The organism is Undibacterium sp. TJN19 (genome assembly GCF_049339485.1).
In the GTDB taxonomy this organism is placed as follows: domain Bacteria; phylum Pseudomonadota; class Gammaproteobacteria; order Burkholderiales; family Burkholderiaceae_D; genus Undibacterium.
The window spans coordinates 57,672-115,342 of the sequence record NZ_JBMPPL010000006.1 but is presented as its reverse complement, the minus strand read 5'-3'; the positions used below and the strand labels follow the sequence as shown (position 1 = coordinate 115,342).

Annotated in this window: 48 protein-coding genes and 1 pseudogene (2 of these 49 cut by a window edge); 23 read left to right on the top strand and 26 right to left on the bottom strand. The window is 50.7% G+C overall.

What is annotated here, in order from left to right; translation table 11 throughout:
* On the top strand, positions 1-212 hold the end of the coding sequence (locus ACO0LH_RS17245; protein WP_422942361.1) for a DUF4214 domain-containing protein. Its footprint begins 1,909 nt before the window's first position; 212 of the gene's 2,121 nt are visible here — the last part of the coding sequence; the start codon falls outside the window, past its left edge; the stop codon is at positions 210-212.
* Between the two features lie 121 nt (positions 213-333).
* Here ACO0LH_RS17245 and ACO0LH_RS17240 read toward each other — a convergent pair whose 3' ends face one another.
* Positions 334-1,299, bottom strand: coding sequence for a helix-turn-helix transcriptional regulator (locus ACO0LH_RS17240; protein ID WP_422942360.1), 966 nt, complete (start codon positions 1,297-1,299; stop codon positions 334-336).
* A 114-nt stretch (positions 1,300-1,413) separates the two neighbouring features.
* On the opposite strand from ACO0LH_RS17240, the gene ACO0LH_RS17235 reads away from it, so the two are divergent.
* From ACO0LH_RS17235 to ACO0LH_RS17205, 7 genes are all read left to right on the top strand, one after another.
* Complete coding sequence (locus tag ACO0LH_RS17235) at positions 1,414-2,085, top strand: glutathione S-transferase family protein (protein WP_422942359.1); 672 nt, start codon at positions 1,414-1,416, stop codon at positions 2,083-2,085.
* Between the two features lie 356 nt (positions 2,086-2,441).
* Complete coding sequence (locus ACO0LH_RS17230) at positions 2,442-4,037, top strand: DUF2138 family protein (protein WP_422942358.1); 1,596 nt, start codon at positions 2,442-2,444, stop codon at positions 4,035-4,037.
* Positions 4,034-4,723, top strand: a complete 690-nt coding sequence (locus ACO0LH_RS17225; protein ID WP_422942357.1) for a DUF1175 family protein — start codon at positions 4,034-4,036, stop codon at positions 4,721-4,723. Before ACO0LH_RS17230 ends, ACO0LH_RS17225 begins: the two co-directional genes overlap by 4 nt.
* A 9-nt stretch (positions 4,724-4,732) precedes the next feature.
* A complete protein-coding gene (locus tag ACO0LH_RS17220; protein WP_422942356.1) occupies positions 4,733-9,403 on the top strand; it encodes an alpha-2-macroglobulin family protein in 4,671 nt (1,556 codons plus the stop codon).
* Positions 9,404-9,422: 19 nt separating this feature from the next.
* A complete protein-coding gene (locus ACO0LH_RS17215; protein ID WP_422942355.1) occupies positions 9,423-11,150 on the top strand; it encodes a DUF2300 domain-containing protein in 1,728 nt (575 codons plus the stop codon).
* The gene (locus ACO0LH_RS17210) at positions 11,147-11,920 is read left to right on the top strand and encodes a YfaP family protein (RefSeq protein ID WP_422942354.1); all 774 of its coding nucleotides are present in this window, start codon (positions 11,147-11,149) and stop codon (positions 11,918-11,920) included. The genes ACO0LH_RS17215 and ACO0LH_RS17210 overlap by 4 nt, the downstream gene beginning before the upstream one ends.
* Positions 11,921-11,933: 13 nt before the next feature.
* Positions 11,934-12,746: a YfaP family protein gene (locus tag ACO0LH_RS17205; RefSeq protein ID WP_422942353.1), complete on the top strand. Its 813-nt coding sequence runs from the start codon at positions 11,934-11,936 to the stop codon at positions 12,744-12,746.
* Between the two features lie 88 nt (positions 12,747-12,834).
* Here the strand turns inward: ACO0LH_RS17205 and ACO0LH_RS17200 are convergent, their stop codons facing one another.
* From ACO0LH_RS17200 to ACO0LH_RS17190, 3 genes are all read right to left on the bottom strand, one after another.
* On the bottom strand, positions 12,835-13,569 hold the full coding sequence (locus ACO0LH_RS17200) for a DNA-formamidopyrimidine glycosylase family protein (protein ID WP_422942352.1): 735 nt from the start codon (positions 13,567-13,569) through the stop codon (positions 12,835-12,837).
* A gap of 184 nt (positions 13,570-13,753) precedes the next feature.
* Positions 13,754-15,307, bottom strand: a complete 1,554-nt coding sequence (gene murJ / locus ACO0LH_RS17195) for a murein biosynthesis integral membrane protein MurJ (protein ID WP_422942351.1) — start codon at positions 15,305-15,307, stop codon at positions 13,754-13,756.
* Positions 15,308-15,372: 65 nt separating this feature from the next.
* Positions 15,373-16,761: a tetratricopeptide repeat protein gene (locus tag ACO0LH_RS17190; RefSeq protein WP_422942350.1), complete on the bottom strand. Its 1,389-nt coding sequence runs from the start codon at positions 16,759-16,761 to the stop codon at positions 15,373-15,375.
* 163 nt (positions 16,762-16,924) lie between these two features.
* Between ACO0LH_RS17190 and ACO0LH_RS17185 the strand changes: the two genes are divergently transcribed.
* Positions 16,925-18,007 carry a serine hydrolase domain-containing protein gene (locus tag ACO0LH_RS17185; RefSeq protein ID WP_422942349.1) on the top strand — a complete coding sequence of 361 codons (1,083 nt, stop codon included), beginning with the start codon at positions 16,925-16,927 and terminating at the stop codon, positions 18,005-18,007.
* 7 nt (positions 18,008-18,014) lie between these two features.
* Here ACO0LH_RS17185 and ACO0LH_RS17180 read toward each other — a convergent pair whose 3' ends face one another.
* The 3 genes from ACO0LH_RS17180 to ACO0LH_RS17170 form a co-directional block, all read right to left on the bottom strand.
* Entirely contained in the window at positions 18,015-18,524 is a 510-nt protein-coding gene (locus tag ACO0LH_RS17180; protein WP_422942348.1) for a glycine zipper 2TM domain-containing protein, read from the bottom strand.
* Positions 18,525-18,664: 140 nt separating this feature from the next.
* Positions 18,665-19,330, bottom strand: coding sequence for a hypothetical protein (locus ACO0LH_RS17175; RefSeq protein WP_422942347.1), 666 nt, complete (start codon positions 19,328-19,330; stop codon positions 18,665-18,667).
* Positions 19,331-19,415: 85 nt separating this feature from the next.
* Positions 19,416-19,994, bottom strand: coding sequence for a hypothetical protein (locus ACO0LH_RS17170; protein WP_422942346.1), 579 nt, complete (start codon positions 19,992-19,994; stop codon positions 19,416-19,418).
* A 233-nt stretch (positions 19,995-20,227) separates the two neighbouring features.
* Here ACO0LH_RS17170 and ACO0LH_RS17165 point away from each other — a divergent pair, with 233 nt between their 5' ends.
* Positions 20,228-21,226 carry a type II secretion system F family protein gene (locus ACO0LH_RS17165; RefSeq protein ID WP_422942345.1) on the top strand — a complete coding sequence of 333 codons (999 nt, stop codon included), beginning with the start codon at positions 20,228-20,230 and terminating at the stop codon, positions 21,224-21,226.
* A gap of 68 nt (positions 21,227-21,294) precedes the next feature.
* Here the strand turns inward: ACO0LH_RS17165 and ACO0LH_RS17160 are convergent, their stop codons facing one another.
* From ACO0LH_RS17160 to ACO0LH_RS17140, 5 genes are all read right to left on the bottom strand, one after another.
* Complete coding sequence (locus tag ACO0LH_RS17160) at positions 21,295-22,248, bottom strand: MBL fold metallo-hydrolase (protein ID WP_422942344.1); 954 nt, start codon at positions 22,246-22,248, stop codon at positions 21,295-21,297.
* A 117-nt stretch (positions 22,249-22,365) separates the two neighbouring features.
* Positions 22,366-22,893, bottom strand: coding sequence for a hypothetical protein (locus ACO0LH_RS17155; RefSeq protein ID WP_422942343.1), 528 nt, complete (start codon positions 22,891-22,893; stop codon positions 22,366-22,368).
* A 45-nt stretch (positions 22,894-22,938) separates the two neighbouring features.
* Complete coding sequence (locus tag ACO0LH_RS17150) at positions 22,939-23,115, bottom strand: hypothetical protein (RefSeq protein ID WP_422942342.1); 177 nt, start codon at positions 23,113-23,115, stop codon at positions 22,939-22,941.
* A 91-nt stretch (positions 23,116-23,206) separates the two neighbouring features.
* On the bottom strand, positions 23,207-23,680 hold the full coding sequence (locus ACO0LH_RS17145; protein WP_422942341.1) for an NUDIX hydrolase: 474 nt from the start codon (positions 23,678-23,680) through the stop codon (positions 23,207-23,209).
* 86 nt (positions 23,681-23,766) lie between these two features.
* The gene (locus tag ACO0LH_RS17140) at positions 23,767-24,246 is read right to left on the bottom strand and encodes an Lrp/AsnC family transcriptional regulator (protein WP_422942340.1); all 480 of its coding nucleotides are present in this window, start codon (positions 24,244-24,246) and stop codon (positions 23,767-23,769) included.
* Positions 24,247-24,423: 177 nt separating this feature from the next.
* Between ACO0LH_RS17140 and kynB the strand changes: the two genes are divergently transcribed.
* From kynB to ACO0LH_RS17120, 4 genes are all read left to right on the top strand, one after another.
* A complete protein-coding gene (gene kynB / locus ACO0LH_RS17135) occupies positions 24,424-25,062 on the top strand; it encodes an arylformamidase (protein WP_422942339.1) in 639 nt (212 codons plus the stop codon).
* A complete protein-coding gene (gene kynU, locus ACO0LH_RS17130; protein ID WP_422942338.1) occupies positions 25,062-26,318 on the top strand; it encodes a kynureninase in 1,257 nt (418 codons plus the stop codon). Before kynB ends, kynU begins: the two co-directional genes overlap by 1 nt.
* A 127-nt stretch (positions 26,319-26,445) precedes the next feature.
* On the top strand, positions 26,446-27,297 hold the full coding sequence (kynA, locus tag ACO0LH_RS17125) for a tryptophan 2,3-dioxygenase (RefSeq protein WP_422942337.1): 852 nt from the start codon (positions 26,446-26,448) through the stop codon (positions 27,295-27,297).
* Between the two features lie 268 nt (positions 27,298-27,565).
* Positions 27,566-27,772, top strand: a complete 207-nt coding sequence (locus tag ACO0LH_RS17120) for a hypothetical protein (protein WP_422942336.1) — start codon at positions 27,566-27,568, stop codon at positions 27,770-27,772.
* 108 nt (positions 27,773-27,880) lie between these two features.
* Here the strand turns inward: ACO0LH_RS17120 and ACO0LH_RS17115 are convergent, their stop codons facing one another.
* From ACO0LH_RS17115 to ACO0LH_RS17100, 4 genes are all read right to left on the bottom strand, one after another.
* A complete protein-coding gene (locus ACO0LH_RS17115; RefSeq protein ID WP_422942335.1) occupies positions 27,881-28,399 on the bottom strand; it encodes an alpha-ketoglutarate-dependent dioxygenase AlkB in 519 nt (172 codons plus the stop codon).
* A 110-nt stretch (positions 28,400-28,509) separates the two neighbouring features.
* Positions 28,510-29,229, bottom strand: a complete 720-nt coding sequence (locus ACO0LH_RS17110; protein WP_422942334.1) for a hypothetical protein — start codon at positions 29,227-29,229, stop codon at positions 28,510-28,512.
* Positions 29,222-29,842, bottom strand: a complete 621-nt coding sequence (locus ACO0LH_RS17105) for a hypothetical protein (RefSeq protein ID WP_422942333.1) — start codon at positions 29,840-29,842, stop codon at positions 29,222-29,224. Before ACO0LH_RS17105 ends, ACO0LH_RS17110 begins: the two co-directional genes overlap by 8 nt.
* 139 nt (positions 29,843-29,981) lie before the next feature.
* On the bottom strand, positions 29,982-34,199 hold the full coding sequence (locus ACO0LH_RS17100; RefSeq protein WP_422942332.1) for a hypothetical protein: 4,218 nt from the start codon (positions 34,197-34,199) through the stop codon (positions 29,982-29,984).
* Positions 34,200-34,782: 583 nt separating this feature from the next.
* Here ACO0LH_RS17100 and ACO0LH_RS17095 point away from each other — a divergent pair.
* Together ACO0LH_RS17095 and ACO0LH_RS17090 are read left to right on the top strand one after the other, a co-directional pair.
* Positions 34,783-35,952, top strand: a complete 1,170-nt coding sequence (locus ACO0LH_RS17095) for a serine hydrolase domain-containing protein (RefSeq protein WP_422942331.1) — start codon at positions 34,783-34,785, stop codon at positions 35,950-35,952.
* A 157-nt stretch (positions 35,953-36,109) separates the two neighbouring features.
* On the top strand, positions 36,110-37,915 hold the full coding sequence (locus ACO0LH_RS17090; protein WP_422942330.1) for a redoxin domain-containing protein: 1,806 nt from the start codon (positions 36,110-36,112) through the stop codon (positions 37,913-37,915).
* Positions 37,916-37,939: 24 nt separating this feature from the next.
* Here the strand turns inward: ACO0LH_RS17090 and ACO0LH_RS17085 are convergent, their stop codons facing one another.
* Positions 37,940-38,680, bottom strand: a complete 741-nt coding sequence (locus tag ACO0LH_RS17085) for a M50 family metallopeptidase (protein WP_422942329.1) — start codon at positions 38,678-38,680, stop codon at positions 37,940-37,942.
* A 792-nt stretch (positions 38,681-39,472) separates the two neighbouring features.
* On the opposite strand from ACO0LH_RS17085, the gene ACO0LH_RS17080 reads away from it, so the two are divergent.
* Together ACO0LH_RS17080 and ACO0LH_RS17075 are read left to right on the top strand one after the other, a co-directional pair.
* On the top strand, positions 39,473-41,500 hold the full coding sequence (locus ACO0LH_RS17080) for a TonB-dependent receptor family protein (RefSeq protein ID WP_422942328.1): 2,028 nt from the start codon (positions 39,473-39,475) through the stop codon (positions 41,498-41,500).
* Between the two features lie 340 nt (positions 41,501-41,840).
* On the top strand, positions 41,841-43,451 hold the full coding sequence (locus ACO0LH_RS17075) for a methyl-accepting chemotaxis protein (protein WP_422942327.1): 1,611 nt from the start codon (positions 41,841-41,843) through the stop codon (positions 43,449-43,451).
* A gap of 116 nt (positions 43,452-43,567) precedes the next feature.
* On the opposite strand, the gene ACO0LH_RS17070 is transcribed toward ACO0LH_RS17075, so the two are convergent.
* A complete protein-coding gene (locus ACO0LH_RS17070) occupies positions 43,568-44,851 on the bottom strand; it encodes an MFS transporter (protein WP_422942326.1) in 1,284 nt (427 codons plus the stop codon).
* A gap of 505 nt (positions 44,852-45,356) precedes the next feature.
* Between ACO0LH_RS17070 and ACO0LH_RS17065 the strand changes: the two are divergent.
* The 3 genes and pseudogenes from ACO0LH_RS17065 (at position 45,357) to ACO0LH_RS17055 (ending at position 48,653) form a co-directional block, all read left to right on the top strand.
* Positions 45,357-46,949: pseudogene (locus tag ACO0LH_RS17065) on the top strand (methyl-accepting chemotaxis protein).
* A gap of 76 nt (positions 46,950-47,025) precedes the next feature.
* The gene (locus tag ACO0LH_RS17060) at positions 47,026-47,796 is read left to right on the top strand and encodes a substrate-binding periplasmic protein (RefSeq protein WP_422942325.1); all 771 of its coding nucleotides are present in this window, start codon (positions 47,026-47,028) and stop codon (positions 47,794-47,796) included.
* Between the two features lie 206 nt (positions 47,797-48,002).
* Positions 48,003-48,653, top strand: coding sequence for a Bax inhibitor-1 family protein (locus tag ACO0LH_RS17055; protein ID WP_422942324.1), 651 nt, complete (start codon positions 48,003-48,005; stop codon positions 48,651-48,653).
* Positions 48,654-48,743: 90 nt separating this feature from the next.
* Here the strand turns inward: ACO0LH_RS17055 and ACO0LH_RS17050 are convergent, their stop codons facing one another.
* The 5 genes from ACO0LH_RS17050 to ACO0LH_RS17030 all read right to left on the bottom strand — a co-directional run bounded on the left by ACO0LH_RS17050 (position 48,744) and on the right by ACO0LH_RS17030 (position 53,162).
* Complete coding sequence (locus ACO0LH_RS17050) at positions 48,744-49,514, bottom strand: DNA-binding domain-containing protein (protein WP_422942323.1); 771 nt, start codon at positions 49,512-49,514, stop codon at positions 48,744-48,746.
* Positions 49,511-50,380, bottom strand: coding sequence for a DUF692 domain-containing protein (locus tag ACO0LH_RS17045; RefSeq protein ID WP_422942322.1), 870 nt, complete (start codon positions 50,378-50,380; stop codon positions 49,511-49,513). Before ACO0LH_RS17045 ends, ACO0LH_RS17050 begins: the two co-directional genes overlap by 4 nt.
* Positions 50,381-50,465: 85 nt before the next feature.
* Positions 50,466-50,735 (bottom strand): hypothetical protein, encoded by a 270-nt coding sequence (locus ACO0LH_RS17040; protein WP_422942321.1) that lies wholly within the window; start codon positions 50,733-50,735, stop codon positions 50,466-50,468.
* Between the two features lie 226 nt (positions 50,736-50,961).
* A complete protein-coding gene (locus ACO0LH_RS17035) occupies positions 50,962-52,023 on the bottom strand; it encodes a GGDEF domain-containing protein (RefSeq protein WP_422942320.1) in 1,062 nt (353 codons plus the stop codon).
* Between the two features lie 221 nt (positions 52,024-52,244).
* A complete protein-coding gene (locus tag ACO0LH_RS17030; protein WP_422942319.1) occupies positions 52,245-53,162 on the bottom strand; it encodes a LysR family transcriptional regulator in 918 nt (305 codons plus the stop codon).
* Positions 53,163-53,265: 103 nt separating this feature from the next.
* Between ACO0LH_RS17030 and ACO0LH_RS17025 the strand changes: the two genes are divergently transcribed.
* Positions 53,266-54,480, top strand: coding sequence for an MFS transporter (locus ACO0LH_RS17025; RefSeq protein ID WP_422942318.1), 1,215 nt, complete (start codon positions 53,266-53,268; stop codon positions 54,478-54,480).
* Between the two features lie 155 nt (positions 54,481-54,635).
* Here ACO0LH_RS17025 and ACO0LH_RS17020 read toward each other — a convergent pair whose 3' ends face one another.
* Both ACO0LH_RS17020 and ACO0LH_RS17015 read right to left on the bottom strand, forming a co-directional pair.
* Positions 54,636-55,028 carry an MAPEG family protein gene (locus ACO0LH_RS17020; RefSeq protein WP_422942317.1) on the bottom strand — a complete coding sequence of 131 codons (393 nt, stop codon included), beginning with the start codon at positions 55,026-55,028 and terminating at the stop codon, positions 54,636-54,638.
* A gap of 110 nt (positions 55,029-55,138) precedes the next feature.
* On the bottom strand, positions 55,139-56,098 hold the full coding sequence (locus tag ACO0LH_RS17015; protein ID WP_422942316.1) for a ribonuclease Z: 960 nt from the start codon (positions 56,096-56,098) through the stop codon (positions 55,139-55,141).
* Between the two features lie 260 nt (positions 56,099-56,358).
* On the opposite strand from ACO0LH_RS17015, the gene ACO0LH_RS17010 reads away from it, so the two are divergent.
* A complete protein-coding gene (locus tag ACO0LH_RS17010) occupies positions 56,359-57,639 on the top strand; it encodes a GNAT family N-acetyltransferase (RefSeq protein WP_422942315.1) in 1,281 nt (426 codons plus the stop codon).
* Positions 57,640-57,646: 7 nt separating this feature from the next.
* Here ACO0LH_RS17010 and ACO0LH_RS17005 read toward each other — a convergent pair whose 3' ends face one another.
* Positions 57,647-57,671, bottom strand: partial view of a hypothetical protein gene (locus tag ACO0LH_RS17005; protein ID WP_422942314.1) — the final stretch only. It continues 1,307 nt past the right edge of the window; only the last 25 of its 1,332 coding nucleotides appear in the window; its start codon lies beyond the right edge, outside the window — the gene reads right to left on this strand; its stop codon occupies positions 57,647-57,649.

The following is a 57,671-nucleotide window of genomic DNA, read 5'->3' as shown; positions in this document are numbered from 1 at the left end:
CGAACACCAACACCTTGATCACAAATTTTTATCAAAACGTATTGCACCGCACGCCAGACAAGGCTGGCTTTGATTATTGGGTGAGTTCCATCGATACCGGGAAAATTTCAGCGGCTGGTGCCCTTGCCAGTTTCTGTGAAAGTGCTGAAAATCAGGCGATGGTCATTGCTGCCATACAAAATGGTATTGAATATATAGGGTGGGCGGGATAGGCCGAAAACCAGTAATGATCAAGCCCACTATTTACTGACCCGTGAACACCCCCTTGTCCGCTGGCGGGGGTGACGCCTTTGGCAAGTTACAGTCATTCTGATCTACCCGGATTGATTGACATCAGGCGTTATAGATCCTGCTCATTTTCGTGATCATTTCCCTCATTTTCTCACGCAACTCGGGAGGCTCCAGCACCTCGACATCCTCACCAAAACGCAGTAAATCTATGCAGGCATGCCAGCTTTTTCCCACTGGGATGGTCGCAAGATACCAGCCATCTTCATCGGGTTCGGGCGACAGTTTCATTTCAGAAAATATATATGCAGAGAGAAATATCTCACGCATTCTTATACCGGTGGGTGAGAGTCGTATCGTCGCGATATTCTCATGTAAATCATGTTGCAGGCGTAGCGTCGAAGCGTCCCAATAGGCAGCCAGATCAAAATCGGCTGGCCGCGTGAAATGTTGGTCGAGCGAGCTCAATGCATGAATGCGCGAAATCTTGTACGTACGGGGCGTGTTTTCGCCCTGCGCCACCATATACCAGGCACCGCTTTTCATGACAACCCCCAGCGGCTCAACGATCCTTTCCTTCAAACCGTTCCAGCTTTCATAGCGTATATAAATTGCCTGCTGTGTCCAGACTGCATCAGCCACTTGTGGCAAGTACACCGGCTGGTCAGCCTGTGCAAACCAGGCAGGCGCATCAAGGTGAAAGCGCCGTCGCATCTGCACGGCCCCTTTGCGCAGTTCAGCTGGCATGGCAGACAGCAGCTTGTTTTGCGCCCCTACCATCACTGCCCCCAGTCCAAGATCCGTTGCAGCACCGGTTAAACCGGTCATGAAGAGCGCTTCGGCTTCTCTGGCAGACAAACCATTTAACTGGATACGGTAACCATCCAGCAAACGGTAACCACCAGCAGAGCCACGTTCGCTATACACCGGTATGCCCGCCTCGCTCATGGCATCAATATCACGATAGACAGTACGCAAGGTCACGCCACACTCGGCAGCCAGCTCAGGCGCAGTGGCACGGCCACGCGCCTGCAAAATATTCAGTATGGAAATCAATCTACTTGCTCGCATAGCAAAATAATAATCCATCCTGACAAAAGATGACAGGTATGAAGGATTAATCTACGCGCATAGACAAACCGGCAATTGCTACCCTGGCCGCAATCCTTCTTCAGAAAGTGATCCATGAACAAAAATAACATTGTCACCCTGTTCCACGCTCCACAATCGCACTCTTCGGCTACCCTGGTCTTGCTTGAAGAACTCGAAGTGCCGTATAAGCTAAGGATGGTCAACATGAAAGCGGGTGAGCAAAGGCAAGCAACTTATCTGGCGATCAACCCCATGGGCAAGGTACCCGCGCTTCAACATTTTGATGAGGTGGTGACAGAGCAGTCTGCCATTTTTTTATATCTGGCCGATCTTTATCCCGAGGCAAGCCTGACTCCTCCCATAGAAAGTTATTTGCGCGGTCCCTATCTGCGCTGGATGGTGTATTACGCTACCTGCTACGAACCCTTACTGGTTGACAAAGCCTTGCAATGCAAAGCAGCTGTGTTTTCGAAACCGCCTTGCGGCGATTTCGATACCATGCTTGATATCATCATCAAACAACTGGGCGCTGACCCCTATCTGCTGGGTGACAGGTTAAGTGTCGCAGACATTCTTTGGGCAAGTGCCTTGCAATGGGGAACCCAATGCAGGATCGTGCCGGAAATGGCAGTCATCACGGAATATGTCAAACGCATCACCAGCCGCCCAAGCTTTGTGAAAGTGGCGGCGATGGATGCAGCCTGGGCGGCGGAGCATGAGCGCCTATGCAATGAAAGTTTGTTTGAAGAACTGGCATATCAATAAACCACATGACAGGCTCATCTTCTTCACCAACTTAAAAGTAGTTTGACTGACAAAACCTGTACCACCAGACTTTCATGATCACCTGGCGACCAGCATCAACCTGAAAGCCGCTTAAACTCCTTAGCCCAAGCTGAGCTTAGGTATCAAGCGCTAACAAGCCGGCCATTTCCACCGGTGTCAATCTGTCATTCTTTCTGGCAAACAAGCCTGTTTCTCCACCCAAAATACCCGTCTTTTGATAGCAAGACCACACCTGTAAGAAAACTTACAAAATAATTTTGGAATTGATTGTCATATGACACTGCATTAGATAGTATTCGGGCAACTAAAGGCGTTTTGCACGAAAGGGAAAGCACATGCGTCGTATCTGGATTGTCACTATTGTCACCGCAACGGTCGCGGCGGGCGCGGTCGCCTATCAGTTGAGCAAGCAATGGAAGGATTATCAATATGTTGGCACACGCCTGAAGGTGGATATGGCGCATCCTGATGCGATGATCCGCACCAGCAGCCTGTCGAAACTGCCACGTGATCTGCTGCAAGTACCGATTGCCAAAGATGTACTGACTGAAGACCTGGCCTTTTACTATGAACAAAATGAAGACCGCCTGGGTCTGAATGGTGCCATCAAACGCATTGCCTATGAACATGAACTGGACTGGACAGATAAACTGTACGCCAGTATTTTCAACGAACCGGCTGAAGTCGCCTTCTGGCGCGATGGCAAGGGTGCCTTAAGGCACTATGCCGTAGTCATGCGCCGTGGCATGTTCAGCAAAGTCTTGCAGGAAGCCGCCAAGGCTGCATTAAAGGACGGTCAGCTCAAAAAAGCTGGTGACATCAGTACGCGCAATGGTGACGCCACAGTCCTGGCGCTGGAAATCAATCCGCGCCGTACCCTGCTGCTGATCAGCCAGGGAGAACGCATGGTGGTGTTGTCTGATCCGGGCCTGTTATTCAATGATGGCAATAATATGGTGTCAGAAGCACGGGCAGCAGTTGTCAGCTGGCTGGAAAATGAAGGCAGTCTGTCACAGCAATTTGACTTGAATTCCATCGCAGGCACGTCGGCAGCACCTGCTGGCACGGCCACCCATACCATGGCGATAGGCGCACCTACCCTGGCGATAGGTTATGGTGGTTTTATGTCAGGCTTCAAAGGCTTACGCTTTGATTTTGGTGGCAACTGGTCGACCGCTATCTGGCTTGATGAAAAGAAAGTCAAGCCAGCACAACTGCCAGACCCCACATTGTGGACGGCAGCACCGGCCAATCCCAGTGCCTGTGTAGTAGTACCAGTGGACTGGGCAACCGTAGAAAAAGTCATCAACGATGCAGATGCCAAGCCGGCATTGCCAGCAAAAACATCATTGGCAGCGCTGACTGGTTCTGGCCTCGCTTGCTGGTATCGCGAATCGAATTTGTATTCCCCCGTATTCATTGCGAAATTACCACTCAACACACCGAACCGTGACGCTACGTTACAGGCGCTGGCGACCTGGGCAATTGCCAAAGGCAAGCAAGACATACCAGGCAAGGGCAAAACCAAGGCGAAACCAGATCAGCAGTTCTGGCATAACGCAGATAGCAAGGCAACACTGGCTGCCAGTGGCGACTTCGTGGTGTTTTCGCCTGATGGCAGCCTGGTAGAAAAGGTCGTCGATACGATAGCCCGCAGTAACCCCAGCGTTGCAGACCAAATTAGTGGCACACAGGCCACGCTGGGTCTGATTACCCCTCGCCCTCTGTCAGAAATGGCACAGCGCGAAGTATTGAATGCCCTGGGTGGCCCGGAAGATGCCAACTTCCTGGCTGCCGCCCAAACCCATTTGCCTGCACGCATGAAGGCGCTGGCGACCTACCCGCCCATCCGTCTGGAATTGAGCGGGAAACAAAGTAGCGGCAAAGCCTGGCAAGGTGTGGATTGGGTCGTGCGGGAGAAGGCAAATTGAAACGCCGTGATGTATTAAGCCGTATGCTTACCAGTGCCGCGCTATTGCCGGCTGGTTCAGGCTGGGCGGCATTGACAAGCACCATTGCAAAAAAGACCGACAGCGATGTCACGGCGTCGAAAACCTTGACCCCCTTGCAGTCACGTACCTTTCGCGCCTGGATGACCAGCATCATCGCAGCGCAGTTCAGAACAGGCCCCACCCCACGCTGGCAACAAAGGGATTGCGTTGGCCTGGTGCGTTTTGCCGTGGCAGAATCACTGCGCGATCATGATGAGAAATGGAAGCGCGCAAACGGTATGTCCGGTACAGCTGTGCCACCAGAAATCGTGCTGGAAAATGCCGCGCAGTCCCTGCGTCATCAATGGAAGCTGGCTGACGGTACCACTTCGGCCTATGTCAGCGCCATAGAAATGGTGCAGGAAAATGCCCGTTTTCAAAACAAGGACTGCAATCTGGCCGCCCCAGGTGACCTGCTGTTTTTTGACCAGGGTGATGCCCAGCACTTGATGGTCTGGATGAATTCTTACATCGCCTACCACACCGGCACAGTAACGCCGACCGACAATGGCCTGCGGGCTGTCAAGCTACGCGACCTGCAAGCCTGGCGCGATACACGTTGGCATCCTAGCCAGGATAATCCCAATTTTGCCGGCGTTTATCGCCTCAATTTCTTGTCCGCCTGAAAGCGCCCAATGAGAGCCCATATCAATAAATCCCGTCAATCTTCTTATTATGCCTTCTTTACTGCGTTGTGCGCATTGCTGATTTTCTTGCCCGCCATGGCGCAGGATGCCACACGGGGCACTTCTTTTTTCCTGCTTAGCGACGCAGCGTATGGCAGCAATGACACTGCCATGGTCAGGCTGGAAGCACAGGATCTTGGCCCCATCGCCGAATATGGTGGTGTTGACGTCTACGTATATCGCGTCAAAGATCCGCTGGAATTTTTAAAGGCGCAGAAAAACCTGCACCGCATCGATACCCAGGGCAATTACAAAGGCGCGGGTGTGTCGGATGCATTGGCGCGCACCTGGGATAACTGGTGGGTCGCTTCACGCAAAATGTGGCGCGGCCTGTTTTCTAAAGAAGCCAGACAGGCAGTCACTTCGAAAATGCCCGAAGTACGTCTGCATCCCTTGCAAAAAGCAGCAACACCTGTGACTTTAAACCCACTGTACCAGCCATTAAAAGCGCACAACCTGGTCGACAGTTTCCGTTACCCTGTACATATCGCCCAAGAAATACAGCCGCCCAAAGGTGTCAAACTGGCGGGTAGCAGCAGCGAATTCATCATCTCCCCAAAGGGAAATGTGCTGATACCTTTAGGCAAAAAAGAACCCGGCCTGTACCTGGTCGAAGCCATGGTTGGCAGCTATCGCGCTGTCACACTGGTCTTTGTGTCTGACTCTATCGCCGTCACCAAAGTATCAAGCAAACAGATGCTGACATGGGTGGCAGATCGCCGTACCAGCTTGCCGGTAGAAGGCGCCAAAGCGGTATGGACTGATGGCGCTGGTGTGTTAAGCACAGGCAAGACAGACAGCACAGGCGTAGTCAGTTTCGAACGCGATGCGCCGGAAAAAACCTATCTGTATGGCGAAGACAATAAAGGCGGCGTGTTTGTTGCAGAAAATTTCTATTACGACAGCGAAATCTATAACACCAAGCTTTATGCAGTTACCGACAGGCCGCTGTACCGCCCTGGTGAAACTGTCTACGTGAAATTTTTAGGCCGCACATTCAGTTCTGCCCGGGAATCTGCCCCCATCACCGCAGGTGAATTGAAGTTGCAGGTATTTGATGCAAACGGTTTCCCCGTTGCCGCGCAAACCCTGCAAATGACGCCGCAATCTGGTGGCGATACCGTTTTCCAGTTACCTGACAATGCGGTCGCCGGTGGTTATGAATTGCGCTTTGCCTACAAGGGCAATACCTATGGTGCGGCTTTCCGAGTGGCCGAATATCAGAAACCCCATTTTGAAATCAATGTGCTGGCAGACAAGCCCGACTATAAAACCAATGAAGAAATCAAAGGCAAACTGCAACTGGTTTACCCTGACGGCAAACCTGTTGTCAATGCCAAGGCAGACCTGACAGTCAGGGCACAGCGCCTGACTATCGTTGAGGGTGATCTTGCCTATGCGGGCCAATTTCCGGTGCAGCTGACTACCGCGACCTACACTACCGACAGCAAAGGTTATGTCGATTTCAAACTGCCTGCTGCAACTGAACCCAGCCGTTATGTTTTATCTGTCCTGGCAACCGATGGCGCGGCATACCGTGTACGTGCCACCAAAGAAATTTTGGTAGAGCGCGGTGCCGGCACCTATAGCTTCAAAGCCGAACGTGCCTTTTCTGCTGCGGGTGAAAACGTCAACTTCAACCTGCAGGCCCTGCCTGTACCCGGCAATGTTGCCAGCACCCTTACTGCACCAGCAAGCTGGGATTGGGTCAAACTGGAAGACCGCAAGAAAAGCAGCGGCAAATTAAGCAGCCAGGGCAAACTGGCAATCGCCTTTGCTGAACCGGGTACTTATACCGTATCCCTGCGCGATGGCGCGGGCAATATCCTCGGGGCAACGTCGCATTATGTCAGCGGTGCTGGTGTCAGCGCGCCGCAGGGTTCCATAGAAATGGTATTCGACAAGAGCAGCTACAAGCCTGGCGAAACCGCCAGCGCTCTGGTCACCTTCCCGCAACAAGTCGATCAGGCATTGTTTACCCTGGAACGTGACAAAGTCGAGAAGACCTCGCTGATGGCTGGCGCCAATGGCTGGGTCACAGCCAAGCGCCTGTCCCCTTTGCAGTGGCGCGTTGACATCCCTGTGCAGGAAGACTTTGGCCCGAATATCACCTTCTCTGTCGTCTATGTCAAAGGTGCAGATTATGTATTCCAGAACCTCGGCCTGAAAGTACAGCAGCCACGCATCAACGTAGCAGTAAAGGCCGACAAGGCTGTGTATGCGCCGGGTGAGAAAGTCACACTCGATCTGGCTGCGATGGTCGATGGCAAACCCCTGGCAGGCAGCCAGTTGACTGTCGGCGTGGTCGATGAAATGATCTATGTCCTGCAACCAGAAATTGCGCCTGACATTTCCGAGTTTTTCTATCATCCGCGCCGCAATAATGTCAGGACTTCTGCCAGCTTAAGCTTCATTGCCTATGATCTGGCAGTGCCGCCATCAAAACTGGCCTTGCCTGCCAACGGGCAAACCCAGGAAAGGGCCATCAAGGTATTGGAACGACCACGCCGCGAAGACAAGGACACCGCCTTGTGGCAACCCAATGTAGTGACAGATGCCACTGGTCACGCAAAACTGAGCTTCGTCATGCCCGATTCGCTGACACGCTGGCGCATCACCGTGCGCGCCACGGAAGCCTCAGGTAATGTCGGTCAAAATATCGCCTATGTGCGCTCAGACAAATCCTTCTATGTGAAATGGACAAGTCCAAACTGGATGCGTGTGCAAGATACACCCAACGCCAGCGTCGCCATCTTCAACCAGGGCAATCAGGAAGCAACTGCCAACCTGAGCGTGACTGGTGCCGGTGCCAACAAACAGGAAAGCATCAAACTGAAACCCGGTGCCAACTTTGTCTCGGTACCTCTGAAGCCGAACGGTCTCGACAACAAGGTTGATTTGACACTGTCAGTGGCAGGCAAGCCTGTCGATGCACTGAATGTGCCTGTCAATATCATTCCCGTGCACTGGTTAAGTCAGCGTTCTGTCAGCCTGCCCTTGGCAGGCAAAGAAACGCTGTTGAAGTTGCCGGCTGATGCCAGCAATGTGCAATTGCAGTTTGCCGATAGTGCCAATGCCCAGTTCCGCCGTTTGATGGATGACCTGATTGATTACCCATATGGCTGTGTCGAACAGACATCCAGCCGCCTCATCCCCTATAGCCTGGCTCTGCAATCGACACTGCCAAGTGAAGAAAGGCTGACAGCACAATTGACGCAGCGTCTGTACAGCTACCGCTTCCGTCTGGCACAAATGGCAGGCCCGAATGCCACCTTTGGCTGGTGGAGCGTGCCTGAGAAAAATGGTGATGCCCTGCTGACCACCTATGCGTATTATGCAGACTGGCATGCCAGCCGTGCCTTGAAACTGAGCCTGCCTGACGGCCACTTTGACAAGCTGACTGAAATTTATCGCAAAGACGGTGTCAATCAACCGCTGTGGCATCGTGCCCTCATGCTGTACTGGATGCAGGATATGGGTTTGCCAGTACGCTCGCTGGCCGAAGCCTTGAGCGAAGAATTGGGCAACAAGGCCGGCGCAGCTGCCAAACCGGCAAATGCAGGCAACCGCTCTGTCATGTCCAGCCTGGTATTTGGTAACCAGGGTGATGACGTGCAAAGCGCCATGAGTACTTTGCTGGCTGCTTATGTGGTACAGCAAAGCAAGGGCAATCTGACAGCCGCGACCACTGCGGCTTTGCCAGATGCGGCGCAACGTGTCCATCAGGCTGACCTGCCTTTGGGTGAATCTTTGCTGATACTGACGGGCAAACGCCCTGCCAGCGATGCGGCAGCCGTATTGGAACGTGTTCGCGCAGAGTCCCCTACCATAGACCGTGCCTTGAGCCTGCTGTGGACTTACCGTGCCATGGGCGGTGGCAGTGCTGGCAAGTCTGGCGCCAGTGACCCAATTCTGCGTAATAACATGGCCAAAGTGGAACTCGAAGCCGGCTGGCAGGCGAGAGAAACTGCTACCGGTCAAAACGTCTACCGGTGGACCGGTACAGCCACAACACCCGTGCCGACCGCAATCAGGCTGGCATCTTCACCAACGACAGGCATGGTGGCAATTGCCCAGTTCGATAGCCGCGAACCGGAAAAAACCAGCCTGCCAGTCAGACTGGAACGCCGTCTCTATAAACTGGTCGCTGAAGCAGCCAGCAACACCAGCACGAAAGATGCCACAGGCAAGGTCACTACCGTGCCAGGCAAGGCAGGCTTCCGTATGGAATTGCTGGGCGATGGCGCGGTATTAAAAACCGATGAAGTCTATCTGGATGAAATCACACTCACACGCACTTCTGGCCCAGCCCTGAACTTTGGTATCGTCGAAGTAGCACTGCCACCGGGTACGACGGCTGACCGCTCTACCTGGGGCATCAATATACGCGCACCTGGCGGGCAAACCATGGAAGCGCTGGAACGTGCACGTTACGAGCAAACCTTGCGTGGTTATTCCGTGCCTGTAGATACACTGGATGGCCCGGTAGTCATACGCCATCTCGTCAGGGCGGCGCAAACCGGTAAATTTGCCTTGCCAGCGGCGCGCTATTACCGCATGTACCAACCAGATCAAAAAGCCTTTGAGGACAAACCACGTGCCTTGCTGGAAATTCGCTAAACGTTTTCGACGACATGCCGTGACTGCCTGCGCAGTCAGCATGGCAGCGATTGCTCCCTTGTCTGCCTATTCAGCAGACGAGGGTAGCGTGGCATGGCTGCGCGACGGCAAAGTGGAAACCCGTCCGCTGCCAGCGAAAGACTTCCCGGAGACAAAAGAGGCGAAAGATATCAGGGACAGCAATGTGTCAGATAAAAAAGTCCCACTGGGCAGCCTGTGGAAATTGTTTACCTACGCCTATCTGACAGACAGTCATGCACAGGAAACTGCTTTTACCTGTAGTGCAAAAAATACCCAGACCAAGGCAGAACAGAGCGAAGAGCGTTATTGTTGCGAACCCGGCGAAAAAGTCGAACGTGACGCCGCACTGGCACGCTCTTGTGCTCCCTACTTTTCACCCGCGAGACTGGGCTTGACAGAAAAACCCTGGGTTGCTTATTGGCAAAGTCGCAGCAAGATAAAATGGTTGCAGCACTATCAAAACCTGCAGCCTGATACCCAGGTCAGTGTCAGGGAATTGCTGGAAGCCCTGGCCAGTTTTTCACCAAATGCGCGCGCCGCCGCCAGAACCGCCTTGCTGGAAACCAGTCTGGAAGGCTATGGCCGTGAAGCCTGGGCCCAATTGGGTACTGGCATACGCTACAAGACCTATTCCTGGCATCTGGCCGATAAAACTGCATTTGGTGGCGCTGCTGGCTGGCTGGCAGACGGTACGCCGTTCTGGTTTGGTACCCGCGGCTCAAGCCGGTCAGCTCTCAGCAACTGGGCGCCAATATTGGCAAGCACTTTGCCATTACCGCGCTGGGCCAACATAGGCAGCATCGAAAATACGGGCGACGATGTCAGTTGCGTCGATGTGGATTTTTTTGCGCGCTATCCTTTGCGCGAAGTTTCCATCTTATCGGCCAACGCCATTGCGCCAGCCAAAGCCGGTACACTGAGCGGCAAATACCGTCTGCAATTTGGCAATGGCAATGCCCTTGATATCGTCAGCAATGGCAACCTCAATTTAAGCCGGCCTGCTGGTGCCGTGCCACAAATCAGTGGTCGCTTCAGCATCAATGATTATGTCGCCCGCGTAGTTGACCGCGAAGGTGATGCCACCATCGTCGAAGCGGCCCGCAGCCTGGCCATCGTCGTACGCAGTTATCTGGTCCAGAACGCAAATTTTGAACGCGGCTGCTGGCATATTGCCGACGCAACCAGCCGCCAGCGTGTCAGCCCCAACCCACCAACCGAAGCGGCACTGGGTGTGGCCTGGTTTAGCAATGACTTGATACTTCAGGGCGTCAATGTGCGCTATCACAATGACATTGCTGCCACGAACCGCATGTCACTGAAAGACGCCATCAGCAAAGCCAGCCAGGGCTGGAATTTCGAACGCATACTCGCCAGCAGTTTCCCGCAAGCGACAATCAGCAGCATGAATGGCAAATCAGATTGCGCTCCATTAGGAAGCGCCCAGGCATGGCTCAGCAATGCGGCAGGCAAATGGCAAGCCATTTTAGGTCGTGAACCTGGATTTGAAAACCCGGAAACTATGCCCGCAGTATGTGAGCTCAATCACGGCAACCCCTATTCCGATCAAAAACGCATGCGCATTTACGTTCGTGGCTGGCGCAGCCTTGATGAACGTATCACTCTGGCACATGAATATTTGCATCTGGCTTTGCGATTTCATCCGAATGGCGCTAACGAAGTCTATGTTGAAAAACTGGCACGCCGACTGATAGAGGGCACGACATGAAGTATTACAAACACTTGATTTACCTTTGCCTGGTCTCAGGCAATATCGCCTGGGTGCCTGCGGTACTGGCAGATAACACGGTAGAAACACCGCGTGGTGGCTGGCGCCATACCAGCAGCGAGGAAGCAGGATTTAGCCAGGTAGTCAACTATCCTGCATCTTCAGTCAACACCCTGGGCCAGCCTGAGAGCGCACTGATCAAGGGGCGTATCACTGGCGCACCTAAAAAAGGACCAGGCAAACTGATCGTCAATGGTGTGAATATGCCTTTGTCGATCTCGGAAACGGGTGATTATTCCCGTCCTTATTCATTTGGCGCAGGTTCCAACAGTGTAGAAGTTCGCGCACCGGGTGGTGGCGACACCAGACGTGTACAGTTTTATGATGCCAATGCAGGCAAACCCCAGGCACGCCTGCGCGTGGTGCTGTCATGGGACAGCGATGGCACCGACCTTGACCTGCATGTCATTTCACCCGATGGCCAGCATGTGTTTTACGGTAACCGTGTCGTGCCAAATGGCGGCGCACTGGATGTTGATGTGACGACTGGTTACGGCCCTGAAATTTATGCCAATACATCCCCGCAAAAAGGGGTATATCACGTCTATGTCAATTACTACGGCAATGGTGGCGATGACAAAGCCGTGACTATCGCCAAGGTCGCCATCATCAGCGAAGAAGGCAAGCTATCTGAAAAGCAGCAAAGCTTTCAGGTACCGATGCGTAAGGCTGGTGAACTTACCCTGATCAAATCATTCAGTTACCCTTGATGTAAGACATATCATGAAACCGTTTTTAATTATTTCCCTGTTCCCGCTGGCTATGGCTCTCAGCACTGGCAACAGTTTTGCTGCAGATCAGCCACAAGAAGGCGTGACCCTGAATGGCCCACGAGGTGGCTGGAATTATGCCGGTCTGATAGACCGCTCAGGTGAAGCACGCTCGTCTTACCCCGCGCCTCCCATAGACCGGGGTATGCAACGCAACCGTACGCTTATTGAAGGTCATATACGAACCGCTGGTAAACAGCGTGCTCATACACTGGTGGTGAACGGTAACCCCATGGTCTTGAACTATGGCGAAGATGGCCGCTTTGAACGTCACTATGCTTTCGGCAGCGGATCAAACAATATAGAAATCAAGACCCCGGATGGCAAAAGCGCCCAGCGCGTGCAATATTACGAAGCCAATTCCCAGCAGTTGTCACCGCAATTGCGTATCATTTGCTCATGGGATGCACCGGAGGCTGAAGTGGATCTCCACATCATCACACCCGACGGGCAGCATGCATTTTACGCTGCCCCCATATTAAAAGGCGGTGGTGGACTTGATGTAGACAGCGTTGATGGCCCTGGCCCGGAAATGTTCACAACCATAGATCCTGCGCATGGCGCCTATCATGTGTTTGTCAATTACTGGGGTAATTACAGCGAAGCTGGCTATAACTTCGATGAAAAACAAAGAAAAAAACCGATCATCACTACCCGTGTGACGCTGGTGTTTTATGAAAACACGCCGAGAGAAAAACGCGAGAGTTTTGTTGTTCCTTTGCGCAAGATCGGCGATTTGAATCTGGTGAAGTCATTCATGTTTTAAAAACCGCCCTGCTTTGGTATCAGGCAGGGTCTGGCTTTTAAAAAGCCCGCAGAAATTCAAAGATTTTCACCACAAAAATTAAAATGCCTCAGCCATATTTCTTTTGGCAGCGTTCGCAATAAAAAGCCCTGCGCTTTTTCTGACCGAGATGCGCTTTCATGAACGGGATATGACAACGTGGACAGATCTTCCTGGTATGCGCCAGCCAGTGCTGTTTCAGGACAAAGGCTTTTTTCCATTCAAGAAACTCAAAGCTGTATTGCCTTGCCTGCACAACCAGTTCTGACAATTTTGCTGCGGACAAGTTGCCCACAGTGGAAAGCGGATGCAGGCGGATTCTGAACAAGACTTCATTCTTGATGATATTGCCTACACCAGAAAAAATATCCTGTTCAAGCAAGGCGTCGCAAACGAACATGGACGGGTTTGCCCGTAATTTTTTTCGTGCGGCGGCAGCATCCCAGTTGTCTGACATGACATCAGCGCTCCAGTCATATTGATCATTGATATCGCCTTCAAGATATTTGATGGAACAGGTATAAAAATTCAATTCCTCTCCATCCTCAAATGACAGGCACAGACGAGGAATAGCATCCTTGCGTTCATTCATACGATAACTGCCAAACATCAGCAGATGAATGCGTATCGTAAAATGCTCGAAAACAATCAGAAAATGCTTACCCCAGGTACGTAAGGCCTTGATCTTCTGATTTGCCAGGCGCGACATATCCAGTTTCGCATTGCCATGTGCGCTTTTCACCGTCTTGCCTGAAAAGCTGCTGGCGGTTTCCTGCAATATACGGATAGACGGGCCCTCGGGCATACTGGCTCCTATGAGAGGTTTTTTACATATCGCCAGCTTGCTTCGGATAAGGTGGGTGCGCTATAGGAAATCGCTGATAGCGGTGTGGGAATCAATGCATCCTTACCGATTTCCCTTTTAAAAAACAAGAGCACTGCTTTTGCGGCAGTGCTCTTGTGCGGATAGTTCAGGGTTTATTCAAAAATCAAACCCTGGTCACCTTCCTGAAATCCCGTGGTCTGAAACCCATGGCTATCAGTGCTGCAAAATAAGTAATGGCACAGGCAATCAGTACGAGGAACAAAGCACCCACACGGCGTATCGGTGTGCCACGCATTTCCAGCCAGTGGAATTGCTGTGATGTCCATAACGCCACCCCGGCCATCAATATCAAGGCCGCGAACAACTTGAACAGAAACATTGGCCAACCCTTTTTGGGCTGGTAAATGCCACGCTTGCGCAAGCCCGTATATAAGAAAATCGCATTGACGCAGGCGCCTAAGCCAACCGACAAGGCCAGGCCCGCATGAGCAAAGTAAGGCACAAATACATAATTCATGGCCTGGGTTGCCAGCATGACGGCAACCGCAATTTTCACTGGCGTGCGTATATCCTGTTTGCCATAAAAACCTGGGGCCAGTATCTTGACGACGATAAGGCCAAGCAAGCCTATGCCATAGGCGACCAGTGCGTTGGAAGTCATCTGCACGGCATGCGTGCTGTATTTATTATGATGATACAAGGTCGCTGTCAGCGCTTCGGGTATGGTCGCCAAACCCACCGCAGCTGGCAGGGCAAGTAAAAAGGTCAGACGCAAACCCCAGTCCAGCAAGGCTGAATATTCTGTCGCATCACCATCAGAATGGGCTTTGGCAAGGCCGGGTAACAGGATGGTGCCCAGCGCCACGCCCAGCAGAGCCGTGGGAAATTCCATCAGCCTGTCGGCATTGGCAAGCCAGGTAGTACTGCCTGTCGCCAAGTTCGATGCAATGCTGGTATTGATGGCAATACTGATCTGGGTGGCTGACACAGCCAGTATCGCCGGCACCATATTACGCACAATACGGCGCACGCCTTCGTCCTGCCAGGCAGTGTCGACACGAAAACTAATGCGCGGCAACATGCCGATCTTGACCAGTGAAGGGACTTGTATTGCCAGTTGCAATACCCCGCCGACAAAGACAGCGATTGCCAGGGCATAAATCGGTTGCGCCAGAAACGGTGCCAGAAACAATGAACCAGCGATCGAAGACAGATTGTATAAAACCGGGGTAAACGCGGCCACCTTGAATTCACGCCAGGTATTCAATATGCCGCCCGCCAGGGCAACCATGGACATGAACCCGATATAGGGGAACATGATGCGCGTCATGACGATGGCGGCATTGAATTCGGTAGCCTTGCCTACATAGCCATTGGCCATGAAATACAGCAGGACAGGTGCACCGATGATACCCAGTACACAGGTCAGTAGTAGCGTCCAGGTCATCAGGGTAGCGACATGGTCTATCAGGTTTTTGGTCGCAGCGTCGCCCTGTTTGTTTTTATATTCTGCCAGGATGGGGACGAATGCCTGTGAGAATGCCCCTTCGGCAAACATGCGCCGCAATAAATTGGGAATGCGAAAGGCGATGTTGAAAACGTCCGTGTAGGCATCGGCACCAAAGCGCGTGGCGATCAGCACATCACGCGCCAGCCCGGTGAGACGAGACAACATGGTCATGCCACTGATGGCAGCAAGGGTTCTTAATAGATTCATGGTGCGACATTATACTTTGTCACACCACTTCGTCAGATGTGAAGGCAATGGCGTTGACCGATTGACTATGTTTTCAATTGTACAAGTGCCATCTTGATTTCGGCGACTACAGTCGACCAGTCCCCAGCCGATGTTTGCCTGAAGATCCGCATGACACCGGGATACCAGGGACTGTCCTGGCGATCCTTTAGCCAGCGCCAGTCTTGCCGGTAAGCTGGCAGCATGACCCAGCAAGGCTTCCCCAGGGCGCCAGCAAGGTGAACAACGGCAGTGTCAACTGCAATGACCAGATCCAGATTCAGGATGATTGCCGCTGTATCTGAAAAATCAGTGATGCCAGGCGCGAGATCTGCCAAGGATAAAGGTGCCGGCGGATTTCGCGCTTCTGCCTCACCTGCCCCTTTTTGCAGGCTGAAAAACTGTACACCTGGCACCTCACCAAGCATTGCCAGTTCCCTCAGCGAGAGCATGGACCGGTCGGCATCATTCTCAAAATTCGGATTGCCCTTCCAGACCAGGCCTACCCGCAAAGCATTTCCAGCTATCGCCGTTTCCCCCGCCCAATGCAATATCTTCCCGGAGGCAACACTCAGGTAAGGCAGATCACCAGGGATGGTATCAATGCGGGTCATGAATAGCCTTGGCAAACTATATAAAGCCACCCAGTAGTGCCAGTTGCCAAGCGTTATGGCTTCACCCAGCGCAATGGCATCATCGACACCGTCAAGACCTGTCATCAATGTTTTCAGACCCGGGTGACAGTGTATGGATACGCGGGATGCGCCACGCTTCTTGAGCAGGCTGGCATAGCGGCAAAATTGCAGCATATCGCCATGTCCGGCTTCAAAACAGATCAAAATGGATTTGCCTGTCAGGTCCTGGCCTTGCCAGCAATCGATCTCGGGGGTTTCACGCAACTCTTTTTCCAGCGGTTCTACCCCATCGCGCGATTCCAGGCGTTGCCAGCCTTCTTCATAGCGCCCCTGGCGCAACAAGAGGTACGCAAGGTTGAAGGCCGCCTTGCGGTAGCCCGGTGCAAGCTCCAGTGACCTGCGATAGCACTTTTCTGCTTCATCTTCGCGCCAGGTGCAAGCCAGCAGGACACCCAGGTTGGACCAGACAGAAACGGCATCGTCATCGATTAACAATGCCTGACGATAGAGGGCTTCTGCTTCGTCAAAGCGTTTTAATGCAGCCAGCATGACAGCAAAATTGGATAATATCTGCAACTGCCAGGGTGCCAGCAGCAATGCCTGCCGATAGCACTGTTCTGCCTCGGCATAACGCTTTTGCTGTTCCAGCAACCAGGCCAGATTCGCATGGATTTCCGCCAGATCCGGTTCCAAAACCAGTGCCAAACGAAAGGCTTGTTCAGCAGCGGCAAACTCACCTTTTCCCATCAGTTCGTTGGCTTTATAAAATAAAGTTTCAGCTGTGTCAGTTTGCGGTGTCATGCTGCATGCGAGCAAATGAAGGTAAGTGAAATCTGGCCATATCAGCGTTTGATTATAACTTGCCCTTAGCCTAGGTTTCATACTCGCCGCGCTTTTGTTAATATGTGGGCTAACATCAGTGCAAATTACGTGCTTTCCGCCTCATCCATGCCCGGAGAAAAGTATGACCCCGTTTCGTCAAGCATTCCTTACTGCCGTCTTGCTGGCAAGCAGTCTGACAATGACGCCATGTTTTGCAGCATCGGCCAAATCCCCTAGCCTGGAAGAGGCCGCAAAAAACTTGAAAGCCAGCGGCTTTCAGGGCATGGTCTTTGCTGCCCGCGATGACAAGGTCTTGCTGGAAAAAAGCTTTGGCAAGGTGACAGACACCAGGCAAACTTTTCGGTTCGCTTCCATCACCAAGCAAATGACCGCCATACTGGTCATGCAAGAGGTGGAAGCCGGTAAATTACAACTGGACCAGACCCTGGGCAGTTATTGGCCAGATTACCCGAATGCACAGGCGCGTACGGCGACACTGCGTCAATTGCTGACCCACTATTCTGGCCTGTATAACGAAATGGTGTCACCGGCTATTCATATGATAAATGCGAATAGTGGTGACGACATCCAAAAATTTGCAACCGGACTTTGCGCCGGCAAAAATACATCTGCACCTGGAAGTAAATTCGACTACAACAATTGTGATTACATTGTGCTGGGAGCCCTGCTGGAAAAAATCAACAAGCAAAGTTTTTTGAGCTTGCTGCAACAACGCATTTTCACCCCCGCTGGCATGCAAGGCGTGGGCTATTACACTGCCAGCCTGCCGGATTCAAAAAAACATTTGCACGGTATCTTGGGTGGCAAACCAGAACCTGAAGTGAATTTTGCCAGCTATGGCCCGGCTGGTGCCAGCTTTGGCACGCTCAAGGATTTGCATGCTTTTGACCTGGCATTCATACAGGGCAAATTGCTGTCGCCAAAGAGCCGGGATGAAATGATCAAGCCAAATCATGTCGGCGGTGCCATCGGCGTCTGGGCTTATCCCTTCAAGGGTGTGGATGAAAAAAATCCAGTCGTGATTGTTGAGCGCCAGGGCTGGATTGCCGGCCTGCGCATATTGAACCTGGTCGACTTGCAAAGCCACAATATCCTGATCATGGTCAGTACCAATGGAGACCAGGATTTGTCTCAGACCTGGGCTAACCAGGGGCCCGCTGCCGAATTATTGCGCGCCCTGATCAGCACCAGTGACGCACAATAAATCAGATTCAGGGGTTTCTTTTTGCGACTTCATTGCCGATATAGCCACCGCCAACAGCACCGGCAATCGTCGCCAGGGTACGGCCATTGCCGCCGCCAACCTGGTTACCCAGCAGGCCACCTACAACCGCACCCAGGCCTATGCCCAAAGGGCTATTGCGCGCCACTGGCTCTTGCGTCTCTACGGTCTGATAGTGTCTGACCGGGGTGTGATGAATCACGCCGGTATTGTTCATATTGCCAGAACTCACTTGTACCGGCTTTGGGCGGGCAACATAGTCAAGGTTAGCAGGCGGCGCATAATTCATCACTGACTGAACAGTGGCTGCCGCAACAGGGGGCATATCATTAGCACTCAGGCTGGCTGATGCCTGTTGCGCGCTGCCATGTGAATTTGGCAGAAAGCCACAAATTGCAGCAGCACCTAACAGGCTGACCAGAATAACCGATGCTGCAGCGCCAGCTACTAAAGGGTGGATGCGGGTATGAATACGATTAGCAGTTTGTGCTTGTTCCATTTTTGATCTCCTGATGACAGAAAAAAGACTCATGCTTTGATAACGCATCAAACATCTGAATGGGAGACAGGTGTAAGGATTTAAAAAGTAAATATTTGTAAGCTAGGGCTTTTGAAAGGGATATCTCAGACAAATTTCTACTAACAACCCGTAGATTTGCGCTTGGCAACCAGTTTCAGCAAATCCCCCTTGTCTGCCTTGCCGGACAGGTAAAGCCTGAGTTCAGTTACGTTATATTGACTGGATGTATCGAAGATGAAATCGAGCTTACCGTCATGATCAAGGTCACCTACCCATATGAGCTTGGCGTTATTGTCTTCCTGGTTTTCTGTGTAATCGAATAAATATTGCTCAGTTCCCTGATACATGAGAAAAATTTTTCCATCGCGGTTTTGCAATCTATATTCCAGACCATTCAAATGCATCAGCCTGTCATGACCAAGCGGCGGCAAGGTGGATAGTTCAAATTCTTCATCAATCGAACCACCTACCACTTTCGCTTCATCCGACAAAGTAACAGCACCGGCTTTCAAACTGGAGTCTGACAATAGCAACCTGATGTTGGCTACATTGGCAGATACGCGCAGGCCCTGTTCAGTAATCGGGTCTGGTATTTTTTTGAATGTCGGCTTGGCAGCGACCAGTCGCCAGCCATTATTCACCTGCTGCAAACCCAGCCACGGACCTTTTCTGTCGGCTTTTGCCTCTGATGCATGATAGTCTTGCAGCTCAAGTATTTCAGATGCCGCTGCATTGGCGCAAAATAACAGGCCGAGCAAGATGGCTGATAATCTCAATGTTTGCATCGTCAACTCCTTTTTACCTCACTCAAAACCGGGCGATAACCAATATGCTTTGCCCCTGCCACGCAAACAACAGATGCGCGAAATTTTACTTTTTAATATTCTTAGTATAAAGCCCATCGAAAGCAACCGTCCATACGCCGCGAGCATCCGTTGACTCCCATAACTGCCGCACGCTGCCATTCGCATTTGGCATCCAGCTGATACGGTGCCGGACAGTATGTCCTTCAGCGGCCAGATTCTGGCCTTCCAGTACCATGTTCGCCCCTTGCAGCCCGCCTTCAAGCAATAATAATGTGCCGGTATCATCGACCCAGGTCTGATGCCAGATTTTACGTGGTGCGTCGTAAATATTCAGGCTCTCGCCACTATAACCACGACCAGTCATATAACGCTCGTGAATGACGCAGCCGCTGTATTCGCGGCTGATACTGTTCGTGCCGGCCAGTTTGCCATCCGGCGTATGTACCTGCCATTCACCCAACCAAAAATCAAATTCGCGCATGGCTGGAATGTCACAGGGCGCTGCCATCACAGAACCTGCCATGATGCTAAAGCCGAGCCCATAACAGAATTTTCGTAAAAGGCGGTACAAGGGTACAAGGCCGTATGCGCTGACATGATTGTCCCCTTGTGAGGTTTCAGGATGAAATATGAATTCTGACATGGAAAATCCCTTGTAAGCGTCACCACATTCCGGTTATCGCCAGCGTCAAAAGTGGCACTTTACTGGCCTGCGACGATGGCATGCGCAATTCTTTTTGTCTTTTCTGGGGTGCTTATTCTCAAGAACTTACCCTAACACGTAAGACAGATTTTCACATCCATTTTATGATAAAAACAAGTTAACAAATAAGTCCTCTTTATGACTGAAAATTTCTTTCATGGCACAATGCAGGCATGAAAAATACGCCCCATCTCCCGCTGCCTTTTGGTGTCCGTGCAGACTTGCTGCATCAACTGGCCGCGCTCAGCAAGGCAGGGATAGCCCCGCTAAGGGCACTGGCACTGATCAAATTGCCCGGGGGATATCAAACCCGCATGCTTGCGACTCTGCGTGGTGTCACACGTGGACAAAATCTGGCCCAGGCGGGCCAGGAAAGCGGCCTGTGGACACCATTGGAAGCCGGATTATTGCAGGCCGCTCTGGCAGCAGGTGATCCTACCTCCACCTACCGCCGACTGGCAGAGCACTATCAGGTCAAGGCCCAGCAACTGGCAAGTATCAAGTCGCGTATGGCCTTGCCTATCTTTACTGGCCTGCTCTCTTTATTTGTGACGCCTTTGCCACAACTGATAGGCGGCACACTGACCATGGCAGCTTATCTATGGAGTGTTCTGCGTCCGGTTTTGCTATGCGCAATATTGTTCACTGGCGGCGTTTATGCGATGCGCCGTTTGCAGATGCGTCCCATTAATGCCAGGGTGTCTGCGATTGACAGTATTTTGCTGGCACTGCCGGTCTTTGGCAAAATGCATAAACAGCGTAATTTTTGCGACTTCTGGCAAAGCATCGCCTTGTTGCTGGAAGCAGGACTGCCCATGTTTGAAGCCGTACCGCTCGCCCTTCATGGCGTGAACAATGTCTTGCTGAGACGGGATCTGGCGCAAATTTTGCCACGCATGCAAAAAGGCGCAACCCTGGCTGATGCTTTGCGTGCCTTGCCAAAGATTAACAATAGCGCGCTGCTGGGAATGGTGCAAACCGGTGAAGCCAGTGGCAGCCTGCCAGAAATGCTGGATCACTATGCCAAAGGTGAAAACGCCAGCCTGGCATTGCAACAAAAACAGGTCGCCGAATGGATACCAAGAATAGCCTACGGGATGATTGCTGCGGTGATTGCCTATGGTATTTTGAAAAGCGGCGCGTTTAATCCGCATGTGCCCGAGGATTTGTAAATTTCCAGATCCTCAAACACATCTGCACAGCTCGACATGGCGAATTATCTGCTGAGGATGGAAAATTTTCATTTCCCGCCCGCCAAAACTTTCTGCAAATCATTGGCGAACAGGATGATGCCCGCATAATTCTTGCGTATGGCGGCGGTGCTTTCCATTTCGTGACCCAGGGTACGCTTCATACGGTGTGACAACACCAGTTTGCCGACTTTTGCAGCGCTGGCAATGCGGCCTATTTCGGTCGGCATCATGTGCAACAGGCGAGCCACATTGTCGGGGTCATTTTCACGGGCCGCATTGTGGGCAATCAATACATCACTGCCCTGTGCCAGCAAATCCAGCGACTGGTCGCTATTGCTGGTATCGCCGCTGAATGTAATGGCACATCCCTGACTTTCCACACGCCAGGCCAGCGCCGGCACAGGGCCATGCAAGACTGAAATCGCGCTTACTGCCAGGCTATCATCTATTGCATAGCGCTTGATTTCCTTGTCTTTAGGCGCGACTTCTTCAGTTTCCATCTTGAACTGGCTACCGACATCTGGATCGGCATAATCAGCCAGATAAGCATAGGCACCGGTTTCGCGATTGAACAAGGCGTGGACAAATTCTTTCACCCCCGGAAATACGCCACGTCTGGCTGGGCCAAACACACGCAGTTCTTTATCGTAACCGGCAAATGGCAAACCCTTGATCAGCGCGGGAAAATCTGCCGTGTGATCAACATGAAAATGCGAAAACAAGACAGCATCCAGATCAACCGGGTCAGCGCCGGATTTTTCATAATTCAATGCCGCCCCGCTGCCAAAATCAATCAGCAGACGTGCTTTTTTATCGACCCAGACCAGATAACTGGTCGACGCACGCTGGTCATTCAGTTCTGGCCCACCGGAACCCAGTACCTGCACGATGATTTTGCCGGGTTGACAGCTGGCAGCAGCCCAAAGCGATGAACTGCCGCACAGCAGACTGAACAACAGTGCGAATTTCAGAGAACGACAAATTGTGGAGTGGGCTGTCATGCGAATAAATCAGAAATAGGATCCATGGATTGCGGCAAAGATTGCCCGGCTCTTTCGCTACTTTTCAAAACCTTAGCCATTATTGCTGTTTTTTCGCCTTTGGCCAGGTTAAAGTTTTTATAAATATTTTTTAACGTCAGCAACCTTCAACTTTGTCGCCATTTTATGCTTGAGTTGCTTCAGTTCAGCCAAAACCGCAGCCAATTCTTTCTCGTTCGGTTGCAAAGGTTTCAGGGTTATCCCCAATATAGGCGCAACCTGGCGCTGTATATAACGTCGGCCTGCGGTAATAAGCTGCCAGATCACCAGCAAGGCGCCGATACCCATGCAAACCAGGACTGCCAGTGACATTTCGTCGGGGGCAAATTTGCCAACGATGGCTGGCCCCATGATCATGAGCAAAACCGCCGCAACGATGGCAATACCGATCTCCATATCGAGATGAGTAGATGCAAAACGCCTTTCCACCAATGGTGACAAGATATAGAAAGGGCTTTTGATCAGGGCATCTCGCTCTTCGGCTGTCAGCAATGCCGGGGTCTTTAGCACTTTTTCTTCCAGTTCCAGACGGTCGCTATGAACATCGCGAATATCCGGGAATGTTGCTTTGATGAGTTCAGTGACGGGCAGCGCTTTTTTTGACACCGAGACATAATTGGCAGGATTGGCATTGAGGATAGTTGCGCATTTCTAGCACGTGCGCTCATGCCCAACCAGTTCGCCCTCACCGGCAGTGATGTAATACACATGACCGGCCAGGCCTATGCGCTTCAATTCAAAGGCACGTGGCTTGCGGCAAATCGGGCAAAAATCAGCGACATAGCCAAGTTTTCTATACACGTGTTTCTTACCCCAGACGATGAACATCATTCCTCCTGTATTTTCTGACTACAATAACTCGACGTAAAGGTATTCATTCAGTACACACAGGGAGTGAATACCAGTTATCTGGGTGCTCTTATTTTTCATGGTGTACTACATGCTGCATCGTCAATTCTGACGATGCCAGCGCTTTTGCCAGAAACGAGGGGCGAATATCAAGCTGTTGTAACTCTGACCGTTTAAACCAGGCAAAGGTCAATTTCAAATCACCTTCGATTCCCACATACGGCCCAGCCTGTGTCAGCAATCGCGATCCTTCTGACAAGTGCGTGAGAAAATACAGGCCCAATTCATGGTGTCGCGTTTCGCGATAAGTGAAGAAATTTTCTACCGTCCACAGCAAACGCCCGCAAGTCACTGTCTCAGCCAGTTCTTCTTGCATTTCACGGACGATCGTCATGGCAGCAGCCTCGCCGGCGTCAACCCGCCCACCGGGTACGCACCAGAACGGGTCACCTTCTATTTTATGCAGCAAGACATCGTCACCATTTAAAATGATTGCCGCCGCACGCAGGTTATAACGGTAATTGGCTATGTCGAAAGAAATCATGGTCTTGATGTTAAGTTTTATTGTTGAGCGTTGTTGTTAAGCCCTGTTATTGAACAGTCAAAATATTAACGTTATCCAATGCGTTATCAAACACCCGTCACCATCAATTCGCTGGCGATTTGCTGCGTGTCTTTTAAAGTCTGCAAGACGATGTTTGAGCGTATATCGAGTACACCTGTCGTTTTATAAAGGCGTTCCAGCACAAAGGCAGAATAATGCTTGAGGTTACGCGCACGTACACGTAACAGGTAATTGGCATCACCCGTAATGATGTAAGACCCGACAACTTCCGGCCATTGTTGCAGCGCCTGAGAGAAGTTTTCATGCCATTGCTCTACATCGCGACGCATGGTGACCTGCACAAAAGCATCCACTTCCAACCCCACCGCAGCGGCATCAATCACCGCACAATAATGATGAATGATGCCCGCATCTTCGAGCATGCGCACCCGGCGCAGACAGGACGAAGGCGACAAGAAAACCTTGTCGGCCAGTTCCTGGTTGCTGATACGGCCATCGGACTGTAATTGCGTAAGAATTTTTAAATCAGTGGCATCTAATTGCATGCAAAGTCCCTTTTCTGATGCATTTTTTCGTTGCACAAAGCCATATTGACCAAATCCATCAATATTTAACAAATAATTCGCAGTATATTCTATAAAAGCTATTTTTTACGCTGCACTTTGCAAGAATTATTCAGGCAATCCGGCATAAAATCTCTGCATGTTTTTACAGGAGTTATCATGTCTGCCGACGCACCAACAATCTGGGATATCACCCCGCCCATACAGCCTGGCATTCCAGTCTGGCCAGGTGATAGTGCCTACACTGCCGAAACCACCTGGCAAATTGCCGATGGTTGCCCGGTCAAGGTCAGCAAGATCAGCATGTCCACCCACACCGGGGCACACTGCGATGCGCCTTCACATTATGACGTTGACGGCAAGAGCATAGATGAAGTGGCAATCGACACTTATATAGGCAGTTGCCGCGTCATTCACTGTCTGGGCGTAGCCCAGGTCATGCCGGAACACGTATCGGCTTACTTGCACCAATTGCCGCCCCGTGTCCTGTTTCGGACTTACCTGAGCGCACCGCAAGCGCAATGGGATAGCGATTTCCCCAGCGTTGCTGCAACAACCATAGCACTGCTGGCAAAACATGGCGTGCGCCTGATCGGCATAGACAGCCCGTCACTGGACCCGCAAGAATCAAAAACCCTGGATGCGCATCTGTGTGTCAAGGCACACCAGATGGCGATTTTGGAAGGCATTGTGCTGGACGATGTTGCCGCCGGAGATTATGAATTGATTTGCCTGCCACTGAAACTTGCCGGACTGGATGCCAGCCCGGTGCGCGCCATATTGAGGAGCCTGCCGTAATGACACAAATAAACACGATGACCCGCAACGACTGCGAAAAACTCGACCAACAAGATACACTTGCCCCGCTGCGCGAAGACTTTGATTTGCCTGCGGGCGTGATTTACCTTGACGGTAACTCACTTGGCGCGCGACCAAAAGCCGCCCTGCAAAGGGCGCAGGAAGTCATCACCCAAGAATGGGGTACTGACCTCATCAAGAGTTGGAACACCGCCGGCTGGTTTGACTTGCCATCCACCCTGGGCAACCAGCTTGCCCCACTGATAGGCGCTGATACCAATGAGGTCGTGGTGACAGACACCACCTCAGTCAATCTGTTCAAGGCAATCGCGGCTGCATTACAGATGCAATCAGTCGACAGCAAGCGCAAAACCATCATTACTGAACGCAGCAACTTCCCCACTGATATCTACATGGCGGAGGGCATTACGCGCTGGCTGGACCGCGGTTATCAGATCGTGCTGATCGACACACCTGAAGAACTGCCGCAAGTCATCAATGACGGCACGGCACTGGTCATGCTCACGCATGTTAACTACCGTACTGGTTACCTGCATGATATGACAACAGTCACCGCCCTCGCCCATCAGCACGGCGCGCTGATGTTATGGGATCTTGCCCATTCAGCCGGTGCCCTGCCCATGGACCTGAATGCAGCAAATGCTGACTTCGCCGTGGGTTGCACCTATAAATATCTGAACGGCGGCCCCGGATCACCTGCCTTTATCTGGGTGCCAGTACGCCATCAGCAGGCATTTCACCACCCCCTGTCAGGCTGGTGGGGACACGCCAGCCCATTTGCCATGAGCCCGGGCTTTACACCCACGCCCGGCATACGCCGCGCCTTGTGCGGCACACAACCTATTGCCTCGCTGGCGATGGTCGCCTGCGGCCTTGACACTTTTGGCAAGACCGATATGCAAGCCATACGCAAAAAATCACTGGCACTGACTGACCTGTTCATACAACTGGTGGAAAGCCGCTGCGCCACGCATCCGCTGGAACTGGTCACTCCACGCCAGCATCAGCAACGTGGCAGCCAGGCCAGCTTCAAGCATCCACATGCGTATGCGGTGATACAGGCATTGATACAGCGCGGCATCATCGGCGACTACCGCGAACCTGCCATCATGCGCTTCGGTTTCACACCGCTCTATACACGTTATGTCGATGTCTGGGATGCAGCAGAAGGTCTGCGCGATATACTCGACAGCAAAGACTATGACACCAATGCACAGCGTAACGCGGTGACTTGATCAATCTGAAGACTTCTTGACACAGAGGCGTGGAGACATGGCAGAACACAGAGAAAATTCAAAAAGAAAATCTGCTCTCCCTATTCTGTGGGCGAAGGTCCTCATTTTTAAATTTTAAGGAAACATCATGAGCGACAACGAACAAGCTGGCAAATGCCCCATGTCCTGGCATGGCGCGCAGATGGATTTTAGTGAGTCCATGAGCTATGGCGACTACCTGGGTTTGGATCAGATTCTGACGGCCCAGCATCCACGTTCCCCCAACCATAATGAAATGTTGTTCATCATCCAGCATCAGACCAGTGAATTGTGGATCAAACTAATGTTGCATGAACTGCATGCCGTACGCCAGAATATCCGCGAGAATAACTTGCCACCCGCTTTCAAGATGTTGTCACGCGTGGCGCGCATCATGGATCAACTGGTGCACGCATGGGACGTATTATCCACCATGACGCCCAGCGAATACACAGCGATACGCCCCTATCTTGGCGCCTCCTCCGGTTTTCAATCACATCAATACCGCGAACTGGAATACCTGCTCGGCAATAAAAATGCCTCGCTGATGGCAGTGCATGAAAGCAAGCCAGAAAATCACGCGACACTGGATGCGGCACTGCGCACTCCATCCATTTATGATGAAGCCATCATGCTGATGGCCCGCCAGGGTTTTGCAATTGATGCAACTCGCCTGCAGGCTGACTGGTCACAAGGTATTGTTGCCAACGAATCCGTCAAGGCGGCCTGGCTCAAAGTCTACCAGACACCGGAACAACACTGGTCTCTATATGAACTCGCAGAGAAATTGGTAGACATGGAAACTGCCTTCCGTATCTGGCGTTTCCGCCACGTGACAACGGTGGAACGCATCATCGGCTTCAAAACCGGCACAGGCGGCACAGCGGGTGTCAGCTACCTGCGCAAAATGCTGGATGTAGTTTTGTTCCCGGAATTATTTGCTTTGAGGACTGCGTTGTAAGCCACATCTTGTATTACTGCTCAATATGCGTCTCAACATAGGGAATCATACATAAAGAGAAAGGAAATTTTCCTTTCTCTTTATGAGCGCCAGAATACCTTTCCAATGCAAGTCGTTACAAATACGGTCAAGACAGTAAGCCGGAATGCAGGCTAGAATACGATGATTGATGTGATCAGAAGCCAGCAATCTGCATCCACAACAATGCCATATAGTCAATGCTCGTTCATACCAGCTGCAGTCATATTGTTCGAAAAAGGAGTCCGGCATGATCAGTACTCACGCTAATCGAGACCATTCCCATATTCATCAGCGCACAGATTTCCATACTGCCGAGCATGTCAATACCGGCCTGCATTTACAAAGCACGGTGGGCACGCTTTGCGCACTGGAATTCATGAAAACCAGGGGTGTACCCAATCAGGTTACAGAACGGGTTTTGCTGCAACCTCAAAAATGCCGGTTACACGGCTAAAAATCCAGAGGCGGCAATACCCGAGCGGCTTGAATATGATGACAATAAGCTATTGCGAAATTAAAGTGCAATGCGACGCAACAACATCAGGTAATTTCGCAGCAGCCTCTAAGTATCAATTTTCCTGAACGTCAAACTGATACGTTCACCATCGTCCCCTTTCGGAATCGCATGCAACCAGGATTCCTGGATAGCGTCAGACATATATAGCAAACTACCTGCCGGAAGTGGATAAAGAAATTCCACATTTCTGTCTGTCTTTTTCTGATAAGCGATATGGCGCACGCTACCCAGCGAAATAATTGCCACGCCAGTCCCGCTCGCCAGTTTTTCAAGCGAATCGGAATGAAACCCCATCGAAGAATTACCGTCAGGATAAAAATTAAGCAGGCAGTTATTGGGCAGGAACTCCAATTCACATTCCACCGCTGTACAGATAATCTGCAAAAAATCTGGCATCACTGTCGGTGCGTATGATATTTGGGAATAATCATAGGCAACGCCGAAACTAGCCGTTTTTCTAGAACGTATTCTCTCGTCCCAGCTTACTTCATTTTTCAGCTGATCAAACAAGCAATCCGGTCTGGAGAGAAAATCTGGTTTCAAATAAATGGCTGGCGCTGTCATGCTGTAGCCCAGCCTACAGTAAAGGATAGTGTAGTGTAAGGTTCAAATTATAAACATCAGAATATAAACGTGAAAATGAAAAGCCTGACATCACCATCTGTACAGGGAAATTATGTTCCTATCTTCAAACCCAAGCCTTCGGCAGTTGATGGCTCTACCGGCTGCAATTTCTCTCCACCACGCTCAAGAAAGATGACTTGAATATCATTTTTTCCTGTGTGATACTGTATCATCAGGCTGGCAATCTCGTCACGCACACGATATATTTTTTCCATAAATTCCAGGGTGATTTTTCCATCGCTGCGTTTGATTATCTCGGTTATCAACTCGTTAGTCTGCTCGGTCATAAATTCATTATATTGATTGACAAGCGGGCGCAAGCCCACTCTGGTCGTTCCGGTCCGTGCAGAAGGTAAGATAGTGCGTGTATAACCAGTCATGAACAATAAAGCACATGAACCTATACACAAACCACGCGCTGCGGTTGAAAGATGATATTGCTTGATCCTGTCATGCAAACCCATGACAGCATCCAGATCGATCTCTCGCGAATCCATCACATTATCGAATTCGAGTCCTGAAATTGCGCGATTGGTTTTGATCGCATTATCGAATCTTTCCAACATGGCTTTGTCGATTTTCCCTGCCACCCGAAAAAGCTGGATGGCAGTTGCGTCAGATGCAGTAATGTGGCCACCATCCGTTTGCATTGGAGTTTGCGCCATCGCCAAACCGTTTAAATTTCCAACAATAACAGCCAGACTGATACCTGCCAGACATCGAAACATGGTATCTGTCACGTACTTTTTTATTTGAGTGTATTCATTCATCAACATTGATTCCTAAATCTGCTGGTGTCGCATCGCTGATCTTGATGCGCCTGGCACCATATTGCGCCTGGAAAAAAACATGCTCCCCTGTACTGATGGGCTTACGGTAGATAAAAATGCCACCGGTTCTGTCAGAAGTTTCATACATTTTATTCAGCAAATCCAAGGGCAGCTTGCCTTGACTACGCTGATGCACTATCGAGATCAGGTCGTCGTTATAGATTCGTTGAAACGATCCATCAATACCGGAGTGTATGGAATGCAGCAGCAACAGGGTTTCTTCTCCATTTTTGGCAGGCAACATGGTACGCTCATGTCCCATTAAAAAAATGTAGGCGCAGGTAGAAGCACAAAACCCTCGCGCAAAAGTATTCATCTGGTGTTGATTGATGCGTAATTGAAATTGATAGGCAACATCTGGTGCGATTTTGCTGGCACCAGGCACATCTACCAATTCTATTTCTTTTAAATTGGGATTTGCTTTCAATGCGGCATCCAGAGCAGTCACGTGTTCCATGTTCAAGGAACCTGTCACCATATGCCGGGCTGGCAGGGCAAGATTGCCCGCTATCACCTCACTGACGTTAGCACCCAGACTGACGAGGACTGACAAATTTAAACAAAAGCATCGCAAAATGCTGCCAGTTGCAAAATCAGGTTTTCTGGCATGGCAAGCATTCACTGGATGTCGCATATTTGATTGCACCATATGTTTTTTAAATTCAAGAAACTTCTGATGAAGTGCAGCGAGTTTAGGTTTTTACATTTCCTGCACTAACCCCGACTTCTGGTGCCGACGCTTCAACTTTCGGCGCACTTTGCTTTTGTCGCCACAGACCATCGCTGGCAAAAGCCTGCCATCCCCACTTCAGCCATGCCAATAATGACCAGGCCAGCCATAAAGCCCATAGCAGCATCAGGCCACGGTAAACCAGTATGGGCAAAGAAAACACCCATGCATTGTGCAGCTCGGCACCAGCCCTGTCCACGTACCAAAGCAGGTTTTCATAGCTGGAATTATTGCCCGTCACCTGCATATCTGGCCGCCCCAGCAAGCCGCCTTCCACCGCGCTCAACAACACGCCCAGCAAAGCCAGTGTCAATGCAAACAGGCCCAGTTGACGCAAATTGAACAGCCATCTGGGTGAACTATTTTCTGAACGGGCGCGTCTGGCAAATGCATAAAACCAGGCGACCACCAGGGCTGCGCCCCACCACTCCACCTGGGTTAAACCCAGCGCCAGCAATAACCACTGACTGGTATGCACCGCTAAACCACTATAGCGCCCGAGCAATAACGCTACTGCCAGCAAGACGATCAGTTTGCCCCAGAATAAAATTGCCGGCCCCAAGCCCGGGCCACTGGCCATTAGCAACCATCTGTCATGCGGCATTTTTAAATCCAGCCAATTGTTCACGCTGGGCACTTGCAAATTGACGGCGGCAGTCGTATAGCTGGAAGTCATGCCCTGATCAAGGCGCCAATTGACATCGACCTCTTGCGTGCCAGGTACGACCGGCAAGACCAGCCGCCTGCCGTTGGCACGTATGGGTCTGACTTGCTGATTGATACTGACGCTTTGCAATACTGCACCTTCAGGCAAAATCAGTGCATGATCACCCCCACGGCTACTGCGCAAGCGCAGCTTCAGATGATAATCACTTGCGCGGGTACCAGGGCTGACGGTCAGGCGTGACAGATCTATTGTCAGCGTCTGTCCGGGTATGGCTTGCGGACGCTCTATGCTGAGTTTCAGGGTCTCGCCAGGCCAGGGTGCGAAAGCCAGATCTGCACCTTCATTGCTGAAAATGGGTGGCAAACCTGTCGCGCTGACATGCCAGATGCCTGAAGCAACGATAATCCAGCTTTCAATCCAGTTATTTTGCTGACTGGCCACCAGGCTGATTTGCGGGCTTTGCGGCAGATTGGAAACCCACTCCACTTGCTGCACCTGCGGCCCCAGATTCACCAATAGCTTGCCATCCTTGACGATCATGCCGGCGGTAGTGACTGCCTCGCCTGGCAGCAAGGGAATTTCTGCCAGGGCAGGCGTACCCATAGGAGAAAGCCGTGAGACCGTCGTGGTCACGCGCCATTCCCTGTCCAGTATCAGCCGCCGTTCCACTTGCAAAAATGCGGGTAACAATGGCGCATCCGTTTTGCTGCCTGCCTTGATTTTTCGGGTCAGTTGCAAGGTATCGGCAGCACCCGACTCTTCTGAAAGCCCAGCCACATCCCAGGCATCTGCATGAATATCTACATACCTGGGTTTACGCGGCAGTGGCAATTGCAGCGTATCGTTTTGCATCAAGTCACCGGTCAACTCCAGACGGTGACGTCCGGCGGGCGCGAGCAACCATAAAACACCGCTGTCATCACGATGCACATAGGCGATCTTGCCATCCATACGGGCTTCATGCGGCAGCCAGTATTTGACTCCACCCGGCAGCGGCAAAGCAGTGTCAATTGCGGCGTCAATGTCCACTCCCAGCCGCACGGTGTTCCCACTGATTTGCAGCATCAGTCGTGAAACTTCTGCGCAGACAGGCAAGCAATCTGCGGGGCGTGTCAGTTTTTGCTTCAGCTCTTCCAATTGCTCATTTGTAGGCAGCTGGGCGTAAGCGTCGTTACTATGCATGCTGGCATACGATGTCAGCGCCAGCAAAACCATTGCTGTCAGGTTTCTGGCAAAGATGCGCCAGCGTCTGGTCTTGCGACCACCATCCTGATCACCAGGGTTTTCAGTATCGTTGTGAATGGTTTTTTTTGCTGCATATCCGGCAACACAGGCCAGCAACAAGCCAAGTGACAGCAAGCGCAACAACACGAGGAGTTTGTTTGCCCATGGTGGCAATAACCATAAATCAAGTTGTTGATCCTGCCTTACCGGGCCGTCGAATATCAGGGGATAAGTACGCCATTGCCAGCCAGGCAGACCAGGGCCGGTCTGCACTTTGGCATCAGGATCAAGGCTTTGGAAATTGGTGGCACGACTTCCTGCTGCAGATTTGTATCGGGCATTACTTAATATGCTCGAGCCACCAGCGATTTTTGCTAGCGGTTTTGCCTCTTCCAAAATTGGTGACTCCACGGCCCTGGTGACAGGCACTGGAGATAAAAGCGGTGGCGGGGGCGGTGGAGGTGGTACAGATTCTGCGTCTGCTGCCACAGGCTCTTCCGGTGCTCTATTTATGGCAGGTGCAAGGGGCAGATTTTCATTAAAACTCCAATATGCATCCTGTTCCAGAACAGGGTATAAAGCCGAACGTACCTGGGCCGTAGCGAAGGCCAGGCTCATCAAGATCAGCGCCAGCAAACTCACTTGCTGCAAGCGTTTCACCCATATTAAAAATCGGCCTTGCGGCAAGACTCTGACGATGGCAAGCAAGGCCAGCAAAAGCAGCCAGGCATACCGCGGTGCACCAGGTTCCTGATAGGACAGTGTCAGCGCAAACAACGCCAGCACGCCCCATTTGACGCCCCATAGCTGGCCAGTTGCCAGTGCAATCACCAGCACGATGAAGAAATCGAGCAGATTCCAGCGCGACAACCAGGCACCGTCCGCACGGTCGACGCCGCTGGCATAGAGCAAACGCCAGCCTGCGGGCAAGATCAGTTCCATGGATACCTTGTCAAAATCCAGCTTCCAGCCAACTGCGGAAATCTGCCTTACCGGCTTGTCTATCAAACTGTCTGCATTCAGATTAAGCGATCCACGCTTGACCTCAACACCGGCGAGCTTGTCATTGCCACGGGTAATCAATTGATCCTGGCCATCGATACCTACACGCCCCAGTTGCGCCAGACCATCCATGGCAAGACGTGTCGCGCGGCTGATATCACCCTGTATCTGATCATTCATGGTCAAGGTATTGCCGTCAAATCCCAGCCACAAGCGGCGCTTTAAAGATAATTTATCTGGTGAGGGATCACTGTCGCCACGACGAATTTCCTTGAAAGAGAAACTGCTGTCTGCATGCATGAGATACGCAGGCAGGTTGCGCCATTCAGCAGGCAATGAAGTCTGCTGTGGATCAACTGGCGATGGTCCTTCTATGGCTGCTGTTCGTATCAAAGCTTGCGCCTGAAATACCCAGACCTCTTCATCTGTCGTCAAGCCTGCGGCCTTACCTAAAGTCAGGCTTTTTACTGACCCGGGATGGCGCGCGACAAAACGCAGATCCCAACTACCAGCACGCGCCTGCACTGCCAGACTACCATCCTGCTTAAGCACGGCCGGCAAAGGAGACTGCAATTCCAGCGCGATCATTTCTGGCAACAAGACATTACCGATAACAATCTCCCGCCCCTTGCCTGATACTTCGAGCCGGATACGGGTTTCTACAGTAATAGGTACACCATCATTCACTTTTCGGAAGACATGCACCTGTTGCGCCTGCTCGGCACTATCTGCATCTGCCTTACGCTGCAACCAGAGCTGGTTGCTTTCGTCACGAACAGGCAGACCGAGGTTTTGACCATTCAGTTCCAGTTTGATTAAAGCGGCGTTTTGTGGCAATTGTAAAGATTCTGGCACCCCGTTCCAGGCAAAGCGGCCACTTATTTTATGTGAGCCCTTGGGCATTTTCAGTACAGGTACTTCTTCCCGCCCGATCACGGCTACAGGTTTGCCATCCAGTATCACGTCCTGTGGCCACTGCTGACTATTGCCAGGCAAGCCTATCCAGGTATCACGATAGGTAGTGAACTCTTGCGTAAATACCGCTCCCTTGGTATTGACCTTCAGATCAAGTACGCCTGGCCACACACACTGATTCGCATTATTTTTGTCTTGTACTTGCGGGCAAACAGCGTCCGGCACTTCATCCAGCACCCAGGGCACCCAACTTTTTAAAGGATCAGGTATCGCCTGCGCTGGAAACTCTGCGGCGTGCAGACCATTGCCCACACTGCTTAGACTGATAAAGCAGGCAATTAGCCAAAAACTGATGATCCATTTTTTTGTCATAGTGCACCTGTATGCGTGAACAAAACATACTGTTTTAAATATCTGATTTTTCATTAAGAAAAACTAGGTTCTTGAAAACAATCCAGTTCAATTTTTTACAGTGTCAATGATAGTGGTGTATTTTGCAAGCATCTAAATACTGTTGCCTGTACTGCTGCATGCGGAACACAGCACAAGTTTTCTCCAAAATGTTGTGGCAGCTTCCTCCATAGCTTGCAAAACTGCCGAGTGGAACTAACACTTCTTTGTGCATAATTCTTGTAGAAATGCATTACCCCAGTTTTGATGCCTTAGCGCACCGAGATCATCCAGCGGTCAGTTGCACGCTGCTTTTCTACTTAAACGATACAGGCGCATGACACCGCGATGACATACAAAAGAAATCAAAAATCAAGTCTAGTCAGGCAGTACCAGAAGATTTGGAAATCTGTACTCTGCACGAAATCATGGTCTGTTTAAATAGAAATTGTGATACTGCGCCCGCCATGGAGATTCTGTTGGGTCACATGCCAAATCGGGCCGTATTTCTTCACCACTGAAGATGCTGACGGCATATGTGCAAATGCAAAAGAGTGAGATGAATATGCAATTAAAATTTTTGATGCTAAGTGTCAGCCTGTGTGCCCTGCTGGCAGCTTGTGGCGGCAAATCTGATTCACCCATAGCAACAACACCTGCCGTCGTTACTCAACCTGTAGCCAGCATCCTGACGGGTGACACCTTGCGTGCTGAAGTGGAGCGTTTTCGCAGCAGCAACGGTTTTCCTGCGATTTCGGTTACCATCGTTAACCAGGACAAAGTAGAAGCGGTCGTCACCGGGAACAGGGAAATCAATACCAATAAAACGGTACTGAATACGGATTTTTTTCAGCTGGGCTCATTGACCAAAGCTGTCACGGCAACCCTGATAGCGAGGCTGGTTGAACAAAACAAAATACGCTGGGACAGTAGCGTAGCCGAAGTGTTTCCCACGTGGCGTGCACAGATACGCCCTGAATACCTGAATGTGACGGTAGAACAGCTGTTACGCCACCGTTCAGGTTTGTCACGTGACATCGCTGACGAGACGATAGAAAACGCCCTGCCTATACTGACAGGTGACATACTGGCAGATCGCCGCACAGTGGCGATGCTGATGCTAAAGCAAGCGCCCGAATATACACCCAACAGTAAAATGGTGTATTCCAATATAGGTTATGCACTGGCTGGCCTGATGGCAGAAACCGCAGGTGGCGACAGCTATGAAAACCTGATGCAAAAAGAAGTATTTGGGCCGTTGAATATGAAAGCTTATTTCGGTTTTCCCGATGATAAGGGTGTGAACAATAATGCAGGTCATACTCTGGCAGCAGGCAAATGGATTGTTACACCACCGGTCACTGATCTGCGTTACGCTTATTTAATCAATGCCGCAGGTGGTCTGAATTTATCCATGGCCGATTACGGTCTGTTTTTACGTGAGCAATTACGCGGCCTTCAGGGAAAAAGCACCTATCTGAGCAAGGCGACTTTTCAATTGATGCATACCCCTGTTGATGATTATGGCATGGGTTGGGATATCGTCAATCTGCCCGATTTCGGCACTGTCAGCCTGCACAATGGCACTGAACGGACCTATTACGCCAGCACCGCAGTCGTACCGGACAAGAACCTGGCAGCAGCGGTCACTTGCAATTGCTTCGACGAAAGCATCATGGCCAAAGTGGATGCTTTTGTAAATACGCTGCTGACCCCTGTTTTGCCAAAAACATGATTGCTCATCATTGACAGGTTGTGTGAATGACGGCTTCGGGCATATGCACATACATGGCCAGAAGCCAGTTCTCAAATTGCTTGACAAAAAGCATGACTGATATGCAAGATCATGCACCAACTACCCTATCGCAAAACCCCTGGATGAAAGAAATCTAATGAAGTTGAGAGCACGCCTGTTAATGCTGGCTGTATTTTGTAATATCGCCTTGAACGCCCATTCCGCGACAACAAATGAAAAGCCCGTCGCCACAAAGAACAGCGCAGTTGAGTCGACAGGCCTGCTTTCATTTGGCCACCGTGTCGGTGAACGCGTTGCCGACATTGCCTTCAAAGATATCGACGGGCATACAGCTAGCCTGTGGCAAATGACGGGCACGCGTGGCGCAATTGTCGTCATACGCGACGCAGAGTGCCCGGTTTCACAACGATACGCGCCGCGGCTGGCAGAATTTGAAAAAGAATACACGGCGCAAGGATATAACTTCATCTATGTGGACGTAACGCCCTACTCCACCGCCGAGGCACGTAAAAATATCGCCACTTATGGTTTGCAAGGACGTGTGGTTCTTGATACAGACAAACGCTTGGTCAGCGCACTCCGTGCTGCATCAACATCTGAAGTGTTTTTGATAGACAGCCAAGGCACTTTGCGTTATCGCGGTGCTATCGATGATCAATACGCTATTGGCGTACACAAAGACACGCTCACGCATCCCTGGTTGCGCAAAGCCCTGCAACAACTGACAGCGGGACAACAAATCGTGACCGACAACACACCCGCTACCGGTTGTCTGCTGGCGAGCAATGATGAGGCAGCAGGCCTGGCCAGACCAGTGACCTACCACAACCGCATCAGCCGCCTGATTGCCCAAAAATGCGAAATGTGTCATCGCGATGGCGGTGTTGCTCCCATGCCCTTGCAAAGCTACGAACAAGTCACTGCGCGTAAAACCATTATCGAATACATGACCAGCAACCGACTGATGCCACCTTGGGGAGCAGATAGTAAAGTCGGGCACTGGGCCAATGACCGTAGTCTGTCAAAACAGGAACTGGCCGATCTGACTGGCTGGTTGAAAGCTGGCATGCCAGCAGGTAATCCAGCCGAAGCCCCGCTTGCACGTACCTATATGCCAGGCTGGGACATGGCAAAACCAGATGCCGTCCTGCAAGTGCCAGAACCCTATAAAGTACCGGCAGAAGGCGTTATCGCCTATAAATATACCTATATAAAAACCAATTTCGACAGCGACAAATGGGTGACTGCAATGGAAATACGGCCATCTGCACCAAAAGTGGTGCACCACGTGCTGGTATTTCTGGAAGGGCCTGGCGTCAAGCGTCCTGCCGGTGGCATAGATGGATTCTTTGCCGCCCTCGTGCCTGGCACGCCACTGATGAGTTTCCCTGAAGGTGCAGCGAAGAAAATCCCCAAGGGTGCCTGGCTGAAATTCCAGATTCATTATCAACCTAACGGTACGGAACAAATCGACCAGACAAAAATAGGCTTTCAATTTGCCGAAGACGCTAGCAATGCCAGCGGCAAACTGCATGAAGTGAAAAGCGAATCTGCATTCAACAGCATGTTTGTGATACCGCCTGGTGCTGCCAATCATCAGGTGGAAAGCAGTTATCTGTTTCGGCAGGCTGGCAGTCTGACAGCACTGATCCCGCATTCTCACTTGCGCGGCAAGGCATGGAAAATGGAGCTGGTGGATCTGACAGGTAAACGTACATTACTGTTGGACATACCCAAATACGATTTCAACTGGCAATCTGCCTACCAATTGAAAGAAGCCATTCACGTTGAACCCGGCATGCGTATCGCAGCGACAGCATGGTATGACAATTCGAGTAACAACCCGGCCAATCCTGACCCCAAAGCCACCGTGCGTTTCGGTGAACAAACCTTTGAAGAAATGATGATAGGCTATTTTGACTGGATACCAGACAAAGTTTAAGACTTGCAAGATCTGAAAACCATGTCAGCCTGGCTTGCTGAGCGCCCTGGCGGCACCAAGTCCCAGCAAGGCAAAGTTCATCACGCAAATCAGCGCTGCAACGATGATAAACGCGAGCCATGGTACATCTGCAGGACCACCTGGCAAAAATAAAGAAGTAAAGACACGTGCGTCAGAAAACATGCCATTGCGCAGTGGTGCATATTGGAAAATATAACTGCTATCGCTAAATGCTGAATAGCACATGACGATGCCAAGAACCTGCAAGACCATGCGCTGCCAGGCGTCTGTCTGGCGCAGAATTGCAATAATCAAAGCACCTGCGCTCACAGGGACGATCAGCGCCAGCAAATAGCTGAACTGCCATTGCTGGAGCAAAGAATATTCCCTGCCGCTTAACAGCAGGGGCTTCAGCATGTAATAAGCCCCGCTGAAAAACAACAGCAATAACGCCAGATAAGGGATCAATAATTTTTCTGCCCTGGTAGATGCAATCAGCAATATGCAGCCCATCAACGCAGGGCCCAACAAGCCACCGAGCAAGACCAGCCCCTGCACGCCACCACCAGTAACGGCAACACCACCATCCATATTCATCTGGAACCAGTAAAAAGAACCGCCACTAATCAATGCGGCCAGGCCATGTCCCATCTCGTGTACAAACACCCCCAGATAGCGCAACGGAGCGGTCAGCCAGTAGATCGGATAGGCCAGGTTGGGAAACAGCAAATGAAGAATAATCCATAGCAAGAAAAACAGTAGCATCAAGCTCAGCAGCATTTGCCTGTGCCCTTGACCACGCCGTCCGTTGCGAGAGATTTTGTCCGAACTGAAGCTCGTCGTTACCCGCTGAAATGCCATATACATTTTTCCCAATTTATTCATCAAGCCCCTTGCACATGCCAGGCTTTGACGGCGCGATTTAAAAATCCGCCGCCATTTCATACCAACTTATTGCGTGCAGCAAAAAGTCGCTCGTCATTCTTTCTTGCTTTCGCCCATATAACTGACATGCAATCAACGCCAACAGTAAGCGACTGATATCAGCATGAAGCCACCGACCAGGGCAGTGCCGTTGACGGCCTAACTATCAAACAACTATCGAACAAGTTTAACTATGCGACACGATAACCGATTTTCATTACGACCATTGTCCGCAAACCTCATTGTCTGGTCTGCTGATGCCGCTTGTATATGCATACTTTTAATGCCAGACGCATCAATCTCGCCCTTGAACCATTGGGTATAAAAATGCATCCAGATTTCAAACCGATACACAGCATAGTAAAATGCTATCATTTCTGACAATCAATGTTTTAAGCAAAGCGAACCTGACATGGCACTTCATACAAAACGACAGATCGAACAGGTGACAAGCATACTTGCGCGTGTCTGCCCTACGCTGCTCAGCAATCCAGGTTTATCCAGATAATGGTCACTAACTGCCCCGTCACTGATACGAATGCCGATCAAGATACCAGAGCATACCAATGGCGCAAATGGTGCCTTGCCGCTATTATTGTGAGCAGCGATGCCAGCCAGGCTCTGGCAGACGACATGAAGCAAGTAGTTATCAGTGGCAATCGTGCAGAAAGCAGCAGTTTTGACATGCCGGCAGCCATTGACGCCATCAATAGCCAGCGTATTTCAGAAGCGCAAATGCGTGTCAATCTTTCCGAGGCATTGGCAGCCGTGCCCGGACTGGTTTTATTGAACCGGCAAAATTATGCTCAGGATTTGCAAATTTCTTCACGTGGCTTTGGCGCGCGTTCTGCCTTTGGCGTACGTGGCGTGCGTCTGCTTAGCGATGGCATTCCCGCAACCATGCCGGATGGTCAGGGTCAGGCAGCAAGCTTTAATCTGGACATCGCCGAACGCATAGAAGTATTACGCGGGCCGCTGACTGCCATGTATGGCAATCATTCTGGCGGAGTTCTCCAACTGATCACCAAAAATGGTCACGGCAGTCCAAGCGTTGAAGCCACTGCTATCAAGGGCAGCGACGGCGTTACCAAACTGGACATCCAGGCGCAGGGGCAAGCAGGGGGATTCGGCTATATACTGGACAGCTCAGGTTTCCAGACTGACGGTTATCGGGAACACAGTGCCGCCAAAAGAAACACCAACTTTGCCAAATTGACTTTCGCACCGTGGGAAAAAAGCAAGCTGACATTCATATTTAGCGACCTGCACCAGGCCGACAGCCAGGACCCGCTGGGCGTGCAATGGCAAACATTCCGCAATGATCCCAGGGCGGCAGAAATCGATCCCACAGATACCCAGCCAGTCAAACGCAGCTTTGCTGAGCGCTATAACACGCATAAAAGCATCGCGCAGCAGCAATTCAGTATCGCGTTTGAACAACGACTTGAAGACGATCACCTGCGCCTGAACATGTATGGGGGCACGCGCCAGGTCAGTCAGTACCAGGCATTTTCCAAAACACTGCAATTGCCAGTCAGTCACTCTGGCGGCGTAGTTGATTTTGACCGCCAATTTTACGGCCTGGGCCTGGACTGGCAGCACATCACTCCACTGGCTGGTGGCCGCCTCAGTACCCATCTTGGCCTGGACTATGCAAGCTCCACGGACCAGCGTCAGGGCTATGAAAACTTCATCGGCACACAATACGGCGTGAAGGGTAATTTGCGACGGGACGAGCAAGACCTGGTCAGCAATCTTGACCCTTACCTGCAAGCTGAGTGGTCTCTGGATTCCTGGCTCATCAGTGCAGGACTGCGTCACGGTAATCTTGACATCAGGGTACGCGATCATTTTCTCAGCAATGGTGATGACAGCGGTAGTCGCAACTATAGCAATAATGCGCAATTTGCCGGCGTATTGTATGCATTACGACCCAACGTCAACCTGTATGCCAGCGCCGCCCGCGGTTATGAAAGCCCTACCCTGAATGAATTATTTTATTCAGGTAACGGCAATGGCTTCAATTTCAAATTGCTGGCGACACAAAATACCCAGGTTGAAGCCGGGGCGAAATTCTTGCTCAACAAAACAGCGCGCCTGAACATAGCTATCTTTGAAACACGTACCAAAGATGAACTTGTGGTGGATGTTTCTGCAGGGGGCCGCAGCAGCTATCGCAATGCCAGTCAAACCCTGCGCCAGGGTTTGGAGCTGGCGCTTGATGCCAATTGGGACTCAGGTTTGAGTACTCGTATTGCAGCAACGGGCCTGCGTGCTATCTATCAACAGGCTTTTGCCAATGCCACAAGCGGTAACCGGTTGCCGGGCGTACCTGCTGCAACACTGTATGCGGACCTGGGCTGGCACGATAAGACAGACACTTATAGTACTGGAATGGAGCTGATCGCCAGCAGCAAACTCTATGTCGAAGACAGTAACAAGGAATTGCCAGCACCTGGCTATGCCATCGCCAATATCCGTCTTGCCAGTAAACAAAACTGGCATGGCTGGCAGATCAGTGAATTTTTCCGGCTCAATAACCTGTTCGATAAAAGTTATGTCGGCTCGGTGATCGTAGGGGACGCCAACAAGCGCTACTACGAAGCTGCATTGGGGCGCAACCGGATGCTGGGTGTCAGCGCCAGATATAGCTTTCAGTGATGTTTGGGTCAAAAAATTTTACTGATGGTCGTTTGCATGGCCAGTCTGCGTCATGTAATTTGCACATCAAAATAGTAAATGGATTTGGATTTTTGACAGTCTTATAAGCTTGCTCATATTAAAAATTTATGCATATCCCGGCATAAAGACGTCCAGTAATCTTTGTCATATTTCAATGACAATACCTGTTCACGCGGGAAAGTAAGCAATGGTTAAATCAGAGTCGAGTACCTAATTGCCATAGATCAACACGTGATAATCTCGTTTCTCAACTATTTGCGGCAAGTGCTAAAGCTCTCCTTTATCTTTGCTTGCCCGTCTTATGGTAAGGAGATTCCCTATGAGTAATATGAAAATCAGCACGCGTCTTGGTATCGCGTTTTCCTTCATTCTTTCGCTGATGCTGGCACTGACTGCCATCGGCATTTACAGCATGAGCAGGATTCAAGCCAACCTGGATCACGTGGTGCATGGCAACGCCTACAAAATGGGTCTGTTGCAGGAAATGTCCGACTCCGTTCATGTCGTTGCCAGAGTCATCCGCACAATGAATTTATTGACGGACGACGCTGCCAGGGAGCATGAATATCCCAAGATCGTTGAAGCAAGAAAAAAATATGATATCGCCATTGAAGCACTGGAAAAAACGCCTGCTACCGAAGAAGGTAAAGCTTTCCGTGTGAGGATACGTGAACTGTCTCTGGTGGCACGCAGTCTCAACAATCAGGTAATTGAATATGCCAGGGCCAGCAAAACTGCTGAAGCCGCTGAATTACTGATCAAAGAAGCCGGCCCCGCTACCCAAAAATGGCAAGATGTCTTGCATGAAGATATCGCCCTGCAAAAACAAAATAATGAGCAAGACGTCGCCACAGCCAACCAAGCGTATGAGAGTGCAAAGCTACTGATGTCAGGCATCGCCGCTGCGGCGCTGGTGCTGGGTGCCATCTTTGCCTGGCGGGTAAGCCGGGCAATCATTGACCCGATTATTGCTGCTGTCAAAATTGCACAAACAGTGGCGTCTGGTGATCTCTCTGCACATATAGAAGTCAACACGACCAATGAAACAGGACAACTGCTACAGGCATTGCAATCCATGAATGCCAGCTTGCAAGATGTCGTGGGCCAGGTTCGTGCGGGTACCGATACCATCGCTACTGCTTCCAGTGAAATCGCTAGTGGCAATCTGGATTTGTCTTCACGTACCGAACAACAGGCAAGCGCACTCGAAGAAACGGCTTCGTCCATGGAAGAATTGACTTCCACTGTCAAACAAAATGGTGAAAATGCCCGTCAGGCCAATACGCTGGCAAAAACTGCATCAGATGTGGCAATCAAGGGTGGTGAGGTAGTGGCTCAAGTTGTTGACACCATGGGCTCCATCAATGCTTCAGCGAGGAAGATTGTCGATATTATTGGCGTGATTGACGGCATTGCATTTCAGACCAATATTTTGGCACTGAACGCCGCAGTAGAAGCGGCGCGCGCCGGTGAACAGGGACGTGGCTTTGCGGTGGTAGCGTCGGAAGTAAGAACCCTGGCGCAACGCTCTGCTGCCGCTGCCAAGGAAATCAAGACATTGATCGATGACTCAGTCGAGAAAGTGGATGTGGGTAATCAACTGGTCAACCAGGCCGGTACCACAATGGACGAGATTGTTGCCAGTGTCAAACGCGTCACGGATATCATGGGTGAGATTAACTCAGCCAGCAGCGAGCAGGAAGCCGGCATAGAACAGATCAATACCGCTATCAGCGAAATGGACACCGTCACCCAACAAAATGCGGCACTGGTTGAACAGGCTGCGGCCGCTGCGGCATCCATGCAGGATCAGGCAAGCCACCTGGCGCAAGTAGTGAGCGCTTTCAAACTCACCAGCAGGGAAATACATCCAACAAAAGCAAAGCACAAGGTAGCGGTGCAGCCATCCCTGCGTTTGTTGTCGACATAATGTTTGTTGTCGGCATAATTATCGACATAAAACACCATCAGCAAAAAGCATCAACGCAAGAGCGGCCATCCATTGCCATTTGACAATATGAAGGCCGCTCCAGTATCTGCGTTAAATTATTCGACACGTTCCTTGACGATGCCGCGATAAATCAGGAAAGTCGCCACCAAACCAATCCCGCCTGCCATGGCCAGCCAATATCCCGGTGCGGCTTTATCGCCCGTGCTTTCGATTAGCCAGGTAGAAACCAGAGGGGTCAGCCCACCAAAAAGCGCCGTGGCCAGACTGTAAGCCAATGAGAAACCTGCCGTGCGAATACGCAAAGGGATAATCTCTGTCAGGGCGACAACGGTGGCACCGTTATAACTGCCGTAAAGGAAAGATAACCATAACTCCACCATCAGCATATGTTCGTAGCTGGGATTAGCGATCAGCCAGGATAACAAAGGATAGGCAGTGACCAGCGTCAAACCAGAAAACAAGGCCATGAGTGGCCAGCGGCCTATGCGGTCTGACAGCGCGCCCATGACAGGCAACCAGATGAAGTTGGACACCCCCACAAACAGCGTTACCAGCAAACTTTCCACCGTCGTCAATTTCAATACACTCTTGCCGAAAGTCGGCGTGTAGACGGTAATCAGATAGAAAGACACGGTGGTCATGACGATCAGCATCATGCCGGTTAACACCAGCGGCCAGTTCAGCGAGACCGTTCTCAGCATTTCCTTGAAAGTAGGATGTGTCTTCTGTGCCAGATAGGCTTCGGTTTCCTGCAATGATTTCCGGATATAAAACACCACGGGAATAATGGAACACCCGATGAAGAAGGGAATGCGCCATCCCCAGTCCGCGATAAATTCCTTGCTCAGGTTTTCATTTAAAAAATAACCCAGGCTGGCGGAAAAAATAATGGCCACTTGCTGGCTTGCCGATTGCCAGCTTACATAAAAGCCTTTGTTTCCCGGTGTCGCCATTTCTGACAAATAGACTGAAACACCACCCAATTCAACACCGGCAGAAAAGCCTTGCAACAGACGCCCAACCAATACAAGAAATGGTGCCAGCAAACCTATTGTGGCGTAGCCCGGTACGAAGGCGATCAGGGCAGTGCCTGAAGCCATAATGCCCAAGGTCAGCACTAACCCCTTGCGGCGGCCTATGCGATCTATATATCCACCCAGAATGATGGCACCAAGAGGTCGCATGAAAAACCCCGCGCCAAAAGTGGCAAAGGTCATCATCAGAGCGGCATATTCACTGCTGGCAGGGAAAAACGCCTTGGCGATGTAAGTGGCATAAAAGCCGAACAAGAAAAAATCATACATCTCGATGAAATTCCCGCTGGTGACACGTATCACGGTAAAGAATTTCGATTGCTGCGGGCTGGCAGTTGTACTCACCTGGCGTCTCCTGAATGCGACTGAAAATAAAGCAAAGAATAGCGTGAATGATAAAGCGACTTGGGTTTTCTCGCTTCGTTTGCTACTTTACGTTACAGTTCTTATTGTTTGTTTGCAACTCGCGATGAATAATACTCAAACAATACTTGAATCAGGCTGGTGACAGGTTCCAAGCAGCAGCGTAGCAGCGCAGCCTGAGAAGCTCTGCGACTTATACGCGACACCACACTGAATTCATCATCTATACAAGATGCTAAGCGGATGGTGCACGAAAACTTAATAATAGGCAAAGAAAAATCCAAAATCAAAAACTTGCAAAATAATAAGAACTCACCGATAGTAGATGTGTAGTCAAAAAATAAATTATTTCTTGAAGAAATATGGCTGTCTCAAGCCTGGATAAACCTGTCAGTTGATCGTGTTGTCGATGTAAAACCTGTAGCGGGCACTTGGTTTTATTTCAGTCATAAAAGCCTCTGCTCTTACTTGGTCAAAAGAGTTATCTATGAAAATTCAAAATCTGCCCATCGGTATCCGGCTCAGCGCTGGTTTTGGACTAGTCTTGTTACTTGCAACGCTTTCTTCCTGTATAGGGCTGTTGCGACTGAATGACGTAGCAGCGAACACCCAGGTCATGATGCAGGACCCGCTCAAGAAAGAGCGCCTGACTGAAGAATGGTATCGCATCACCGTTGCCGGGTTGAAGCGTACCCTGGCTATCGTTAAGAGCAGCGACCTGTCTCTGGCGGAATTTTTTGATGCAGATATCAAGGCTTCCACTACGCGCAATAGCGAGATTCAAAAATATCTTGAGGAGCATATTGCGTCGCCAGCAGAAAAAGACCTGCTTCAAAAAATCATCGTGGTTCGAAAACAATATGTCGCAACGCGCGATCTGATCAGCAAAGCAAAAAAAGAAGATAAGGCTGATGAAGTCAACACACTGTTTGAGCAATTCAAACCCCTTTCAGATGCCTATCAAAAAAGCGAACTAGACTATCTGGAATTCCAGAAAGAGTCTGTTGACAGGTTGAGCAAGAAAGTCGACGAGATCGCAGCCAGCAGCAAAATTATGGTCACCTCACTCATACTTTTGTTTGTCACATTTGGCAGTTTGTCTGCCTGGTATCTGACACGCAGCATCATCGGGCCCATGAACGGCGCAGTTGCATTGGCGAGAAGCGTTGCCGATGGCGACCTGACCATGAAGATAGAAATCAACTCTACGGATGAAACCGGACAGCTCATGCAGGCGTTAAAGGACATGAACGACAGCCTGCAGAAAATTGTCCACGAAGTACGCTCAGGTACTGACACCATCGTCACCGTATCATCCGAAATCGCTACCGGCAATATGGATCTGTCATCGCGCACTGAATTGCAAGCCGGTTCACTGGAAGAAACGGCGTCATCCATGGAGCAATTGACCGGCACGATGAAACAAAATTCTGACAATGCCCGGCAAGCCAACCAACTGGCGCATGCGGCTTCTGAAGTTGCCATCAAAGGAGGCGCGGTCGTGTCGCAAGTCGTCGATACGATGGGATCAATCAATGCCTCATCGAAAAAAATCGTCGACATTATTGCCGTGATTGACGGCATCGCTTTTTAAACCAATATTCTCGCATTAAATGCCGCAGTGGAAGCAGCACGTGCTGGTGAACAAGGCCGCGGCTTTGCCGTGGTCGCCTCCGAGGTACGCAATCTGGCCCAGCGCTCAGCCAGTGCAGCCAAAGAAATCAAAGCACTGATTGCCGATTCGGTCGACAAAGTGGAGGAAGGTTCAAGACTGGTGGATCAGGCTGGTGCTACCATGGATGAAATTGTCGAACGGGTAAAACACGTGACAGATATCATGGGTGAAATCAATAATGCCAGTAACCAGCAATCATCTGGCATTGATCAAATCCACCAGGCCATTATCCAGATGGATGATGTCACGCAGAAGAACGCTGCCCTGGTGGAAGAAGCTGCAGCAGCTGCAAAAAGCATGCAGGATCAGGCCGGCAATTTGTCCAAACTGGTCAGCGTGTTTAAATTGGCAAGATCGGCTGGACAATATCAGGCGTCGGCAAAAAATTTACGACCCGCCTCTTAAGTGTTGATGCGGCGTCAAAGCCATGACTGCACAGAAGAAATGATGGTTTGCCTCAGCATGGCAAATATAAAAATTAATGACACTGCGCTTTTATGTATTGACCATCATTTGCTTGCTACACCAATCTCCGGCAATAGCGCTTAGCCAGATACGCACGGCGGCGCAAGAATCTTCCGAGCCAAAATTCATCGCCACCACGCTGCAAGGCAAACCCGCAGTCAGTGGCATTTGTATCGACATCATGCGTCCAATAGAAAAGGTGGATAACAGCATGCAATTTGTCGATGATCAGCAATGGCAACCACGCGCACGTATCGATGCGAATATGCATTCGGGAAACCTGGACGCAATTTGCGGCATACAACGCATAGAGCGTCACGAATCCAGATACAATTTTATTGAAACCCCACTTTTTTCAGTGAACTATTTACTGGCAGTGCGCGCAGATGATGATATCGAAGTTTTCAGTTGGGACGATATACGCAAGCTGGGCAGCAATGGCATCATCCTCACCCTGCATGGTTTTGGCATTGTTGATATCCTGGAAAAATTGGGTGGTCTGAAAATAGATTCGGGTGCGACTTTGTCGGCATCAAATTTAAAAAAATTGCTCGCAGGAAGCGGACGTTTTTATTGTCATCGTTCACCTGGAATCAAGGCTGAAATAAGGAAGGCCGGGCTGGAAACTAAAGTGAAATTGCTAAGTAAATTACAACTGTCGCAAAAATTCTATATGGGTGTTTCAAAAACCCTTTCATTCCATGATGTGAAGAAGATCAGTGCCGCACTCGCAAAGCTGGAAAGCAATGGAGAATTAAAGAAATTATTCGAAAAATACCAGGAATAATGCCAGCTCAGTCAACATATTGATGCAAACCCTGACTTGAAACAAGCCTGCTTACCCCAATATATGCTATCAAGATATGTGTAAATCCGTCGAATGCAAACACCTGTAATAAACTGAACAGGGGATATTGCCGGTTTCTGCACTTTTCCCGGCAATACGGCTTTTGACGTTTGTTTTTAAAATCTGGTTTCTAGCGAGGAATGATGATGATTGATACTACTTTTGGCTCCAATACCGTTAGCACAAGAACAACGGTATTGCAAAACACTTACCGTCTGTTGTCAATGACATTGATCTGGAGCGCTTTCACGGCTTACCTCGGCATGCAGTTCCCTGTTGGTGGTCTGGGGATGCTGGTGATTATGGTCGCATCGATCGGCTTATTGTTTGCAACCCGCGCTTTCAGCAATAGCGGCGTTGGTGTATTGATGGTTTTCGGTTTTACGGGGCTCATGGGATTTAGCCTGGGGCCAGCCATGAACCATTATCTGAGTTTGCCGAATGGATCAGAAATTGTAGGCACCGCCCTGCTGGCAACCGGCGCCGCATTTTTAGGTCTTTCTGCGTACGTGCAGGTGACAAAAAAAGATTTCGCCTTCCTTGGTGGCTTCCTGATGGTAGGTCTGGTTGGCTTGATCGTGGTCGGATTGGTGGGTTTGTTTGTGCCAATGCCAGGATTGAGTCTGGCGATGTCTTATTTCAGTGTACTGGTTTTTGGTGGTTATATTTTGTTTGACACCAGTAATATCATTTCTGGTCGCGAGACCAACTACATCATGGCGACCATCAGCCTGTATCTGGATATTCTGAATATGTTCACGTCCATGCTCAGGATAGTTACCGGCTCCCGCGATTAATTCCGGATATCGTGGATGTGGTAAAGCTTGGTTTTTGTTGTAAAGCGATATAGTGCAAGGCGCTGTGCTTTAAAGCGCCTGCATATTCGCTCAGATATTCACGATGCCAGACAATAGCTCGTCGCGCACCCAGGTTTGCAACCATCCGCCAATATCTGTTTCTAATCCGGGATTTTCTTCGGCTGCCAATTCGCAGACATCCGCGAACCTGTCTCCTGATTGCAGTTGCAGCAAAACCCTGGCTTCCATCGTCGTCAGAGAACGGAAATGCGACTGCAACTGTTTACGCCAGACAATCCACGGTACAGGTTCAATTGTAAATTCAGGTTCAGGTGGACTGGCTTCTTCACTCAACGCCAGCCAGATGGCAACGCTATTCCATTGCAGTTCCAGAAATTGCAGACTACTGCTTAAAGCAAACCCTACGGTTTCCCAATCGCTGATGCTGGCAATATCTTGCAAGGCCAGCATAGCATGATCAGGCGCGTCGAAAGCACGCCCTAAAGCCCATTCAAATCGGGCCAATTCTGCGACTTGTGGATGCTGGGAAAAATGCTCGCAAAGAAATGCAGGAAACTGATCACCGTACCAGCGCAGGTTACGATAAAAAGAAGGATGTGCCGCTATATAGGCAGCACAAGCCTCATAAAACAGCGCGTCGCCAAGATAGATATGGGTTTTGGTGAATGCCTCAGACAATGCATCGCGAAGGCGTAAGCGATATGCCTGGAAATAAATATCCAGCCTTTCGTCGCGGCTGATACCAGCGCTGTCAGCAATATGGTTCAGCATGCCGGTGGCTGCACGTTTGCCGGTAATAAAATCCTGGAAATCACTTTGCAGCAAATTTAAGGATGTCATGCCGTGTGCTCCGCCATGAATTCAACACGGTGAGTTTTGTTGCCACACACACGTGCAGAAATCACGCGTGCCTGATCCAGCTCGGCAAGCAGTTCAGACAGCGGCGGGATATTATCATCACGCTCTATCATGCTGGCAACCGGGCCAAATCTTTGCAGTGCTTGTGCATATAACTCCCAGACAGTATCGGCGACTGGATGATCGTGGGTATCAACAATATAGCTACCGTGATCGTGATGGCCTGCCAGATGAATTTGCTGTACGCGGTTTTGTGGAATGCCGCGTAAATAATCGGCCGGGTCAAAACCATGATTGACGCTGCTGACGTAAATATTGTTCACGTCAAGCAAAATTTGACTATCTGCCTCTTCGGCGATGGCGGCAACAAATTCCCATTCCTTCATGCTGTCGCTGCTGTAAGACAGGTAACTGGACACATTTTCCAATACCAGGGGACGTTCCAGAACATCCTGCACGCGGCGGATGTTCTTCACCACCAGCGCGATAGTCTCTTCGTTATAAGGAAGAGGAAACAGGTCATGCATATTCTTGCCGTGTACACCGGTCCAGCAGATATGGTCTGATACCCACATCGGTGACACCCTGTCCACCAAGGTTTTCAAGGCGCGCAGGTAATCCATATCAGGGCCATCTGTTGTACCAATCGACATTGATACGCCGTGCATGACGACGGGATAATCAGCCCGTATTGCATCAAGCATTGCCATAGGCTTGCCACCCGGCACCATATAGTTTTCAGACAATATCTCAAACCAGTCAATCGCCGGTTTTTGGTCAAGTATCTCGTGATAGTGCTGCGTTCGCAAACCCAATCCAAATCCGGCAGAAGCGATGGGAAGTGTCATGTCATGCATCATTCTTTAAACGTTCATTGCAGGGATAAAAGAAAGCGCTGGCACAAGACCAGCGCATTTCCGGGATAAATCAGATTTATTTATCCAGATCAACAATCTTGCCGCCTTTGGCCAGGCATTGACCAGCAGCAGCAGCGACGAAACCATGGCCTTTGCAAGAATTTTGGCCTTTGCATGCGTTTTCAGCTGTTTTGCATTCGCTGGTACCTTTGCAGCTATTGATGCCAGAGCAATGTACTTTATCACCAGCGCTTACCGTGCTGGTAGCAGCAATGGAAAAGCCGGAAACAGCCATCGCAGCAGCGGCAGCAGCAATCAGGGCACCAGTTTGAATAGACTTCTTCATTTTTTTCTCCGTTAAATTAAGTGTAGGCTTGGATTCAAGTCCTGCTCTCTTTTACCAAATCAGCATCAAGAAGCAGAACTTGGACATCAGTCGGTGCTGCATTCCGATTACTTACACTTTTTGGAAAATATTTTTAAATAAATTTTAAAAATCACTTTATGACAGCAGCCTGCACTTTGTCCGCCGTCACGAAGAACGGGAAACCTGAGGCATGAAACTGGAAAAACTAGGCATCTTTCACACAGACAATCTGGTTACGACCTTGCGCCTTGGCGGCATATAAGGCCTGATCAGCCCGTATGACAGTTTTCTCAAAGGATTCTCCCTTGTGATACTGCGCCACACCTATGGAAACGGTAAAGGAAAAACTCGAACCGGCAAATGTCACGACTTGTTCAGCGACTTGCACTCTTACCCGTTCAAGCCCACTCATGCCGATGTCCAGCTCCGCATCTGGCATGATGATCAAAAATTCTTCACCACCCCAGCGTGCGAGGATGTCGCTCGTCCGTATGCTGGCCTGCACAGTCTGGACAAATTTTTGCAGAGCGAGGTCACCTGCCTGGTGCCCATACGTATCATTCACGCGCTTGAAATAGTCGATGTCGAGCATGGCGATCAGCAAGGGAGATTCACTGCGACTCGATCTTTGCGTCTCGCGACTGAGCAATTCCAGCATATGTCGACGGTTGATGGCGCCGGTCAACTCATCATGATTGGCTGTTAACTGGATTTTTTCCAGCGCAACGCTTAACTGGTTTTTCTGGCTGCGCATGTGTTCGCGCATTTGTCGCAGGCGCCAGGTCAGGAAGGTAGAACTGGAAAGCACGACCACTACCATCAGGAAATACGCACCATACAAGGCCAGCGGTTCACCTGTGGATGCATACTTGACGACAAACAGGATGGTTACGCCAAACAGTACTAAGGCATAGATGGCAACACTGATGACCTGGCGCATGGAAAGGCCAAACATGCCAAACATCAGGATAACCGCCAGCAATGGCAAGGTAACACCGCGGCCATTGCCCGCCAACGCGAATGCAGCGGCATTACAGGCAATGGCACTCAGCATTTGTACAAATGCCATCGACGGATCAGACCAGCGCAGGGAATAGCCGCTGCGTATCAGGCCAAATACGATGATCAGACCGGTGATGCAAATGATGGCCCAGTCCCGGACATTGCCAACACCTTCAATACCGGTCACTTTCATGAAAAACAATACACTGATGCTCGCCAGCATCAGCAACGCAGCCAGCACGAATTGGCTGGTACGTATACGCATTGCTTTTTCGCTACCTAATAAAACATCCAAGCCAAGTCGCAGCCATGACTTAAAGTTAATCATTCATGCTTCTCCGACGAATACCGTCAAGCTGACGATGATGCCAATAATACCGCGAACAGCGGTCAGCGGAAATGCAGATTTCCGGCCGGTAAGCTTTAGTATGTGTCAGGCGCCGGATTTCGCCCTGTCGCGCAGGAGGAAGTTAACTTCCCTGCACTTCAAACCACATCTTCCCTGACAATTTTTGATGCCAGTGCGACAAAAGCTTCCACCAGCGGTGTGCGTTCAGTCTTGCGCTGCGCCAGCAGCAAAGACGTGGTTGCAGCCACATCTGAAATTGCCCTGTAACATACGCCATCCATTTGTACCCGCTCAAAGGACGCCGGCAATACCGAAACGCCGCAACCGGCTGCAACAAGGCCAATGATGGTTGATGCCTCGCCCGCCTCCTGGGCGACCCGCGGGGTAAAGCCTGCGGCCCGGCACAAGCGTAAAATTTGCGGGTAGATACCTGTGCCCGCATTGTGCGGATACATGACAAAAGGGGCATCGGCCAACTCTTTCATGCCTATTCTGTTTTTTTGCGCAAGCGCGTGCGAGGCCGGCAACACCAGCACCAGGGGGTCTTTGCGCAATGTGGTAAAGGCCAAGGGGACAGACGCACTGCTATTTCCGGTAATACCTTCAGGTGGGCGGATAAAGCCAAGATCAAGCGTGCGCTGACTGATTTCTTCCAGTTGCCGGTTAGTCACCATTTCACGCAAGGTGAGCGTCACCTCAGGGAATTGCTGGCGATAACGGTTAATGACCGCAGCAAACAAAGGCGTGAATGGTGTGGAAAACGTAAAGCCTATGCGCAGCTCTCCGGTTTCACCGCGCTGTGCACGGCGTGCCGTTTCACTGGCCTGCTCAGAGAGAGCCAGGATATGGCGCGCATCCTGCAAAAATAGCTTTCCCGCTTCGGTCAGTCTTACCCAGCGCTTGGTACGCTCAAATAATAGTGCGCCAACATCGGCCTCCAGCACCTGTATGGCATGGCTCAGAGGCGGCTGGCCTATATGCAGGCGTTCAGCCGCACGGCTGAAATGCAATTCTTCAGCGACCGCAATGAAATAACGTAAATGCCGCAGTTCCATTTTAATTATCGTTTAAATGAATGACAAACGACTTAAATATATATTGGACAGTATAAAAGCGCAATTATAAGATGGGCTGTCCTCACTGCAGAACAACCTGTCCATGAACCCTACCATTACCGGCACGACAATGCGGATCGCAGCCGGAACACCGGAATTCAAGCGCATCAACCGCGCCATGGTCTTTGGCGGCTTCTCTACTTTTTCGCTGCTGTATTGCATACAGCCCTTAATGCCGCTACTGGCGCAGCAATTCACACTGACACCAGCGCAAAGCAGCTTGACCTTATCGATCTCTACCTTGACGTTGGCCCTGTCCTTGCTGATCAGCAGCGCCATCAGCGAACGTCTGGGCCGCAAACCGCTAATGGTATTTGCACTGGCGACAGCCGCAGCGACCACAGTGTTATGTGCCTTTGCGCATAATTTTTCGCAGTTATTGCTACTGCGAGCCTTATTGGGCATCGCTCTGGGTGGTATGCCAGCGGTGGCAATTGCGTATCTGGATGAAGAGATAGAGGCCGCGTCGATCGGGCTGGCGATAGGCCTGTATATTGCGGGCAGCGCCTTTGGTGGCATGCTGGGGCGTCTGCTGACAGCCGTGATCAGCGATCACTACTCATGGCGCATGGCCCTGGGTATCATGGGTACGGCGGGCTTGTACGCTGCCTGGGAATTCTGGCGCAGCCTGCCACAGGCACGCAATTTCAAACCTGCTGGTCAAATCTGGGAAACCGTCAGCAGGGGATTACGCACGCATTTTTCAGATGCTGGGCTGATGCAATTGTTTTTTCTGGCCTTTCTGCTTATGGGTTGTTTTGTCAGCCTGTACAACTACATAGGCTATCGCCTGCTGGCCGCGCCTTTCAACCTGAGCCAGAGCAGTGCCGGTGCCATCGCTTTGTTGTATTTGCTGGGTATAGGCAGTTCGGTCTGGGTGGGCAGGCTGGTTGACCGGGTAGGACGCCGTGGCGTTTTATGGATCGTGTTATTGACGATGTTAAGCGGCCTGCTGCTTACATTGTCGTCGTCCCTGTACATGATCATACCGGGCATGGCTTTGTTCACCTTCGGTTTTTTTGCATCACATTCTGTTGCCAGCAGCTGGGTAGCAAGGCGTGCCACTGCACCGAAAGCATTGGCATCGGCGATCTACCTCTGTTTTTATTATCTGGGGTCCAGCCTGATAGGTTCGTTCACGGGTTTGATGTGGGCCAGCCACGGCTGGTCAGGTGTGGTGCTGGCGCTCGGCGCCATCTTGAGCGTCGCATTGATGATTACGCTGCGTTTGCGAAACTTGCAGCCTTTGGTCGTGTAATGGGTTTGTAATGCGCTGTGTAACGCAGCGACATCACGACCCGTCAAGATCGGTCACGCTCAGTCACGACCAGTCCCCAGCGCAATAACCGACAGCATGGGAGTAACACATACGCCCATGTGTCCGATTTGCCTTATCTTTATTCCGGTCTTGCTTTAATGCATCAGCAATTGCACCGCTACCATTCCCTGTGCAGCCACGCCAGTTAAAAACGCCACTGTGCGTATCCAGGGTATACCAAATGCGAAAGTCACGGCATGAACCAGTCTGGCCCAAAAATACAGCATGCTGGCAGTTGCAATCATGGCGTTAGACACACCCATGGCATTTGCCAGCAAGATGAGTGTCGCGAATATCACCAGGTTTTCTACCGCATTGCTATGCGCTCTCAGCAGGCGTTGGGCCCAGGGTGACAAGGGCTTGGAATGATCAGGATAACCCACGGCTGCCAGCAATCCGCCAACAAGGATACGGTCGATAACATAGGGCATCCACAAAACACCTGTCAAAACAGTGACATAGGTCAGGTAAAGCAATTCAACTTTCATGCTTGTCTCCATTCAATATAATTACCAATAGTCGTGCTATGGCAATTGATTATCATACGTAACTTGGTTTTTGTGCATGTTTTTTTGAATACCAGCACGGCCTGCGGAAATCACGCTATGCGGCTCAACTGCCCGGTCTTATTAAGACGGAAGCGTGCAAAGTCTTCTGCCAGAAACAACTGCCCATGATAGTACGCAGCAGCTTCTTTTTCGATATCGCTGATCGAAGGTGATTTATCAGCATCAGACTGATAACGCGCGCTGAAATGCGTCAATACCAGATTCGGCAATCCCGCAGCCTGGGCAAAAGCTGCCACTGCGGCGGCAGAACTGTGTTGCACGTGCGTCCCTACTTTTTCAGCAACCTCGCTGGTATAGGTCGCCTCGTGCACCAGCACCTGTGCCTGCGCGCTTTGCGCCCGCAATAATTCTGGCTGGTCATTGTCACCGCCAACGATGATGCACCGTGCTGCATGCGGGTAGATCACATAGTCGGCACCGCGCACCGTCTTGCCTTCAAAGTTGATGTCTTCTCCATTTTTCAGACGTCCCCATAAAGGCCCTTGCGGTATGCCATCTGCCAGCAATTTATGCGTGTCCAAAACGGATTCTGTCCTGGTTTCTGTAAAGCGATAGGCAAACGACGGGACACGGTGCGACAAGCTGCTTGCCTGCACCTGCATCGCATGATCTGACCAGATCTCCATCTGTTCGACGGCGACAAAGTTGAGCTCATAGGGTAAAAATAATTCCGTCAATTGCCTTGTTGCTTCCAGCCAGGCCGCGATGCCATTTGGTGCAACTATCGTCAATGGTGTTGTGCGCCCCGCCATTGCCGCACTGGCCAGCAAACCTGGCAGGCCATAGCAATGATCGCCGTGAATGTGGGTAATAAAAATCGCCTGCAAACCATGCACAGACAAGGGCGTTCGCAATAATTGGTGCTGGGTCGCTTCACCACAATCAATCAGATACCACTCGCTGCCCTGCTCTGGCAATAAAGCCAGCCCAGTTACATTGCGCTGTCGTGTTGGCGCGCCGGCTGAAGTACCCAGAAATAAAATATCCACACTATCCTTGTCATTGTCCGTATTGGCTTACAGAAATCCATGCGTCATTTTATTATCATTCATCTCTCTCGTGCAGTTTGCCCACACCAGGTGAAATAAGGATGTCATATGGCGAGGCTGCTAAACTACGCGCTTGAATAAATAAACCATGTAAAGACAGGCATTTGAAATGGCATTGTTGCGGCCAAAGATCAAGCCGCTAATTCAGTACACGGGTAACACTGGTAACGCTAACCACAAGCATTGATAACACTTACATCATGAATATTCCTGCCGCACTACAGTCAATAAAAAAATCCGTGATCGAACGCAATAAAGAACGCAAGCGCTTGCGTGGCCCTGCCGACTTGCAGTATGCCATTGCAGATTCCGTCACCATGCTCGATGCTGGCGCATGGCAAACACTGGCGCAGCAGTGCGGTTTTTTCATGTCCATCGAATACCTGGCAGCGCTGGAGCAGGTATTGCCATTAAACCTGTCAGCACGTTACGCATTGATCTTTGACGGGCTCGGTGCAGACAGGCAACTGGTGGCCGCCGTCTACATGCAGCTTGCCGATATCAGTCTGGCGCAGGCGAGACCGGAAAAACCGGCTGAGCCAGAAAAGAAATGGACATTGCCGCTTGAGCAGCTCGCCCAGCATGCAAAGCAAAGGATACTCGTTTGCGGCAACTTGCTGAGTTTTGGCCAGCACGGCATCGCTTTCGCCAAAGATGTCGATACCAAACTGGCATGGCATGGCGTAGTAGAAGTGTTATACCGCGTACGCCAGGCTGAAAAACTGGCGGGTAAAACCCATTTTGTCATGATCAAGGATCTGCATGATCCTTATATTGAACAAGCCGCGCACCTCGATAACCTCAGCTACCGCTATGTGGAAACCGAGCCCAATATGGTGCTGACCCTGGCACCTGAATGGAAAAATTATGACGATTACCTCGCCAGCCTCGCTTCCAAATATCGCGGCAATATCCGCAATGCCATTTTCAAGCCTATGGACGAAGCAGGCTGCGTCATAGAAAACCTGGCTGACCTGGCACCGGTGCAAGACCAGATTTTTGCCCTCTACAAAGCTGTGCAGATCAACGCAGACTTTCGCCCGTTTGAACTCTTGCCGGAATATTTTGTCGCCTTGCAGGCAGCGGCAGCAGAACGCTTTCGTTGCAGTGTCGTCAGGCAAAATGGCCGCCTGCTGGGTTTTTTGATCTCCATTGCTGATGGCGATACGGCAATCGCGTATCACATCGGTTTTGACCGCGCTGCCGCCGGTGATCTGCCTATTTACCTGCGCTTGCTGCATGCCGGTATTGCAGATGCCATCGCACTGGGCTGCAAGCAGATTTCTTATGGCCGCACAGCGCTGGAACCCAAAGCGTCACTGGGTGCCAAACCGCAAACCTTCGGCGTATTTGTACGACACCGACAGCCTGTGCTGAACAAACTGATGAAACGTTTGCTATTGGGTATAGAGCATGACGACGCGCCGGAACGCAACCCGTTCAAGAAAGCCAAGCCTGGCAAGACAGAAACTGAAAATTAAGCAGGGTCTAGTCAGCGCAATAGGCGTCGTCG

Coding starts and splice junctions, on each gene's coding strand:
- kynU (WP_422942338.1), top strand. CDS start 25,062: ATGACACAAATAAACACGATGACCCGCAACGACTGCGAAAAACTCGAC.
- ACO0LH_RS17035 (WP_422942320.1), bottom strand. CDS start 52,023: ATGCGTATACGTACCAGCCAATTCGTGCTGGCTGCGTTGCTGATGCTG.
- ACO0LH_RS17060 (WP_422942325.1), top strand. CDS start 47,026: ATGACACTGCGCTTTTATGTATTGACCATCATTTGCTTGCTACACCAA.
- murJ (WP_422942351.1), bottom strand. CDS start 15,307: ATGAATCTATTAAGAACCCTTGCTGCCATCAGTGGCATGACCATGTTG.
- ACO0LH_RS17045 (WP_422942322.1), bottom strand. CDS start 50,380: ATGACACTTCCCATCGCTTCTGCCGGATTTGGATTGGGTTTGCGAACG.
- ACO0LH_RS17145 (WP_422942341.1), bottom strand. CDS start 23,680: ATGATTTCTTTCGACATAGCCAATTACCGTTATAACCTGCGTGCGGCG.
- kynA (WP_422942337.1), top strand. CDS start 26,446: ATGAGCGACAACGAACAAGCTGGCAAATGCCCCATGTCCTGGCATGGC.
- ACO0LH_RS17025 (WP_422942318.1), top strand. CDS start 53,266: ATGAACCCTACCATTACCGGCACGACAATGCGGATCGCAGCCGGAACA.
- ACO0LH_RS17230 (WP_422942358.1), top strand. CDS start 2,442: ATGCGTCGTATCTGGATTGTCACTATTGTCACCGCAACGGTCGCGGCG.
- ACO0LH_RS17095 (WP_422942331.1), top strand. CDS start 34,783: ATGCAATTAAAATTTTTGATGCTAAGTGTCAGCCTGTGTGCCCTGCTG.
- ACO0LH_RS17200 (WP_422942352.1), bottom strand. CDS start 13,569: ATGCCCGAGGGCCCGTCTATCCGTATATTGCAGGAAACCGCCAGCAGC.
- ACO0LH_RS17240 (WP_422942360.1), bottom strand. CDS start 1,299: ATGCGAGCAAGTAGATTGATTTCCATACTGAATATTTTGCAGGCGCGT.
- kynB (WP_422942339.1), top strand. CDS start 24,424: ATGTCTGCCGACGCACCAACAATCTGGGATATCACCCCGCCCATACAG.
- ACO0LH_RS17010 (WP_422942315.1), top strand. CDS start 56,359: ATGAATATTCCTGCCGCACTACAGTCAATAAAAAAATCCGTGATCGAA.
- ACO0LH_RS17140 (WP_422942340.1), bottom strand. CDS start 24,246: ATGCAATTAGATGCCACTGATTTAAAAATTCTTACGCAATTACAGTCC.
- ACO0LH_RS17050 (WP_422942323.1), bottom strand. CDS start 49,514: ATGACATCCTTAAATTTGCTGCAAAGTGATTTCCAGGATTTTATTACC.
- ACO0LH_RS17160 (WP_422942344.1), bottom strand. CDS start 22,248: ATGACAGCCCACTCCACAATTTGTCGTTCTCTGAAATTCGCACTGTTG.
- ACO0LH_RS17180 (WP_422942348.1), bottom strand. CDS start 18,524: ATGGAACAAGCACAAACTGCTAATCGTATTCATACCCGCATCCACCCT.
- ACO0LH_RS17110 (WP_422942334.1), bottom strand. CDS start 29,229: ATGAATGAATACACTCAAATAAAAAAGTACGTGACAGATACCATGTTT.
- ACO0LH_RS17210 (WP_422942354.1), top strand. CDS start 11,147: ATGAAGTATTACAAACACTTGATTTACCTTTGCCTGGTCTCAGGCAAT.
- ACO0LH_RS17220 (WP_422942356.1), top strand. CDS start 4,733: ATGAGAGCCCATATCAATAAATCCCGTCAATCTTCTTATTATGCCTTC.
- ACO0LH_RS17120 (WP_422942336.1), top strand. CDS start 27,566: ATGATCAGTACTCACGCTAATCGAGACCATTCCCATATTCATCAGCGC.
- ACO0LH_RS17085 (WP_422942329.1), bottom strand. CDS start 38,680: ATGCTACTGTTTTTCTTGCTATGGATTATTCTTCATTTGCTGTTTCCC.
- ACO0LH_RS17205 (WP_422942353.1), top strand. CDS start 11,934: ATGAAACCGTTTTTAATTATTTCCCTGTTCCCGCTGGCTATGGCTCTC.
- ACO0LH_RS17100 (WP_422942332.1), bottom strand. CDS start 34,199: ATGACAAAAAAATGGATCATCAGTTTTTGGCTAATTGCCTGCTTTATC.
- ACO0LH_RS17235 (WP_422942359.1), top strand. CDS start 1,414: ATGAACAAAAATAACATTGTCACCCTGTTCCACGCTCCACAATCGCAC.
- ACO0LH_RS17185 (WP_422942349.1), top strand. CDS start 16,925: ATGACCCCGTTTCGTCAAGCATTCCTTACTGCCGTCTTGCTGGCAAGC.
- ACO0LH_RS17170 (WP_422942346.1), bottom strand. CDS start 19,994: ATGTCAGAATTCATATTTCATCCTGAAACCTCACAAGGGGACAATCAT.
- ACO0LH_RS17020 (WP_422942317.1), bottom strand. CDS start 55,028: ATGAAAGTTGAATTGCTTTACCTGACCTATGTCACTGTTTTGACAGGT.
- ACO0LH_RS17165 (WP_422942345.1), top strand. CDS start 20,228: ATGAAAAATACGCCCCATCTCCCGCTGCCTTTTGGTGTCCGTGCAGAC.
- ACO0LH_RS17115 (WP_422942335.1), bottom strand. CDS start 28,399: ATGACAGCGCCAGCCATTTATTTGAAACCAGATTTTCTCTCCAGACCG.
- ACO0LH_RS17150 (WP_422942342.1), bottom strand. CDS start 23,115: ATGTTCATCGTCTGGGGTAAGAAACACGTGTATAGAAAACTTGGCTAT.
- ACO0LH_RS17090 (WP_422942330.1), top strand. CDS start 36,110: ATGAAGTTGAGAGCACGCCTGTTAATGCTGGCTGTATTTTGTAATATC.
- ACO0LH_RS17080 (WP_422942328.1), top strand. CDS start 39,473: ATGAAGCAAGTAGTTATCAGTGGCAATCGTGCAGAAAGCAGCAGTTTT.
- ACO0LH_RS17190 (WP_422942350.1), bottom strand. CDS start 16,761: ATGACACCGCAAACTGACACAGCTGAAACTTTATTTTATAAAGCCAAC.
- ACO0LH_RS17175 (WP_422942347.1), bottom strand. CDS start 19,330: ATGCAAACATTGAGATTATCAGCCATCTTGCTCGGCCTGTTATTTTGC.
- ACO0LH_RS17075 (WP_422942327.1), top strand. CDS start 41,841: ATGAGTAATATGAAAATCAGCACGCGTCTTGGTATCGCGTTTTCCTTC.
- ACO0LH_RS17030 (WP_422942319.1), bottom strand. CDS start 53,162: ATGGAACTGCGGCATTTACGTTATTTCATTGCGGTCGCTGAAGAATTG.
- ACO0LH_RS17040 (WP_422942321.1), bottom strand. CDS start 50,735: ATGAAGAAGTCTATTCAAACTGGTGCCCTGATTGCTGCTGCCGCTGCT.
- ACO0LH_RS17055 (WP_422942324.1), top strand. CDS start 48,003: ATGATTGATACTACTTTTGGCTCCAATACCGTTAGCACAAGAACAACG.